Below are 57,671 nucleotides of genomic sequence, written 5' to 3'. Positions count from 1 at the left end.
GTACTCGCGTCCGCTCAGCATCTCGGGGGCGTTATAGTTCTGCTTCTTCGTAAGTTCCGTGCTATACGTCAGTTTCACCTTGCCGTCCGTGTTCGATCCGCTCTTCGTGGTGATCAAGATCACGCCGGAAGCGGCACGCGTACCGTAGATAGCGCCGGCCGAACCATCCTTCAACACGTCGATAGACTTGATATCCTCTTGCGTAAGCGAGCGGATATCGCCGCCGGGGAAACCGTCGATAACGATCAAGGGAGACTTACCGGAGTTGATGGATGTCATACCGCGCAGCTGGAAGGAAGTCGCTCCGTTGGCGCTACCCAAGTTGTTCATCACCAAACCGCCGATCTTTCCTTGCAAGGCCGTAGAGATATCCGATCCGCTCACGCCGACCATCAAGTCGTCCGCCTTGATAGAGGTGATGGCGCTCGTCACTTGCTTCTTGTCCATTGAGCCGTAACCTACCACGACTACCTCGTCCAGTTTCTGAGAGTCCTCCTCCAAGGTCACGCTGACCAGGCTGCTACCGCCTACCGGCACCTCTTTCGTAACGTAGCCGATATAAGACACCTCGAGGATAGCTCCTTCCGGCACGTCTTGCAATATGACTACTCCGCTCATGTCCGTAACGTTACCAATGGTCGTTCCCTTGACCAGCACGTTCGCACCGATCAGCTCGCCCATAGAATCTGAAACCTTAACCGTGATTGTCTTACCTTTCTGGGTTACCGATTCCATCTTCGGGCCGAGATCCACAACCGGCTCAACCGAAGCCAAGGCCGGGCTAAAGGCCATAGACAGGAATCCCGTGGTAAGCAACATAACACTTGGTTTAAGCAAACCTAAACATAAAAGTTTGCTCGTCTTACTACTTTTCTCCATTTTCTTTAATGGTTACAATTAATTGAGATTAACAAAAAAATCAAACACGTGATATTTCTCCTTTATATAATATTCTCAGTGTTTTCCCTGGAAATGACGGGTTTAAACCATCGTTTAAACTAGTCGTTTTTCGCGCTGAGGCACGCTGTTTCTTAACATTTTAATTTATAGTCTGATACGCCATTTAATCGCTTGATGTTAAAATATATGGACTAAAAAGATGTTTAGGTGAATATTGCATAATTAAAAGAAATGATTACCTTCGCGAACGACTAGTTTAAACGATCGTTTAGACTAGCCGTTTTTCTCCGACCCTACCAAAAAACCTCGCACAGAAGCCCTCTCCCATACCCCGGGCGCCCCCTCGCGACAATCGGGAGGCCCGGATTGCTCACCGCCCCGGCAGGCGGGAAAACGGTTCATCGAAATCCTATTAATAATCCGTAAAATTACTCAACCGCTTTAACACGAAAAGCGCTGCCTTTGCCCAATGGTACCTTCGCTCTGCCTTCGCCCTGCCCTCGTTCTGCCTTCGTTCTGCCTTCGTTCTGCCCTCGTTCCTAGGAGTGGATTTGGAGTGGATTTGGAGTGGAGCCGGAATGTTAACACTCCGGCCCATCCCCTGCCTTATTTGTTAAAAATGATTTAACACGAGAAAAAAACGCGTTGCCGGAAGGATGTGGCGCCGCGATCCAACCGGAGTACGAAAAAAAACGTATATTCGCGCATGGCAATCACTCGAAGGAATAACCATAGAAACATATACAAGATGAATACACGACACCACCACCTCGCATGGATCTTTTGGGCAGTAGCGTTCTTCGTTCAGTTCGCGCAAGCCCAGCCACAAGTACGAAACATCGCCGACATCCATATCCGCGATCCCTATATCCTGCCCGACGCGAAAACCGGCACTTATTACATGTACCGCTCCGCGAGCGTCAAGAACGACAAAGGGGAGTCCACGGGAGGCGTAGAAGCTTTCAAGAGCAAGGATCTGGTAAACTGGGAGGGCCCGTTACGGGTATTTACCGTTCCGGAGGGAAACTGGATCACCGGAGACGTATGGGCGCCCGAGGTTCACCACCATAACGGCAAATATTATCTTTTCGCCACCTTGAACAGCGATATAAAATGGAAAAAAAGCCAGCCCGGATGGGTGGATTATACATTCCGGGGCACGCAGATCTTCCATTCCGACTCTCCCGAGGGCCCGTTCCAACCCTTCGGCTCGACGCCGCATACGCCGATGAGCCGCATGGCGCTCGACGGTACGCTTTGGGTAGAGGACGGCGTGCCGTACATGATCTATTGCCATGAATGGGTACAGATCGCGGATGGCAGCATGGAATTGGTCAGGCTCGCCGACAACCTCTCAGCGCCCCGGGGCAATTCCCTCACGCTATTCCACGCTTCCGCCGCGCCTTGGTCTACCGGCTCGACGCACCCCGCGCCTCTGCCGACTTCCTTCGTGACGGACGGCTGCTTCCTTTACCGGACCAAGACGGGCAAGTTGCTCATGATCTGGTCCAGCTTCATGGATTCGGAATACGCGATCGGCATCGCAGAATCGGTAACCGGCAAGGTAACCGGCCCATGGAAACAGCAAGAGACCCCTCTGTTTAACAAGAACGGAGGACATGGCATGATCTTCAAATCTTTCGACGGGAGGCTATACATCACTTTCCACGGCCCGAACTCTCCCTCCGGGTCCGAGAGGGCCCATATATACGAGCTGGAGGACATGGGAAACACGCTCGCGCTGAAAAAAGAACTATCATCACGAGAACAAGACAAGACGGCACCCTTTTGGGGGAAGCAGGAAGCCTATCTGATCAATCAAACCGAAAAATCCTTCCAACTGGTCAACACGCTCCTGAGAGAGAATCCACCTTCCTCAAGTAAACCGGCATCGGCCCGCAAGGCGGCCCTGCAACTGCTGGACGGCATATTCCACGATACCCGGCTAGATGGGAGCGAGACCGTCGCCCGCTTCATGGAATCCCGCGTGAAAGGGGTGCTGGAAGACATGCGCAACCCGCCGGAGACAGGCATGAAAATATATAAACTTTACAATGACGGCTTTATCGTGAAGACGAAAAGCGTCACGGTAGCCTTCGACTTATACCGCGGGAGAAGCATGGGAAATTCCGCTACCCTGATCTCCGACGAGATGATGCAGGCCCTTGTCGCACGGTGCGACATCATGTTCCTTTCCCACAACCATCCGGACCATATAGACCCGGAGGTCGTGAAAATGTTTACGGACAGGGGTAAGCAGGTAGTCGCCCCAGCGAATAGCCTGAAGGAAAACAAACAGGTGACTCACATCCGTTCGGAACAGATAATAGACAGGGAATTCGAGGTCGATGGAGGCAAACTGCGTGTGAAAATATTACCAGGTCATCAAAGCGAGCTGATAAACAACATACATGTCGTGACCACCCCCGAGGGCCTCACCTTTGCGCAGACGGGCGACCAATATAGCGAGGAAGACCTGGAATGGCTGCTCAACGTAAAGACAAAAATCCCGGCCCTGGACGTATTGCTGATAAACTGCTGGGCGAACCGCATGTCGGACGCCATAGAAGGATTCGGCCCCAAGCTCGTGATCACGGGGCATGAGAACGAGCTAGGCCATACGATCGATCATCGCGAATCGTATTGGGCCTCATTCATGAAGCTGGAGAATATCGCCCGGCCGAATTGCCTGATGACATGGGGGGAAACGTATTGGTATAAACCCTGATGATCCTACAGATAATAGACACCGGCTACTTCTACGCCGACGGGGGCGCCATGTTCGGGGCCATTCCCAAAAGCGCCTGGAGCCGTCGCTATCCGAGCGACGAGACAAACGCTTGCGTGATGGCCATGCGTAGCCTTGTCATAAGGACGGATGACGGACGCGTCGTCCTGGTAGATAACGGAGCGGGAAACAAACACCTGAAACAACTAGGTTATTACCGCTTCTTCAACTTGGTAGACCTCGGCGAGGAACTGCGCAAGCTGGGAATCCTACCGGAGACGGTCACGGATGTCGTCCTCACCCATCTCCATTTCGATCATTGTGGTTATACCACGCGAAGGGATGAATCCACCGGGCATCTATCGCTCTCATTCCCTAACGCGACCCATTGGGTAAGCCGCAGGCAATGGGAGAATTTCCTTCATCCGAACGCCTTGGAGAAAGATTCCTATTTTATCGAGAATATGCAAGCCGTCGCAGACGCTAATTCCTTACGGCTGCTAGATGCCGGCACATCAATTTGCCCCGCTATAGAGCTACGCTTGTATGATGGGCACACTCCGGGACAAATTGTTCCCTATATCCATACGGAGGAGCGGACCTTTGTCTTCGCCGGGGATGTCATCCCCCTCGCGGCCAGCGTATCCCCGGAATGGATCTCGGCTTACGATACGTATCCGGTCACGTCATACGACGAGAAACTGCGCATGCTTGCCGAAGCCGCCGAGAAAGGGCAAGCACTCATCTACTGCCATGACGCTTACATCCGCTGCACGACCGTAAAACGCGTGAATACCTATTACAAAAAAGACAAAGAAATACCCCTTAAGAACACAAAAGTGTAAAAGCATTAGATAAAACGGCTAATTCTTTTTATCTTTGGGCAGTGATACTGAATCAATTATTGTTTTACATTCTAAACTCTAAACACATGAACAGCCTAAGCAAACTAGCGCTCGTCCTGACATTTTGCGCGGGAATGACCGCTTGCTCCGGTGGTAAGGCCGTAAAAGGAGATTACGAAGTAGTGCCTTTGCCACAAGAAGTAACATTGACGAACGGAAACCCTTTCGTCCTGAGTCCATCCACGAAGATAGCTTATCCGGAGGGCAATGATAAGATGAAGAAGAACGCCCAGTTCCTCGCTTCTTATATCAAGGAAATCACGGGCTATGAATTAGCGACCGCTACCGGCCAGCCCGGTAAGGGGATCAGCCTCGTTATCGACCAAAGCATCCAGAATCCGGAAGGATACCAATTGAGCGTCAGCGATAACGGGGTACGGATCGCGGGAAGCACGGACGCCGGCGTATTCTATGGCATCCAGACATTACGTAAATCGATCCCGGCCACGGCCCAAGGGATGAACGTAGAATTACCCGCAGCTACCATCAACGATTACCCCCGTTTTGCCTATAGAGGCATGATGCTGGATGTCAGCCGCCATTTCTTCCCGGTGGATTCGGTAAAAACGTATCTCGATATCCTTGCCTTGCACAACCAAAATACGTTCCACTGGCATCTGTCCGATGACCAAGGTTGGCGTATCGAGATCAAGAAATATCCGGAATTGACACAGACCGGATCTAAACGTAAGGAAACCGTGATTGGCCACAACTCCGGAAAGTATGACGGAAAAGAATACGGAGGCTTCTATACGCAAGACCAGATCCGCGATGTCATCAATTATGCCGCCGAACGCCATATCACGATTATCCCGGAAATCGATATGCCGGGACATCAATTGGCGGCATTGGCCACTTACCCGGAACTGGGATGTACGGGGGGGCCGTATGACGTATGGGGCCAATGGGGTGTGTCCGACGACGTGATCTGCGCCGGAAACGAGAAATCCATGCAGTTCCTGGAAGACGTATTGAGCGAGGTTATCGATCTTTTCCCCTCCGAATATATCCATGTAGGTGGCGATGAATGCCCGAAGGTACGTTGGAAGACATGCCCGAAATGCCAGGCCCGCATCAAGGCGGAAGGTATCAAGGGGGATAAGAAACATTCCGCCGAGGAATACTTGCAAAGCTACGTGATCTCCCGCATGGAGAAATTCGTGGAGAGTAAAGGACGCCATATCATCGGCTGGGACGAGATCCTGGAAGGAGGCTTGGCCCCGAACGCCACGGTAATGAGCTGGCGCGGCATGGGCGGCGGCATCGAAGCTGCCAAGCAAAAGCATAACGTGGTCATGACTCCCAATACATATGTATATCTGGATTATTATCAATCCGCGGATACGGATCTTGAACCCGACGCTATCGGAGGTTACTTGCCGTTAGAGAAAGTATATTCTTTTGAGCCGACAGCCGGTATCTCTCCTGAAGAGCAGAAGTACGTGATCGGGGCGCAGGCCAACCTCTGGACGGAATATATCCCGACCTTCTCACAGGTGGAATATATGATCATGCCACGTATAGACGCCGTAGCCGATATCCAGTGGAGCGATCCGTCCAAGAAAGATTATCAGACGTTCCTGCCCCGTGTGGCCCGCATGACACAACTTTACGACCGCCTAGGATATAATTACGGAAAGCATATCTTCGATATTAACGCCTCCCTGACCACCAATACGGAGAACGGAACACTCGACATAGCCTTGACGAAGCTGGGTGAAGGAGATATCTATTATACGGTAGACGGTAGCGATCCTACGATCGCCAGCATCAGGTACGAAGGCCCGGTACAGATCGACCAAGATTGCGAATTCAAAGCGATCGTTGTCCGTCCGAACGGAATGAGCCGCATCTTCTCAGAGGAGATCTTTTTCAACAAAGCAACGATGAAACCCATTACCTTGAAAGAGCAACCCAGCAGAGGATACGTTTTCAACGGGGCTCAGGTGCTGGTAGACGGCTTACGCGGAGGTAGTAATTACAAGACCGGCCACTGGCTAGGCTTCCAAGGCAAGGATCTTGACGCTACGATCGACCTCAAGGAGCCGACAGAGATCGAAAAGGTAGCTTTCAATACGAATGTGGTAAAAGGCGACTGGATCATGGGTGCCGACGCCGTAACCGTAAAAGTTTCCGACGATGGCAAGAATTTCAAGGAAGTAGCTTCCAAGAAAATCCCGGAGCTAGCCCAAAACGACAAGGACGGTTTATATCCCCAAGAGATATCCTTCGCCCCGGTAAAGGCCCGCTACGTGGAGGTTATCATCAACAGCGGCAAACTACCCCAATGGCACGGTGGCGCCGGAAGCCCGGCGTTCCTGTTCGTGGATGAGATCGAAATCTTATAAGATAATGATACAGCGAGATGGCAGGAAGATACCCGCCCTCTCGCTTTCTTACTATCTTATACTAAATAACAAATATCATGATAAACAAAAACATCTTAATTCTTTCAGCCCTATGCTCCTGTTGCTCGCTATGGGCGGATGAAGTTGTCGTGCGACATTACAATTACGCCGGCCCTTACGAGGTGAAGAAGCCCTTCTTGGCAGATAGCCTGGATGTAAACAGTAAGAGATTCTCTGACAAAGAACTATTGAACACGACCGTCCCTTTCCGCAACCTTTCCCAAAGCGGACAAACCCTTGAAGCGGCGTCTTCCGGAGAGCTAGCCTTGCCAACCTCGGCCTCTTCCTATGCGCTGCATTTGGTTTCCTTCTACCTGAATAGTGATCGCTATACAAAAGGCACCTTGGCCATCAACGGCCCAGAGGTCTCGGAAGTCTACGTGGATGGACAACCCATAAAACTAACCAAGGGGGAAGCCTCGTTGACCTTGGAGCCGCGACGCTATGAAATCGTGATCAAATATTTATCTGGAAGCCACAAAGAGAATGCCTTAAAAGCCTCATTCAATCCGGAAAAAGATGCGGTGGTAACCGCGACCGTCAATCCGGAGAAACGTTATACATTAAGTGATGTATTTGATGGTAAACGCATCCAATCCGCTAGCCTGTCCCCGAATGGAAAATTCATTATCGCCTCCTATCAAGAGACCTATCCCGATGGAAAGCAGTCCTCATTTACCCAAATACTAGACAAGGCTACCGGTTCCGTATTGGTTGAGAACGGACAGAGCTTACGCTGGATGCCTAAAAGCAATCTGGCTTATTACACCCGGAAAGGGATGAAAGGCATGGAATTGGTGACTTTAGACCCTGCCAGTAAAAAGGAAAACATCCTTGCCTGCCAATTGCCTGAAGGCTCTTTCAGCTTTGGGCCCACCGAAGACTATCTATTGTTCACCATACGGGAGAAAGGACCACAAGAACGAAAAGAGATCCAAGAGATACTGGTGCCGGATGATCGCCAACCAGGATGGAGAAACCGCATGTTTATCCATAAATATGACCTGCGGACCGGATTGTTCCAACGGCTCACCTATGGGCATACATCTACTTACATCAACGATGTATCGCAAGACGGCCACTATCTGCTATTCAGTCGCAGGGAACCGAATTTAACTGAACGCCCTTTCTCCCGTACATACATATATAGGATGGACCTGCGAACCATGCATGTGGACACTCTTATAAAAGGTGAGAAATTCGTAAGCCGCGCCGTTTTCTCCCCGGATGCAACCCAATTACTCATTGATGCGTCCGGAGAGGCATTCGTTGGTATCGGATTAAAAATCAAAGAAGGACAGACATCGAATACGAGCGACGGGCAATTATTCCTATACAACATAGCGGATAAAAGCATAAAACCGCTTACGAAAGATTTTAACCCATCTATCGATTCTTACGAGTGGAACGCCCTCGATAAACAAATCTATATCACGGCGAAAGACAAGGATCGTGTTCGCCTGTATAGCATAAACCCTTCTAGCGGAAAGATTAAGCAACTTCAAGCCAAGGAAGATGTCATCTCCGGTTACTCCATCGCCAATCAAGCTTCCGAAATGGTGTATTTCGGATTAAGCGCATCCAATTCCCAAAGGCTTTATACCTATAACTTGAAAAACGACGCCTCTTCCTGTTTGATCGATTTATCCAAAGAGATATTGAGAGACGTCACTTTAGGAGAAGTGCAAGATTGGAATTTCGTCTCTGCCCAAGGGGATACGATTTACGGCCGCTTCTATCTCCCTCCTCATTTTGACGCAACTAAGAAATATCCGATGATCGTGAATTATTACGGAGGAACAACCCCTACGGCCCGGGTGATGGAAAGCCGTTATCCTTCGCATGTATACGCCGGCTTAGGGTACATCGTCTACATCATACAGCCTAGTGGAGCGACTGGGTTCGGTCAAGAGTTCTCCGCACGCCATGTCAACGCATGGGGTAAACTTACCGCTGACGAGATCATCGAAGGCACGAAAAAGTTCTGTGAGGCTCATCCTTTTGTCAACACAAAGAAAATCGGTTGCATGGGGGCTTCATACGGAGGTTTCATGACTCAATACCTACAAACAAAAACAGATATATTCGCAGCGGCCATGTCTCATGCGGGAATCAGCGACATCACCAGCTATTGGGGAGAAGGTTACTGGGGATATTCATACAGCTCGTTGGCTAGCGCTAACAGTTATCCATGGAATGCCCGGGATATGTACACTTTACAAAGTCCGCTGTTTAACGCAGACAAGATCAATACCCCGATCTTGTTCTTACATGGAACCGCAGACACGAACGTTCCGATTGGAGAAAGCATCCAGATGTTTACCGCATTAAAATTATTAGGCAAGCCTACAGCGTTTGTCCAGGTAGAAGGAGAGAACCACCATATACTGGATTACGACAAACGTATCTTGTGGAATAACACAATTTACGCATGGTTCGCTAAGTGGTTGAAAGATCAACCGGAGTGGTGGGACGCATTATATCCTCCGAAAAGCCTATAAAGGTCAAAATAGATCACTCTATTCACACATAATTTATAGGGTGTGTCTGAACTCAATTTTAGATAAGATGAACTTCTGATTTGGAATTTGATTCTCCTATATAATAAAAGATAAAGAGCCGTATCAAACTTGTTTTAAGTAATGATACGGCTCTTTTTGGGCCTTATAATTACAACTTGCAACTTCTAAGTGTGCTCATTTTACTTTTGCCACACCCCCTTTCTTTTAAAACGTATTGACATAATAATTCACGGGAAATCATTATCTTTGCACTCTCTAAAAGAGGCTTTTTCGTTATTTCGTGATAAATACTAATAAATCAACGATATGATTCTATTCTTTCAATCTTCAACAAAGACGGTGCTGGCTGTAGAGGCCGCACACGCTTTCTCACCTGAAGACACTCAAAAACTGGTTTGGTTGTTTAGCGAGGCGACTCCTGTTCAATCAGAAACATTGGAAGGCTGGTACGTAGGACCACGCCGGGAAATGATTACCCCGTGGAGTACGAACGCCGTTGAAATTACCCAAAACATGGGTTTGACCGGTATTTCCCGTATTGAGGAATATTTTCCTGTTTCTTCTGGCGACGCAAATCACGATCCGATGTTGCAACGTATCTACAATGGTCTGAATCAGGAGATCTTCACGATCAGTAAAAAACCAGATCCTATTGTCTATATTGAGGATTTGGAAGTGTATAACCAACAAGAGGGCTTAGCATTAAGCCAAGAGGAGATCGTTTACCTGAACGAAGTAAGCCAAAAGTTAGGACGTAAATTGACAGATAGCGAGGTGTTCGGTTTCTCTCAAGTAAACTCGGAACACTGCCGCCATAAAATATTTGGAGGCGTATTCGTCATCGATGGTGAGGAAAAAGAAAGTTCCTTGTTCAACTTGATTAAGAAAACTTCCGCCGAGAACCCTAATAAATTGGTTTCCGCTTATAAAGATAACGTAGCGTTCAATGAAGGACCGATGGTAGAGCAATTCGCTCCCCTTTCCGGTGACAAACCCGATTTCTTCGCCGTAAAAGATATCAAGACGGTTATCTCCTTGAAAGCCGAGACGCATAACTTCCCGACAACCGTTGAGCCGTTCAACGGTGCCGCTACTGGAACAGGAGGCGAGATCCGTGACCGTCTGGGCGGAGGTAAGGCATCCTTGCCGATAGCGGGAACAGCTGTCTATATGACTTCTTACCCTCGTACGGAAGGCGCTCGCGAATGGGAGAAAATCCTAGACCCCCGTCCTTGGTTATACCAGACTCCGGAGCAGATCTTGATCAAGGCATCCAACGGTGCTTCCGATTTCGGTAATAAATTTGGCCAGCCACTTATCTGTGGTTCTTTATTGACTTTCGAGCACACGGAGAACGATAAGAAATACGCTTATGACAAAGTGATCATGCTTGCCGGCGGTGTAGGCTTCGCAAATATGCGCGACGGCTTAAAAGGAGATCCGCAACCGGGCGAGAAAGTGGTTGTGATCGGTGGCGATAACTATCGTATCGGTATGGGCGGTGGAGCCGTCTCTTCCGTAAACACAGGACAATACACGAGCGGTATCGAGCTGAACGCCGTACAGCGTGCCAACCCGGAGATGCAGAAACGTGCGGCCAACGTGATCCGTGCAATTGCCGAGTCTGATGAGAACCCGATCGTCTCTATCCACGACCATGGCGCAGGTGGACACCTCAACTGCTTATCTGAGTTGGTGGAGGCTACCGGCGGACACATCGACATGAGCAAATTACCAATCGGCGACCCGACTCTTTCGGCGAAAGAGATCGTAGGGAACGAGAGCCAAGAGCGCATGGGCTTATTGATGAAAGAAGAAGATGTAGCCCGTGTAAAACGTATTGCGGATCGTGAACGTGCCCCGATGTATGTGGTAGGCGAGACTACTAACGACATGAAGTTCGTCTTCGAGCAAGCGGATGGTGTGAAACCTATCGATATCAAGCTGGAATATATGTTCGGTAAACCGCCTAGAACGGTTATGACAGACCATACGGTCACTGAATCTTATCAACCGGTTGTTTATAAAGAATCCGAACTTCACCATTATTTGGAGAACGTGCTTCAATTGGAGGCTGTAGCCTGCAAGGATTGGTTAACAAATAAAGTAGACCGTTCCGTAACTGGTAAGATCGCCCGTCAGCAATGTCAGGGTGAATTACAATTACCGTTGAGCGACTTAGGTGCCGTAGCGTTGGATTACCGCGGGAAAGCAGGTATCGCTACTTCTATCGGTCATGCTCCTCAGGTGGCCATGGTTGATCCAGCCGCCGGTTCCGTTATGGCAATCGCCGAGTCATTGACCAATATCGTATTCGCTCCGCTGACAGATAAGTTGGAGAGCGTATCCTTAAGTGCCAACTGGATGTGGCCGTGCCGCAACGAAGGTGAGGACGCCCGTCTATACACGGCCGTACAAGCCGCATCCGATTTCGCTTGCAGCTTAGGTATTAATATCCCGACCGGTAAGGACTCTTTATCCATGACACAGAAATACGGTGATGATAAGGTGATCGCCCCGGGTACGGTAATTATCTCCGCAGGCGCAGAGGTTAGCGATATCAAGAAAATCGTCTCTCCGGTAATAGCTCAAGACAAGAATACATACATTTATTATATAGACTTCTCTTTCGATACCCTGAAGTTGGGTGGTTCCGCTTTCGCTCAAGCTTTGAACAAGCTGGGTAACGAGGTTCCGACCGTGAAAGATCCGGAATACTTCCGTGACGCTTTCAACGCAGTACAAGACGCGATCGAAAAGAAACTCATCCTTGCCGGACACGATATCTCTGCGGGAGGTATGATCACTGCCCTGTTGGAGATGTGCTTCGCCAACGTAGAAGGTGGTTTGGATGTCAACTTGGATAAGATCCCCGAAAGCGATATCGTGAAGGTGCTATTTGCCGAGAATCCGGGTATTTTGGTTCAGGTAAAGGACAAGAAGACATTCGAGAAGTTGATGGAAGAGGCAGGCGTAGGTTTCGCCATCATCGCCAAACCGACCGACGAGCGCCATGTATTGGTAGCGAAAGACGGTATCCAATATCACTTCGGTATCGACTATATGCGTGACGTATGGTACGAGTCTTCTTATAAGCTAGATGTAAAGCAGAGCGGAAGCGTTTGTGCCGGAAACCGTTTCGAGAATTATAAGATGCAGCCCGTACAGTACAAGTTCCATAAGGACTTTACCGGAAAACTTTCTTCTTATGGACTCTCAGCGGAACGCCGTACTCCGAACGGCATCAAGGCCGCGGTAATCCGTGAGAAAGGTACGCAATGCGAACGTGAGACAGCTTATGCCTTGTATCTGGCTGGTTTCGACGTGAAGGATGTCCATATGACGGACTTGGCTAGCGGCCGTGAGACTTTGGAGGATGTAAACTTCATCGTATTCTGCGGTGGTTTTTCCAACTCCGACGTATTAGGTTCCGCCAAGGGCTGGGCCGGTGGTTTCTTGTATAACGAGAAAGCCAAGAAAGCGATCGACAACTATTACGCACGCAAAGATACGTTGAGCATGGGTATCTGTAACGGTTGCCAGTTGATGGCCGAGTTAGGCTTGGTTTATCCGGAGCACGAGAAAAAGCATAAGATGGTTCACAATGATTCCCATAAGTTCGAATCTAACTTCGTTAGCTTGGAGATCCCGAAAAACAACTCCGTAATGTTCGGTTCCTTGAGCGGCACGAAGTTGGGTGTATGGGTAGCTCATGGTGAAGGTAAGTTCGAGTTCCCATATGAGGAGAAGGAGTACAACATCATTGCTAAATACAACTACGATGGTTATCCCGCCAACCCGAACGGTTCGCCTTGGTCCGTTGCTGGTGTTTGCTCAAAAGACGGCCGCCATTTAGCCATGATGCCTCACCCCGAACGTGCGATCTTCCCTTGGCAGTGCGGTTATTACCCCGCCGACCGTAAGGAGAACGACGAGGTTACTCCATGGATCGAGGCGTTCGTGAACGCTCGCAAGTGGATCGAGAATAATAAGTAAGCATAGACAAGGGGCTGTTTCTAGTGTTCTTTGAACCTTAAAACAGCCCCTTTTTCCTTAATACTAAGGTTATCCCTGTATAGGAAGCCTTCTCAAATCTTCTTGATTTCTTCTATAGCAAGTCCTGTGGATTGGGGGTACAGCATTCGCTGAAATTGGATCATATCCGTAAGCAAGCAAAGCATTGGCTAAAGTCCGATCAACCCGCACGATAAGCCGGGGTGCGGATTTCCTAGATTTGACAAAATGACATTTTGTAAACTTAACTTCCGGAGAGTCGTTTTTTCCGGACATAAGCACGGTTTATTCCCAAATTCGGAAGAAAAAAACAGCAAACCACTGTCTGATAAACAACTATCAAAAAAATGCCTTTTATTCTAGCGAAATTAATTCACCGTAATTCATATCTCATCCGATATTTTGGGGATTCAATAGGGTTACAATAGGGTTATAACAGTACTAGAATGCCCATTAGCGACTACTTACGATCCAGTCCGGAGCTACTTACGATGCCCAACGGCAGTATCGGCATCGCCCAACGGCACCTGTCGCATTGACTTTCGGCACCTATCGCACCTGAAAAACCGCATTTCGCATGAAATGATACCATTTATAACCACTCTCCAGCCGCTAGTTGGAGAGCTTCACAAAAAGGCCTTGTCACGACAAGAAGCTTCTTTCAAGCAAAAAGTCATCAGAATAACTATTTACATGGCAGACAAATCACCTAAGATCAACCATACACTAGAACCGTTCTATTTTAGGAAAGTGTTAGAGAACAAAAAAGGAGTTATGCCCATCAGCATAACTCCTCTATTCTCAGCTGTCGGGATGACTGGATTCGAACCAGCGACCACACGCCCCCCAGACGCGTACTCTAACCGGGCTGAGCTACATCCCGTTTTTTATTTTACGGGTGCAAAGGTAGCCTTTTTCTGTTAAACGCCAAAACTTTCACGATAAAAATCAAGAGACTCCACGATTTTTTCCTTGGTGACTGATTGGTTGATACGGACATCTCCCACATTTCCCAGTAAAGTGAAGTTGATGATACCGCCCTCATTCTTTTTATCATGTGTCATTAGCTCGTATAAGGTATCGTAGTCCGTGCAGTCAAAGAAGAACGCCGGATAATACTCTTTTATATAATAAATGACTTGGCTCAATTTCTCCATTGGGAAGCCACACAGCTTATGTGAGAGGTAAAGCTCGCTCACGATACCCGCCGCTACCGCATGACCATGTAAAATCGGACGCTCTTTCCGAAAAGACAAGCTCTCGAAAGCGTGGCCGATCGTATGACCGAAATTCAAAGCCTTACGAATACCTTGCTCTTTCGGGTCCTCTGCAACAATCCGCTCTTTCACAGCGACAGATTGACCCACCAAACTATTCAAATACGAATAATTCATGGTGTCGACATCATAAAGCATGACAGATGTATAATTCTCGATCGAACTAATCAATCCATGTTTAATCATCTCCGCATAACCGGAAAGAATATTATCACGATCCAACGTACGCAAAAACTCACAATCAATGAATACACACAAAGGGGGATAAAAAGAACCTATCTCATTCTTCAATCCATTGAAGTTAATACCCGTCTTTCCTCCTACGGCAGCATCAACGGACGCCATCAAGGTCGTAGGGATATTAATCGTACGAATGCCCCGCTTGAAAGTAGCGCCGGCAAAACCACCCATATCTGTAATCATACCGCCGCCCAAATTCACTAACAACGAGTTACGGGAAGCCCCCTCATTAGACAAAATAGTCCATATCTGGATTAAAGACGCTAACCCCTTATTCATATCACCCGCTTCCATCACAAAAATCGGAGCCTTTTGAAAGGCCGATACTCCCTCCACCAAGGGAAAACATTTCTCTTTTGTATTTGTATCCGTAAGGATGAACAGCTTATCATATTTTAGAGAGGAGAGAAAATCTTGCAGTTCCGATTTCAGGTCCTTGCAAATAACCACTTTTTGCTCTGACATATCTTTTTTATTTAAAACCTTAGACCACAAAGGTAAAACATGTATTTCGATTATCAAAACGACATAAAAAAATTCCTTCGGATTGAATAAGAATTCCATCCGAAAGAATCTATCATTGAGTCCGAAAGAAAAGTCAATTTCTTCCGAACCGGTTTTACTGTACTCCTACAGCCTCTTTCACAGCGCCAACGGCAATAGAAAGGCCCTCCATGTTCTTACCGCCGGCCGTAGCGAAATGGGGTTGTCCACCACCACCGCCTTGGATATGCTTAGCGGCCTCTTTTACGATCTTACCGGCATGCAAGCCCTCTTTCACCAAATCATCGCTTAACATAAGCATGAGCGTGCATTTGTTATCGTCAATGATACCGGCAACAAAGACAAAGCTATCGGTTGTCTCCGCCTTGATCTGGAAAGCCACGTTCTTCATAGCGTCCGCATTTGCCTTACCTACAAATTGCATAACCTTGATACCGTTGCTCTCCGAAACTTTCGCCACGATCTCCTCTTTCAATCGCATAGACTTCTCTCGGATATAATCCTCGATCTGTTTCTTCATCTCCGCGTTCTCCTCGATAGACTTTTTCATCGCTTGCGCCAAATTCGGCATATGGTTCATCAACGCACGCAACTCACGGATCAGATCTTGCTGGGCATATACGAATTGCTCGGCGCCCTCGGCTGTAACCGCCTCTATACGACGGACACCTGCGGCGATAGAGCTCTCTCCTATCACGTGCAAAGAACCGATCATACCGGTTGCCGGGATATGCGTACCACCACATAGCTCCACGGAGCTTCCGTATTTCACGACACGTACCTCATCGCCATATTTCTCACCGAACAAAGCCATAGCCCCTAGCGCCTTTGCTTCGGCGATCGGCATATTGCGATGCTCTTCCAACGGGAAGTTCGCACGGATCTTCTCTCCAACCAATATTTCCACCTTACGGATTTCCTCGTCCGTCACTTTTTGGAAATGAGAGAAGTCGAAACGTAAAGAATCAGGCGAAACATACGAACCTTTCTGCTCTACGTGCGTACCTAATACCTCACGCAACGCCTCATGCAAAAGGTGCGTGGCAGAGTGGTTACACTCACACTGGATACGCTTTTTCTCGTTGATCTTCGCAGTAAAAGTAGCTGTCACATCTTTCGGGAGTTTCGCTACCAAATGAACCGGCAAGTTATTCTCACGTTTCGTATCGATCACGTCGATCTTCTCGTCGTCGGCGATCAACCAACCCGTATCACCGACCTGTCCACCCATTTCCGCATAGAACGGGGTTTGATCCAGAACGATCTGGTATAATACTTTATTCTTTTGTTTGATCTGGCGATAACGCAAGATCTCTGCCTCGCATTCGAACAAATCATAACCCACGAACTTACATTCACCCTCTTTCAGCGTGATCCAGTCGCCTGTCTCGATAGCGGCGGCGTTACGGGCACGCTCTTTCTGCTTCTGCATAGCCTTATTGAAGGCCTCGATATCGGCTTCCATGCCGTTCTCACGAAGAATCAATTCCGTCAAGTCCAACGGGAATCCGTAGGTATCATATAATGTAAAGGCATCTACGCCATTCAAGACTGTCTTGCCCGCAGCCTTCGTCTCCTCCATTTTCTTATCCAGCAAACGGATACCGGTTTCCAAGGTACGAAGGAAAGATTCTTCCTCCTCCTTGATAACCTTCTCAATCAAGGTTTTCTGAGCGATCAATTCCAGATAAGCGTCGCCCATCGTCTCGATCAATACGGGCAAAAGCTTATACATAAACGCTTCCTTGCGATCCAAGAACGTATAACCGTAACGAACGGCACGCCGCAAGATACGACGGATTACATAACCGGCCTTAGCGTTGGAAGGCAACTGTCCGTCCGTGATAGCGAAAGCGATCGTACGGATGTGGTCGGCGATCACACGCATGGCGATGTCTTGCTGTTTATCCGTACCGTAAGTCGTACCCGCCATTCCTGCGATTACCTTGATAATCGGTTGGAATACGTCCGTATCATAATTTGAGGTCTTACCCTGCAATGCCATACACAGACGCTCGAATCCCATACCGGTATCGATCACCTTAGCCGGCAGCGGTTCCAAAGAACCATCGGCCTTACGGTTGAATTGCATAAATACAAGGTTCCAGATCTCGATTACCTGCGGATGATCCTTATTTACCATATCGGCACCGCTGACCGCCGCACGCTCCTCGTCCGAACGAAGGTCGATATGGATCTCGGAACAGGGACCGCAAGGACCCGTATCCCCCATTTCCCAGAAGTTATCATGCTTGTTACCGTTCAGAATATGATCTTTTGGTAAATATTGCTCCCAATAACCAGCAGCTTCGTTATCACGATCTAAGCCTTCAGCGGAGCTTCCCTCAAATACGGTGGCATATAAACGCTCCGGATTCAACTTCAATACCTCTACCAAGTATTCCCAAGCCCAGTTGATCGCCTCTTTCTTAAAATAATCTCCGAACGACCAGTTTCCGAGCATCTCAAACATCGTATGGTGATAGGTGTCATGTCCTACCTCCTCTAAATCGTTATGCTTGCCACTAACACGAAGACATTTCTGAGAGTCCGCGACACGAGGATACTTACGGGGCACGTTGCCCAAGATAATATCTTTAAACTGATTCATTCCCGCGTTCGTAAACATCAACGTGGGGTCACCCTTCACCACCATTGGAGCGGAAGGCACGATCTGGTGTTCCTTAGAAGCGAAGAATTGCTTGAAGGATTCACGGATTTCTTTTGCTGTCAACATAATCTATTTATATAGTTCTCGTTAATATTCTGAAAAACAATTTGCAAAAGTACTGCAAATTATTATTTTTGCGTGCATTCAGATAACAAAAAATGTAGATGAAACTCTTTAAAAGTCGCAAAACATACTATTTATACAATCCGAACACTCTCAATTATGAGCGTGTATACCCGTCTAGCAAAGACCGGCTGTTCACCGTTCTCCGCCATTTAAGCACTGGAATAGCATTCGGCGTAGCCATTTTTTTCGTCATGATGCATTTGGTGGACTCTCCGATGGAATCTCAGTTACGTAAGGAGAACCGCCTATTGCAAACTCAATACGAAGTGCTTTCCCTTCGCTTAAATAACGCATTGGACGTATTGGATGATATCCAACAGCGTGACGAAAATCTGTACCGAGCTATCTTCCAAGCTGAGTCCATTCCCAAATCCGTTCGAAAAGCTGGATTTGGAGGGACTAATCGTTACGAACATTTGATGAGCCTGTCCAATCCGGAGCTGGTTGTCTCCACGACCCAAAAGATGGATATGCTACGTAAGCAATTATATATCCAATCCAATTCCTTGGAAGAACTGATCTCCCTAGGAAAGAACCAAGAAGAGAGAAGTAAATGTATCCCGGCGATCCAGCCGATTTCCAATAAGGATCTGCGTCGTACCGCTTCCGGCTATGGCGTACGTATCGACCCGATTTACCGCACACCCCGTTTCCATTCCGGAATGGATTTCTCGGCTAAAGTGGGAACGGAGATCTATGCGACAGGTAATGGCGTTGTCACTTTCGCCGCTTGGAAACAGGGATACGGAAATTGTTTGATTATCGATCATGGCTACGGCTATCAGACTTTATATGGTCATATGAGTAAGTTCAAGAAACGTGTCGGACAGAAGGTTACTCGTGGAGAGGTGATTGGCGAGGTTGGAAATACCGGAAAGTCTACCGGCCCTCACTTGCATTATGAGGTAATCGTACGAGGGAAGTATGATAACCCATCTAAATACTATTACATGGATCTCTCACCTGAGGAATACGACCGTATGATCCAGATTGCCGAGAATCATGGTCAGGTTATGGATTAAACTTCATTAGCAGTATGAGTCTAAAAAAGAATAAAGATCTCAAACTCTATTTTTCCATCAGCGAGGTGGCGCAGATGTTCGACGTGAACGAGTCCACCCTTCGCTTTTGGGAGAAGGAGTTCGATATCATCAATCCAAGGAAGACGAGCAAAGGTACCCGTTTTTATAAGCAGGAGGATATCGACGCCGTACGCCTCATCTACCATTTGGTAAAAGAGAGAGGGATGACCTTGGCCGGCGCACGGCAAAAACTGAAGGATAATAAAGAGACAACGATTCGCCAAGAAGAGATCGTAAACCGCCTGAAACAGATCAAAGAAGAGCTGTTAGCTATGAAAGACGCATTCGATGCTTTTGCCCCGAAAGTATGATTATTCTGTTGATAAAACCAGAACAAAACCGTACCTTCGTCCCCTATTAAATAAAACATAAACAAATAATATACAAGACATGGAAATTACAGGAAAAATTATTCAAGTCCTACCGGAAGTAGGTGGTATCAGCAAAGCCGGAAACGAATGGAAAAAACAAGAGTACGTATTAGAGACACACGATCAATATCCAAAGAAAGTATGTTTCCAGATTTTCGGTGCCGATCGTATCGCACAAGCGGCTATACAGCCGGGAGAGGAACTTACGGTTTCTTTCGACATTGATAGCCGCGAATATCAAGGCCGCTGGTTCACCAGTATAAACGCATGGAAGGTAGACCGTCCGATGGCGGCAGCTCCTCAAGCCGCTCCGATGGGAGTAACTCCGGATAATTTCGCTCCGGCTTCCGCTCCTACGGCTCCGGCCTCATCCGTACCTGATTTCGGCCCAGCCAACCCTATCGATGACTTGCCATTCTAAGATTAATGATGGATATCGTATTACTAATTGGCGGTTTACTACTAATCCTAGTCGGGGCTAACGCCTTGACGGATGGTGCCGCCTCTGTAGCCAAACGCTTCAATATTTCCAGCTTAGTAATCGGGCTAACTATTGTGGCGTTTGGGACTTCCGCGCCGGAATTAACGGTCAGTGCCGTATCCGCCCTGAAAGGAAGCTCGGATATCGCTATTGGTAATGTAGTAGGAAGCAATATATTTAACGCCTTGATGATTATCGGCTGTACGGCCGCTATCGTACCGATCAGCGTCACAAAAGGTACATTGAGCAAAGAGATCCCTCTTTGCATGCTTGCCTCAATCGTATTATTTATTTGCGCAAATGACGTTTTGATCAACGGTGCGTCGCAAAACAGTATCAGTAGTAGTGACGGTATGTTACTATTATGTTTCTTCGCCATTTTCCTTGGCTATACATTCGCAATCGCACATAATGGAGGGGAAAATGGAGAGACGATTAAAATAATGCCCATTTGGAAAGCGAGTTTATTCATCATTGGTGGATTAGCCGGTTTGATTTACGGAGGACAATTTTTCGTAGACGGAGCTTCCGGTATTGCCCGAGGACTGGGTGCCAGCGAATCTATTATCGGTTTGACTTTAGTGGCCGGAGGAACCTCTCTTCCTGAGTTAGCGACTTCCGTTGTAGCCGCATTAAAGAAAAACCCGGAGATGGCGATTGGAAACGTTATCGGTTCCAACCTCTTCAACATATTCCTCGTATTAGGTTGTAGCGCAACAATCACGCCGATGAACATACAAGGCATTACCAATCTGGATTTAGGCGTCTTGATCGGTTCATGTGTATTGCTTTATATCTTCGGGCTTTTCTTCCAAAAACGGACCATCACCAGACCGGAGGGAATCCTATTGATTGCTTGTTATATAGCTTATATAACTTATTTGATTATCGGCTGATAAAGCTTTTATAAAACAAAAGTGTAGCGGAAATACTTCGCTACACTTAATCCGCTACACGTCCGACAGATTTAATATTCTGTATCTTCGACAAAGTCACGCACATTTTCTGGATATCTTCTACGTCATGAACTTTCATCTTTATCTTGCCTTCGAACACGCCGTCTTTCGCCTCGATCAGCAGGCGCATGATATTTACGTTGAATTCCTCAGAGATCGTTTTTGTGATCGTATTTAATACGCCTATCGAGTCGATACCTTTCACCTCTAGCGTAGCCTCAAAAGAAGCGTTCATATGGCTGCTCCAAACCGTATTCAAGATACGTTCGCCAAAGCTACTTTTCAAGCGCATGGCGATCGGGCAGGAACGTTTGTGAACCACTACGTTACCATCGTCATTGATAAAACCTAAAGAGTCATCTCCCGGAATCGGCTTACAACATTCGGCAATTACATAATTACGCTCAAAAGCCTCCTCTTTCAATAAATAAGGCTTTTTCTTATCATATTTAGGCTTCTCTTTCTTGGCTTCCTCCTCTTCGGGTTGTTTCACCTTCTTGGAAGCGACACCCAACGCCTGTTTCACATACTTAAACAAGACATTATCCGTCTTCTCCTTCAACAGCTTCTTTAAATTCTCGGGCAAAACCACATCCCCCTTCTCTACCGCATAAAAAAATTCCTCCCGTTTCGAGAATCCAAAGTACATGCCTAATTTATCCAGATTGGATGTACTCGCCTCAAGTTCCGAACGCTTGAAAGCATCAAGAACTTTTATCTCTCCATACTTAGCGACCTCTTTACGGACACGCTTTAATACGGCATCGATCTTTGCACGAGCCTTAGCGGTAGTTACGAAGTTCAACCACTCCGGTTGCGGCTCCTGAGAACGAGAAGTCAAAACCTCCACCTGATCTCCACTGGAAAGCGGATGGCTCAATGGCACCAAGCGATGGTTTACCTTAGCACCAATACATTTATTACCGATATCGGAGTGAAGCGCATAAGCGAAATCCAAGGCGGTAGCCCCTTGGGGCAATGTCTTTATATCCCCTTTTGGAGTGAAAACAAATATCTCGGAAGTAAATAAGTTCAGTTTGATCGTATCCAAGAAATCCAGTGCATTCGGGTCCGGACTCTCCAAGATCTCGGTAATGGTTTGTATCCATTTATCCAATTCCGTATCCTCTTCCACGTTGGATTCCTTGTATTTCCAATGGGCGGCGAAGCCTTTCTCCGCAATATCATCCATACGGCGGCTACGGATCTGGATCTCTACCCATTGTCCGTCCGGTCCCATAACGGTCAAATGAAGTGCTTGATAACCATTCGCTTTCGGACGGCTCACCCAATCACGGATACGGTCGGGACGAATCCGGTAAATATCCGTAATAGCCGAATAGATATCCCAACATTGGTTTTTCTCGTCCACACCGGGAAGCGGATCAAAAATAATACGGACTGCATAAATATCATAAATATCCTCGAAAGAGACGTTCTTGCTCTCCATCTTATTCCAAATAGAATAGACCGATTTCACACGGGCAAGCATCTCATACTGAAGTCCCATCAATTTCAGTTTCTCGTTTACGGGAGCTGCGAAATGCTCGAACAACATGTTACGGTTCTCTTCCGTCGCCTTCAACTTGGCGCTGATGAAGTCGTATTCTTGCGGATGCTCATATTTAAAACTCAAATCCTCCAGTTCCGTCTTGATCGAGAAGAGTCCCAAACGATGCGCCAGAGGAGCATACAGATAAAGAGTCTCACCTGCGATCTTAAATTGCTTGGCGGGAAGCATGGACCCCAAGGTTCTCATATTATGAAGACGGTCTGCGATCTTGATTAAAATCACCCGTATATCATCGCTCATAGTCAGCAGCAATTTACGGAAGTTCTCAGCTTGAGCCGAGGCCTGTTCCCCGAAAATACCGCCGGATATCTTCGTCAAGCCATCCACGATTTGGGAGATCTTATCTCCGAACATATCCCGGATATCCTCCACCGTATACTCGGTATCTTCCACGACATCATGCAATAACGCAGAGCAAATAGAGGTAGATCCCAAACCCATCTCCCGGCACACGATACGAGCCACGGCGATAGGATGCATTATATAAGGTTCACCGGAACGCCGTTTCACTCCGGCGTGCGCTTGATTGGCGAAATTAAAAGCTTTCGTGATCCGTTCGACCTTACGGCGGTGGTTTGATTTCAAATAATCGTTCAACAATGCATTGAACCCATCCTGTATCATTTGTTCGTCCGCAGAGAGAGCGGACACAGCCTCGCCTGTTTCTTTTATATCTTTTGTGTCCTTTGTATCGTCCATGGTTTTACATCTCCCATTTTATACTGTGTAGCCACAAATATATACAAATATTTGGAAGAAAACCCTAACAAAAGACAAAAATAGGATATCTACGGCTTAAATATGGATTCCATAGTCGTGTTTAACCTCGTCCATGACAAAAGTACTTCTCAACGAGCCCAAACTATCGATCGTACCTAACACATTTAAAATAAACTCTTGATAATATTTCATATTGGGAGCGTGTATCTTCAGTAAGTAATCATAATCGCCTGAAATATTATAACACTCCGTTACTTCGGGAATTTCTTGGATAATCCGGGTAAACTCAAAAGCTATATCCTTATTCAACCGAACCAGTTTCACGCTACAAAAGACAACAAAGCCTTGATTCAGCTTCTCTGCATCTAATACTGCTATATACTTCTTTATATATCCACTATTCTCAAGACGTTTTAAACGCTCGAACACCGGAGTTGACGAAAGACTGACCCTTGCCGCCAACTCTTTGGTAGTCAACCGGGCATTATCTTGTAGCGTTCGGAGGATTTGCAGATCCACCTTGTCTAACTTATCTGAAACATTCATAAGAAAAAAATTCTATCGGATTGATTCCTCAGCGTCCTTCGCCGAAGATGTATTCTATTTATAGCCTTAAAAATAGTATTATTTTCTATATTCTCAACGAATCTTGTTCAAAAAGCACACACATCATACATTTGCCAACAGAATAAGAACTAAATAAACAAGACGACTATGGCAACAAAGAAGTTACATTTCGAGACATTACAACTTCATGTAGGACAAGAACAACCGGATCCCGCTACCGATGCACGTGCGGTACCCATCTATCAAACAACTTCCTATGTGTTCCATAACGCACAACATGCGGCAGACCGTTTCGGACTACGTGACGCTGGGAATATTTATGGACGCTTGACAAACTCCACGCAAGGCGTTTTCGAGACACGTGTAGCTGCCTTAGAAGGAGGTGTGGCAGGTTTGGCCGTGGCTTCAGGAGCAGCGGCTGTCACCTATGCGTTACAAAACATAGTGAGGGCAGGAGATCATATTGTCGCAGCAGATAATTTATATGGCGGTTCCTTCAATCTAATCACCCATACACTAGCCTCCCAAGGCATTACCAATACGATTATCAATGTAAATGACCTAAACGCATTAGAAGCAGCCATCCGGGAAAACACGAAAGCCATTTATGTAGAGACATTCGGGAATCCTAACTCTAACGTAACAAATCTGGATGCGGTAGCGGAAATCGCCCACCGATACCATATTCCATTAATCGTAGACAATACGTTCGGAACCCCCTACTTGATTCGTCCGATCGAACATGGAGCTGACATCGTCATCCATTCCGCCACGAAGTTCATAGGTGGACATGGCAGTAGCCTAGGAGGTGTGATTGTAGACGGAGGCACTTTCGACTGGAAAGCGAATGCAGATAAGTTCCCTACATTAGCCAAGCCAGACCCGAGCTATCATGGAGCCATATTTGCAGACATAGCAGGTTCCGCAGCCTTTGTCACCCGTATCCGTGCGGTCATTCTTCGCGATACCGGAGCAACGATCTCTCCTTTCAACGCTTTTATCTTGTTGCAAGGATTAGAAACCTTATCCCTACGCGTGGAGCGCCATGTAGCAAACGCATTGAAAGTCGTGGATTATTTATCAAAACATCCGAAAGTAGAAAAGGTGAATCATCCATCACTTCCTACCCACCCGGACCACGAACTTTACAATAAATATTTCCTAAATGGTGCCGGCAGTATCTTCACCTTCGAGATCAAAGGCGGGCAGGAAGCCGCTTGGAAATTCATCGACTCACTAGAGATCTTTTCCCTACTAGCAAATGTCGCCGATGTAAAGAGCCTTGTCATTCATCCATACACGACCACTCATTCCCAGATGAGTCCGGAAGAACTTGCCCAACAGCACATAACACCATCCACCGTACGCTTGAGCATCGGAACCGAATATATAGATGATATTATAGATGATCTGGATCAAGCTTTCGCTAAAATCTGATAGCGCACTTCCAAAAGGAAAAGGACAGAAGCAAAGAAGACGATCCCTGTTCGACACAAGGATCGCCTTTCTAATCAACATCACATCGAGCCAAGGTTACACTCATTTATTCTCAGCCAAATAGATATCCGCAAATGTCACAGCTCCGGTTAATCGGTTATTGTTGTTAGTTACATTTAACAATATGACATACTTGCGATACTGATCGGCAGTCAATGCCTCTTTCATCAGCTTCAAATTGCCATACACGGCCTTTTGCAATCGTTCATCCTGACGCCTCAGGTCTTTTCTCAAACTCTTCCTTTGTTCTCGTACAAAATAATCATTAATGTTAAGTACCTCCTCCATTTGGGAAGGAGCCAATCCTAGATAAGAACTCAATCTGCTAAACTCTACCGCAAACGGTTCTTTATTCCCATATTCATTCACACATTGCGCTTTCGCAAAATTCATTGTAGCACTCATTCCCAAAACCGCTACTGCCATAATTAACTTTCTCATAATACCTACAATTTACCTATTACAAAACCATTCACAAAACAAACATTCATTTTAGAGAAGATAGCCTAAACATTCTTTTGTTTCGGACTAATCCTTTTTTACAAACCTATTAACCTATCTAATGTGTATGATAAAACTCGGATTAACATCAAAATTTCAACTTACATCTTATTGATGTATCTCCTTGTTTGTATTGCAAAGATGAAGAATTATCGAATAGGAAGTTTCTGATTGTTGACGAAAAGGAAAAAATGGGGATTGAACACGAATATGGCTAAGAAACACTTACTATCCAAGACTTAAACTCGGATGCTTTATTTTTACTAATATATATACGCTCAGGCACTTCTATATCCAAAGTAACAAGCAAACGGCTATCAAACCAAATTGTTATATCCTTCACGCTATCACGAGAAATGATGAATTGTTTATTCGCACGAATAAAATCAGCAGGACTTAAAGAAGAAATTATCTGTTCCAATGTTTTAGCATATGGATACGAATTACCAGTCTTTAAATAAACATATGTATTCTTATCAGCCGTATAGAAACAAGACACATCTTTCAAGCTAATAGGCAACAATTTATCCTTAATAGGAATCAGTAGTTTATCCTTGTATTTAGGAGTAGTAGACAACTGTGTTAATTGGGATAAATAATGGATGATATCTTGATGATTCCATCGGCTAAACTTATCTAATGCCCGTTTCAATTCTTCCGGCTTAATCGGCTTCAAGATATAGTCTATGCTGTTTACTTTGAAAGCGTCGATCGCATATTGATCGTACGCCGTAGTAAAGATAATCGGTGCCTCCACCTCTATCTGGTCAAAAATAGCGAAAGCGGAACCGTCCGATAAATGAATATCCATAAAAATCAAATCCGGCCTCGGATTGGCTTGCAGCCAACGTACCGTTTGCCGGACACTCTCCGTATTTCCCATGATCTCAATCGTGGGATCTATTGTAACCAACATATCCGCTAAGTTCTCATAAGCGGCAGTCTCGTCCTCTACGATCAGTATTCTCATATAACATCATTTTAGGGGTAGGTATACCTGAAACTCATCCTCATTAGATTCTACCCGTATTTGTTTATTCATTAATAGCAAGAAACGATTCTCCAGATTCTTAAGCCCGGTTCCATTCGTATCCGGTAAGGTCAATTTCGGATAGATTGGATTAGAAACAACCAGTTCCATTCGCTCATTCAGCCGGATCAAGATATTCATCCGGTGCTCGCTGTCTATAATATTATGTACCGTCACGTTCTCTACCAACGGAAGCAAAGATAATACAGGAATTCTCAAGTTCCGCTTATCCTCAGGAACTTCGATCGTAAAAGTCAACTTATTGGCGAAACGGACTACCATTACATGCTGAAAAGCCTCTATAAACGCAAGTTCCTCCGACAGTGGTACCAAATTCTTTTTATCACTCTGAAGGATATAACGGAATATATCGGACAATTTCGTAACATACAACAAAGTATTCTCATCGTTTTTCTTCCGTATCAAGGAGGAGATTCCATTCAATGAATTGAAAAAGAAATGCGGATTGATCTGGTTCACCAATGCATCGCAGCGGCTCTGCAAATTCTCGACACGCAGATTCTCGATCAATTGATCCTTTTCCCGTTGATTGTGATATAGCATTTGTATATAGCCGATCAAGGTACATAACAACGCCAACACGATAAACTGGAAGATAATGATACTCAAAAAACGATCATAACTAACAGTCAGGAAGGAGATCAATTTATAGACAACAAAGCCTCCGGAAACGTACAGGGCATTCCAGAGCAACCGCTCGAAGAAGGAGGTACAATCCTCGTGCCTCAAGTTACTTTTCAGCAAAAACCAAATAAGTCCCCAAAAGAAAAGAAAACGGAACCCAAAGAAGAGCAAAAATCCTTGATGATCGTTCGGAGCCAGATAGCTCATATCACAAAAGATCCATGCCAAATTCGGATAGGCGATAAACACTGCGCAAACCAAACTGACCAACCAAGGTTTAGCCTTGACCACTGATATCTTTTCATCCAATGCCCCCATACGATTGTATCTTTTTTACGTATACAAAGGAATAAAAAATCATTCACATCCTTCTCCAGTGCACGAAGAAAGCGAAAAAAAAGAGTTAAAGACGAATTATCCCCGAATGATCATCCTACCGGTATCTTCAGTACTTGGCCCGGACGGATATCCGGACTAGACAGTCCATTCACCTTTTGTAAGGAAGAAGCGGTAACCCCGGGATATCTCTTGGAAATCGAATAAAGCGAATCTCCTGACTTAACCTTATAAGAGACAAAATCTTTATTGGTGGAAACAATCTGTTTTGTAGCGGCAGAAGCCGACTTTTTCGTTGTTGTCACAGTTGATTTCACCGGAGTCTTGGTAGCCGAGGCAAAAGCGACACCCCCATTATCCACATATAGTCTTAACCGTTTTCCTTTCGCTACCCGGTTGGAGCCTAGTCCGTTCCATTTACGGATATCTTTTGCTGTCACGCCATAACGATTAGCGATCGTATAAAGATTCTCACCACTCAATACCACGTGGGTGATTTTTTCACGGGTCGCACCACTTGGTAAAGTGCCATTAGAATTATTTGCGGAAATGCAATTCGCCAACAGCTCCTCGATCCGATGCGTATAAACCGTATCTTCTTTACCGATAAAAGCATAGGTTTCCGCCGCAGGTAACTTCAAAACCGAAGGGCGGGTATTGCCCGGAACAATGTCTCTTTTATATTGTGGATTTAACGCACGCAATGTCTCAATATCTACTTGCAATAAATCCGACACCTGCTGCAAATGTAGGACATTATTCACCATTACCGTATCCGTGGCAAGCGGCAAGCTAGTTTGCATCGGACAGATGTTATGCTCGCAATAATAATTCATGACGTAATTGGCAGCGATAAATAAAGGGACATACGAACGAGTCTCTTTCGGTAAATAAGGAAAGATATCCCAGAAGTCCGTCTTGCCACCCGAACGACGAATCGCTTTATTCACGTTACCCGGCCCGCAATTATAAGAAGCCAACACCAAATTCCAGTCCCCATAGATGGCATACATATCCTTGAAATACTTACAGGCGGCCTCGGTCGCTTTCAAGGGATCCCGACGCTCATCCACCAAGCTATTAATCTCCAAGCCATAGCTCTTACCCGTAGGAAGCATGAATTGCCATAAACCGCAAGCACCTACACGAGAAAGGGCAACTGGATTCAAGGCACTTTCCACAACGGCGAGATATTTCAATTCAATAGGCAAGTCATGCTCATCCAGCACCTGCTCAATGATCGGAAAATAAAAATCTGCCATCCCTAGCATATAACGCACGAGATTTCGCTTACGTTCCGCATATAAGTCAATGCAATCACGCACGATGTTATTATAGGGCAAAGCGATCACACTAGGCAATCTGGAGAGGCGATCCATATAGACCGAATCCGAGAAATAAACATTCTCATCATCGTCATGGCAAAAGTCCTCTCTTTTTGAGAAATATTGCACATGCCAAGTACGGAGCAAACTATCCACGTTCGCATCCAAGCTTTCCGGAATCAATCCTACCTCAGACTCTAGCGAGCTTAAGGTATCTTTTTCCTCAATTCGGGTCTCTTCCTGCGCATAGACTAATGAGACCAAACCATTTAAACAAATGAGTGCTAGCAGGTATCTTTTCATGTGATATCAGAATTTTAGACTGCAATTCAATCCGTAAGTACGAGGCGTGACACTCGTCTTCGGACTAACAACCGGCTCCAAATGCAAGGATAAATCCGGTGATATATCAAAATCGAATAATTGGGCATCCACGTAAGCATCCACGATACTCAACGCATACACCCCGACCGTAATAATTATACTTAAGTCTCTATATCGACGAAAATAATCCTTCTGTCTTTTCAATTGATCCTTGAAATTGGAATTATTAATCGCATCCTTAGGATCCATGGATGTCAAGTCTTGCCAACTTTTACTCCAAGCATCCGGATTTTCGAGATTCTTAGCGGCATCATACACGATATCTTTATAAGCCGTCGAATAATCCTTATAATTCTTATTATTCCAAGTCACGGCATACATACATCCCATCAAGCCACCATAAACAATCGGTAATTTCCAATATTTCCGGTTATAGATCTGTCCTAGACCCGGTACCAAGGCGAACAAGACCGCTTTTGTCGGATTCGGCTTAAATGCCAGTTTCATCTTCACTTCCGGTACACCCACCGAATCGGCCGCCATCAAGACGGCATGTACGGTAGAATCCGGGGCAGCTACCTCCACAGAATCGGAGACTATAGTAGGAATGACTTTCTCCGTCTTATCCTCCTGTGCGTTACCCATCCCGGCATAGCATATGAATCCGATCAAAAGGAGTATGATTCGATTTCTCATTTCAACTTATCCAGTAACCCGATCAATTGCTCCAACTCTTCTTCCGTGGCGAAGGGAATCGTAATTTTACCTTTTCCCTTTTCATTACAAGTCAACTGGACTTTCGTATTGAAGTAACGAGACAAATGATCTTTCAGCAATTTAAACTCTTCCGGAAGTATCGGCTTACGATCCGATTTTTTCCTTTCCGGCAATTCAGGTTGTATTCCCTCGGCTATATTACGCACCATCTCCTCCACGTTACGAACGGAGAGCCCTTGAGCCAATATCTGCTCATATAAAGCTAATTGAACCTCCGGGTCATCCACTGGGATCAATGCCCGGGCATGTCCCATATCGATCTTCTTATCCTTCAAACCTACTTGGATCTCGGCCGGAAGTTTCAATAAACGAAGGTAATTAGCGATCGTAGCACGCTTCTTTCCAACCCTTTCGCTCAGCCCCTCTTGAGTCAAGCCGTAATTATCGATTAATTTTTGATAAGCTAACGCAATTTCGATAGAGTTCAAGTCCTCTCGCTGGATATTCTCTATCAAGGCCATCTCCACCACGTTCTCATCGGCGGCTGTCTTGATATAAGCGGGGATACGCTCCAAACCCGCTTTAAGCGACGCACGATAACGGCGTTCGCCAGAGATGATCATATATTGCTCGGGGCCGATTTCCTTCAACGTAATCGGCTGTATCACGCCTAACGAGCGGATAGAGGTAGCCAACTCCTCCAAGGTCTCTTCCTCAAAGATGGATCGAGGTTGCTCCGGATTAGGCTGGATCTTGCTTAACTCGATCTCACTAATAGACGATGAACCGTTTGTCTTCAGCTCATCCATCGTAATTAACGCGTCTAATCCACGGCCTAACGCCGATCTTTTTAATGCTGCCATAATCCTTTATTTTTTTCAACAATCTCCTGCGCCAATTGCATATGGTTGATAGATCCCTTCGAATCCGCATCATACAACAGGACAGGTTTACCGTAACTGGAAGCCTCGCTCAACTTCACGTTTCGTTGGATCACGGTAGTAAATACCAAATCACGGAACGGACGTTTCACTTCCTCATAAATCTGGTTTGCCAAACGCAGGCGGGAATCATACATAGTCAAGAGGAATCCCTCTATCTCCAGCGCCGGATTCAGCTTCGATTTGATAATCTTGATCGTATTCAACAGCTTACTGATACCTTCCAAAGCGAAATACTCGCATTGTACCGGGATGATCACCGAATCGGCGGCTGTCAAGGCATTCACGGTTATCAATCCCAAAGAAGGAGAACAGTCGATCAGGATGAAATCGTACTTCTCTTTCAGCGGTGTCAAAATCTGCTTCAAGATCCGTTCACGATTCTCCAAGTTTAGCATCTCGATCTCCGCTCCCACCAAATCGATATGAGAGGGGATGATATCCAGTCCTTCCACTTCTGTCTGTGTGATAGCGCCAGTCGCATCCTCACCGTTCACCAGACATTCATAAATAGAAAGTTCTACATTACGTATGTCCACACCCAGACCGGATGAGGCATTCGCCTGCGGATCAGCGTCTACGACCAGCACCTTTTTCTCAAGGGCGGCCAATGACGCAGCCAGATTAATCGTGGTGGTTGTCTTCCCGACTCCACCCTTCTGATTTGCTAAAGCGATAATCTTTCCCATACTATACCTAATTAATTCGAGAGCAAAACTAAACATTAAAAACTGAACCGAACAGGGTTCAATCAAAACAATGCTTGTTTTGTTGATAAATCGCCCTAACTGTTGATAACTCGCAAATATAAGCAGAATAAATCAAATAGAGAGTTATAAGGCTGGTATATAGGTGTTTTTTTGGAAATGATAACGAAGTTTTAAACAAGCCAAGCTTCCACTTTTAAGGAAGCTCTACAATTAGCATTTTGACAATTTGTAATATCAACTCCCGGAGAATCGATTTTTCCGGACATACGGACAGTTCGTGCGCAAATATGAGGAAAAATTTCGGCAATCATCTGCATGACAATCCTTTATCGAAAAACGGCCTTTCATTCTAGGGAGATTTATTCATCGTAATTCATATCCACTAGGTTATTGGGACAAAACCCACTTCCTTAAGCATAAATGCAAATAGTACAACGCACAAAAGCCCCGCCGAAATACATCGACGGGGCTCTATCTTATGAACTGTGTCTTTCCTTACGGAAATTCGATCAGTTTTCTACTTATTTAACGATAGTCTTAACAGCCTCTTCACCCTCAACAGCTACAGCTACGATACCAGCAGGTACAGCGATAGTTGCGTTGTCTGAAGTAAGAACTGTCTCAGCAACAACCTTACCTAAGATGTTAGTGATAACTACAGACTTACCAGCAGCACCCTGAACAGTTACAGTACCGTTACCAGCTACTACAGATACACCTTCTACAGAAACCTCATCGTTAGAAGTTACCATATCGTCAGCGTCAGTTTTCGGGAATGCGTTGAATACCAATGCACCGTCACCACCTGTCTTAGCAGCATCAAATCTAGAGCTAGCATCTGTCAATACCAAGCAACCATTGTGCATCTTCAACCAAGCAGCACCTGCTGTAGGAGCGATTGCTTTAGCCAAGTCACCATGAACAGTCTGATATTGATTATCATTTGCACCATATACGTTAGACTCGATCAAGAATGAGTTGTTCTCACCTTCTTCACCATCCACATAAGCCAAAGCAGCCTTATCCGGATTTACATAACGGAATGACCATGTTACATTCTTGTGCTTGTCACCTGTCAACTTGTTGATGAAGCCAGCATAGTTCTTCTCGTAGTCCGCACGGATTGCCTCGATACCGATATTCTTCAACTCAGCGGCAGTCATACCTCTGTATTTGCCTGTCAAGACATACAAAGAGTCACCATATTGAACGGCAGGAACGAAACCTACGCGAGTGTAGCTACTGTTAGAAACAGCTTTCGTATTGAACAAGTACGGATTAAGTTTCTCTTCGCAAGCAGCAGCAGAGTCTGAGAAGTTAACCAAGTACTTACCATAGATGAAGGCCGGAGTCTTCACGTGGATAGCGTGTACGCATTGAGAAGGATCATCTGTAACCTTACCGTCAGCCGTAATGTGCTTACCATCCTCTGTACAAGGAATGATTCTCTCACCTTCGATCAACTCACGATAAGCAGATACCAAATATTGAGGTTTAACGTTGCCAGCACCACGATTCAACCATGCAGTGTCAATACGGAACGCTAACTTACCATTAGCTTTATCCTCATTCCAGATACCAGCGTAATCAACAGAACCTAACAAGTTGTTGTTATGCTCGTCCATCAAATACTCCTTACGGATTGTTTCTCTAAACATCAAGCTGTCAGCAGCGTTATTAGCGTTCTCACCAAGAAGAGCGTTATTGAACTGACGATACAACGGAGTGTTGTCCGGAGCGATAGCGAACGCAGAAGTACGAGTCTCACCCAATACCTGAGCTTTCAATGTAGCAGTAGCATCATAGTCAGATACACCAGCTTTTTCTTGCTTATCAGTAATAATCAAGCCATCTGCTGTAGCTTCAACAATAGCATAGTAATGTGTACCTTCGATATGGTTATTTTCCTTGAAGTAAACAGAGTCTGCGCTTGTGTTAGCATAATGCTTGCTTAAGATATACTTGTTCTCAACAGCTCTTTCATGGTTACGGAATGTCTTATCACCATCCATGATGATATACATAGATCTTACCAACTGAGCCAAACCTGGGATACGTCCGTTCTTAGCATTTACTCTAGAAGCATCGAAACCATAAGCATGCTCTTTGTAAGAAGATTTGATTGTGAACGCTTTCTTACCTTTCAATACATTCATCGTAGAGTCCTTAACATCGATAAACTTATCAGATGCGTATGGATGCCAGTAGTTAAATGTATACTTGTTAGTAATCAGCTCATCATTAGTCAAATGCTTGTAACCTAAATACTTGTTAGTATAGATTTCTTTAGCAACAGGGATAAATTGCAAAGAGTCTGCTGTAGTATAGAAACCAGTAACATTAGCTGTTACATACATATAAGAAGCACCCGGTAATTTGTTCAATTGTACTGAAGGAATATTAATATTAGCAAACTCACGGTTAGTAGCCTCAACCGGGGATACATTGTTCTTATCTGTTACATTCTTCTTCAACACAACCCATTGATAAGCAGGCATATGAGTAGCATCTTGCAAATCTAAAGAAACCCACTCTGAATTTTTGCCATTGTTATAGATAGGAGATGCCAAATACTTACCAGTCTTAGCGTTCTTAATCAAATAAACGCCATCAGCGATAGTTGTCTTCGTAGACTCTACAGCTGTACATCCTGCATAACCTAAAGTGATGTGAGTATTTTGATCCTTGCTGTCAACCGTCAAGATACGAGTTTCGTTCTTGATCAAGTCTTGCAAAGAAACACGCCAGTTAGCACCAGTATTTGCAGCAGCATCTTTCCAATATTTAACGCCATCTTCTTTCCATGTAATTTGTTTTACATAGATATACAAGCTGTCATAAGCAGGAGAATAAAGGAAAGCGAACTTGTGTTGATCTTCGATAGCACTTTCTTTTACAGCGTCTAAAGCTGTACTACTCTCACCTTTTTTCGTCCAGTTATAAGCTAAGAACTTGTAACCAGTCTCATTCGTATAAGCTGTATCCACTTTCAAGAAAGACTCTTTCTTAACATCAGACACATACAAATAAACGCCATCTTCTGATTCAGTCGCTACGAACTTATTAGCGTTGAACGGATTCTTCAAAGTAGTACCTAAGATATCCTTGTTGAAACCTAGTTTAACACCATTGTCAGCTTTTTGGTTGCCAAAGATAGTATTCAACTCGCTTGCGCTCAAGTAAACTTGTCCGGGTGCTTGCAATGTGAATGTAGCGAAAGTTGTGTTTGTAACATCCTTAGCTGCCCACTTTTGAACCTTTACCTTACCATCTGGAGTAGTAAAACCAACAACAGAGTCGCTCGTAAAGTAAGAGAACAAAGGTCTTTCACCTTCCAACTTCTTGATAGTTCTAGAGAACGCCCAACCTGCGATCTCGCCACCTGTTGTAGCCTCTTGATCAACCTGAGCCGCTTGTTTTGCAAGCTCAGCCATTGTGATATCCAACATACGGCCCGTACCCTTGTTCATGAAGTCGAACTTAGGAGCTTGACCTTGATTTTCGGAAGAAACAGAAACACACCAAAGTGTATTTGCTAAACCGTTAGAAGAATCAGTAGCCGGAACCAAAGACAATTCACCTTCTTCGTCCATAGACAAAACCTTATCAGAGGCATCATCCTTCAATTGGAAAAGGCCAGCGTTTGCACCTTCAACCAGCTTTCCGATCGAATAGGCACCCTTTGCCGTAGGCAAAGCATTTTGTGCCGGCGTTGTCTGCGCATTAACTGTTACCGCACTCAAGAATGCAGCACCAGCCAAAAGAGTAGAAAACTTTTTGTTCATAATTAAATAATTTAATATTAATACTAAAGTGTAATAAGCTCTTTCATTAGGTTGCCTTTATAAAACCATAACAATGGCAACCGACTTTATTCATCATTTGCAAAGGTACGCATTTCTTTGATTCGCACAAATCTTCCCTATTATTTTTTTGTTAGCATACACGCTTTCTTATCAATCAAATAGGCTATTCATTACAAAATGGCGGATTATAACTACGAACCGCCCATTCCACCGGCTTCCCCCTTACTTCACGCAAGTTATTCGCCGGCCAAGGCCAAGCCTAATCCCCCGGCCATTCATCAACATGAATATATATAATATGTACGTGTACATTAATAATATGCAAAGATCACTAGCGGCAAGATACTTCCTTAAAAGCATAACGACGGATGCTTCCATCCCGCAATGCCAACAAAAGATGACCGGTAGGCTCTATATCATGAATGCGGGCCTCGAATTCTCCCGCCTCATCCCTATAGGCATGATAGCCCTCCTTTCTATACAATGCGGATTGATAGCGGGTACGAATATCCTCGTATTCCTCTTGGAGGAGAGATAAATAATAGCGATAGAATATTGAGAGGAAACGGTCCAAAACCTCTTCCCGACTTACCTCCTTGCCGGTTATCTGAAACAGGGAGACCGGATTCGGGGCATCGCCGCGGAACACCGCTTGATTCAGGTTTATGCCGATCCCGATGATGGAGCGATACAAGTTGTGCCCCGATAGATCGTTCTCAATCAACATCCCGCAAATCTTCTGATCCTTCCAATAAACATCGTTTGGCCATTTCACCGCGATCTGCTCTGTATATAGATCCAACGTCTCTTTCACGCTCAAGGCCGCTATCTGGGAAATCAAGAATTGACGGTTCGCCGGGATACACGTAGGATACAAGACCATGCTAAACAGCAGGTTCTTTCCCGCCTCAGACTCCCATACATTCCCTACCTGCCCGCGTCCGGCAGTCTGGAAATCAGCGATAACCGCACTTCCTTCCGGGAGCGACTCCTTTACGCTTAGCTCGCGAAGCAAGCTATTCGTAGAAGCGGTTTCCGCCACTCGCAAAATACGGGGAGACTCATTTTCCATACTCATCTTGATACGCCTCCCTTATTTTCTTTGGCAACTTGGCGATCACTTCTTGATAGGAATGGAGAATCCACCGCTTGATCTCATCGTCGCCCATATCCCGATCCAGGTAAATACCGTTCCAATATTTCTTGTTAAAATGGTAGGCAGGCACCACCGCCGCATAGCGATCTCGCAGTTCCTCCACATAATCCGTACTGCATTTCACCGCCACATAAGGCTCTTCCGCATCCAGCGGGAGCAACAGGAACATCTTATTCTCCACCTTGAACACAAGGTTCACCTCATCAAACGGGAAACACTCCATGGTATTCCGTAAGGAAAGGCAGTATTCGCGCACTTCTTCTATATTCATATCTTCGTACTTTTTTCGGACAAACACGTTAACGGCAGGGCGCGTAAAAGGCATCCTCAATATGCTCCACACGATAATTTCCCCGTCCCCCGATCAGGATCATGATATCAAAACGAACCGGCAAGTCCACGTTATAGAAACGTACATAGGCATCGGCCGCCGATACGATCCGCCGGATCTTTCCCCGGTCTATCGCCTCTTCCGGATCTACCAAGAAATCCTCCGCCCGGGTCTTCACCTCCACCACGACCAGCTCGTCCTCCTTCACCGCCACGATATCCAACTCATAATGATGCCAATGCCAATTGGAATGAAGGATCTCGAATCCCCGATCCGAGAGGTACTTCCGGGCGATCGCCTCGCCTTCCTTCCCTATGTCATTTCGTTCTGCCATACGTTCGTTTTAGGCAAAGGTACGAACTATTATTCTTTCTTTCAAGAACATTCCGCTCCACCGGTACTGCAACCCGCCTTGCAGTACTGCTGCAACGCCCGTGCAGTACTACCGCGAAGCCTGTGCAGTGAAACCGCGAAGCCCGTGCAGTGCTTTTTCTTATACATCCTAAAGAAAAAATAAGTACATTCGCGCTTATGAGACAAGGACGTAAATACTCAACGGCACAGCCCAATCATCCCCGAGTGCATAAAGTCACCTTCATGCTAAACGAGGAGGAGCATAAAGCGGTGAAACGTTACCTGTCCAAATACAAGATCGAGAATAAGTCCCGCTGGTACCGAGAGACGATCCTTTCTCACATCCTCAAGACCTTGGAGGAGGATTACCCGACCCTTTTTAACGAAAATGAGATGAGAAGATGAATCCTTTCAATGACGAATATTTCATGAAGCAAGCGTTGGTGGAAGCTCGTGCGGCAGCGTCGGAGGGTGAGGTTCCCGTAGGAGCCGTCATCGTCTGCAACAACCAGATCATAGCGAGGGCGCATAATCAAACCGAATGCTTAAATGACGTAACCGCACATGCCGAGATGCTGGCGATTACGGCCGCCGCCGGAATCTTAGGAGCAAAATACCTGACAAATTGCAGTCTATACGTAACCGTGGAACCCTGCGTAATGTGCGCCGGCGCAATCGGATGGGCACAATTAAGCACGATCGTATACGGGGCATCCGATGATAAAAGAGGTTTCTCCAAATTCGCCCCTCAAGCCTTCCATCCGAAAGCGATTATCAAAAAAGGTATCCTAGAAAAAGAGTGTTCGGAAGAAATGCGGCGTTTCTTCAAACAAAGACGCTAAGCTTTATTTTACTTCCTCGTAGTCCACATATTCCCCTTCGTCCTTGGCGAATATCTTCTTACGATGAACATAGGGTGTACGGTCATCATCATCGTCCCGGGTGGTAGTAGCCGTAGAACGATACCCGGAAGTATTGCTATTTGTTTGACGACGTTGTTCTCCCTTACGAGTGTTGTTTCCGCTACCAAAAAAGATGTTCTTAAAGGTACGCAAGATGGAGAAGCCCATCAGAAACACCAACAGGATAAAGAAAAAGAATATTACAAACAAAAATTTAAACATAATCCGATACTTAAATGGTTCTTTACTATCACAAACACAAAGATAAGAATTCTTGTTTATCCCTTTTTGTTAAAAATAGACAAGACTATATATAACAGGATGGTTCCGGAGATTCCCAAGAATCCCCATAACGCCACGAAAATAATGGCACAAGCGATCAATATATAGCGAAGCTCATTATCCTTCCACGCTAAGGATTTCACCTTCAGCGAGAACATCGGTATCTCAGACACCAACAGCAAGGAGGTTATGAACGCCAAAATAACAGTTACCAACACGAATAAGCCTTCATTCGCATGGACAATCGGCAAAACCGAATACCCCGCCGAAGCCCAAAACAAAGCATGCGCCGGAACCGGCAAACCGATAAACGAGGTAGTTTGCCGTTCATCAATATTAAACTTAGCCAAACGCAAGCCTGAAAACGTAGGGATCACAAACGCCAGATAAGGGATATACGTATTCAAAGAGCCAAAAGGCAAAGCCGTAGAAGCCTCTCCCAACAGCCAATAGACCACCATGCCCGGAGCAAAACCGAAACTTACCATATCCGACAGAGAATCCAATTCCTTTCCCATCGGCGAATAAGCCTTCAATAAACGGGCGGCAAAGCCATCGCAGAAATCAAAGACCGCGGCTATAATAATCCAGACCAGCGCAGATAAAAGATCTCCGTGCAACGCCATCACACTGGCGATACAACCGGACAGAAGACTCAGGCACGTAATCGTATTGGGAATATGTTTTCTTATACTCATTTTGACAAACGGGCTATAGGCGTTTGATTGCCTGTTACTTTTTGATCCATCTCTATTAACACCTCTGTTCCTACCGGCAGGTAGACATCCACGCGAGAACCGAATTTAATAAACCCCATCTGCTCGTCCACATGACATTTCTCCCCCGGTTTGGCATATGTAACGATGCGGCGTGCCATTGCCCCGGCAATCTGGCGAGCCAATACATCCTCTCCGTTTCTCGTGGTGATCACGACCGCCGAACGTTCGTTCTCCGTACTGCTCTTCGGCAGATAAGCTGCCATAAAACGCCCGTTCTGGTGGGAAACATGCTTAACGGTACCGTTTACGGGAAACCAATTGGCATGTACGTTGAAGATAGACATAAAGATAGATATCTGCAGGCACTTCTTATGAAGGATCTCGTTCTCCATCACTTCCTCGATGGCGACGATCGTACCGTCGGCGGGAGCGATCACCAAGCCTTCCGAATCATAAGGAAACCTTCGGAAAGGACTGCGGAAGAAGTTTAATACCAATAGGAACAATACGGTAGAAACAAAAGCGACAGAATAAAACAGCATACCCTTACCTACCGTATGGTACAAAGTCATATTCACAATAAATAATATTGTAAACAACGTAAGCAGTAAACCGGTTCCTTCTTTATGTACTTTCATTCTTCTTTGACTGTATCGTTTTATACTAAGAATCTGCAAAAATATTCATTTTTTACCGAATATCAAAAATATATCACTTATTCACTGCCTCTATTTTACCTAACTCTACGTACCAAAGGTATCCATCGACCCGCTCGAAACCCATTTTACGGATCAATTGCAGATAATTTCTTACCTGATTAGGATGGCGCTTATCTTGCCGTTCGCCAAATTTATAATCCACGACAATGACCTTGCCCTCTTTTATCATAACCCGGTCCGGACGTTTAGACAAACCTTTTCCGAACAGGATATCCACTTCATTCAAGACACGGGCGGAACCATCATACCAAGCCTTTACATCCTCCGCCTGCAATAATCCGTCCAGACGGCTGATCAACTCCGCAGCTTCCTCCCGATTAATCACTCCGGCTAACCGATAACTTTCGACCGAAGCGGGGATATCTTTCGGCGTACGTATCCGGCTCAATACCTCATGCATCAAGGTACCGTGCTTCCGCCTGGCATTATCGAAAAAGAATCCTTTCCCATGCAGGCGCAATTGCAAACGATCATCCGGGGAAACGGAGTACAGGCGGTTCATGGGGATTTCCTCTAAGGTATCTCCTGACATTCTACCCAAAGCCGGATGCCACCATTCACCCATTTCAAACGTATCCTCCTCGATCTCCGTCTCCACCCCCGCCCATAATAGATCGGCGATGGAAGCAACCTTCTCGACCTTGCCTTCCTTGTTGATTTTCCTCGGACGGGGGGAAAATACGATCAATTCTTCTTTCGAACGGGTAAAAGCGACGTATAAGGTGTTCAAGTTATCGATGAAAGCATGCAAACGTTCTTTGAAATAATCCTTGGCGAAAATCGTGCTACTCAAGATCTGTCCGTAACGGACAGGAACTAAGTGCAGGCTGTCAAACGGCTTCTTCTCCGGGTGGCACCAAAGGATAACGGGCTTTGTCGGCTTATGATCGATCTCCCAATCCCCGAAAGGAATGATAACGACCTTAAAACCTAAGCCCTTGGATTTATGTACGGTCAAGATGCGGATCGCGTTTTGACCATCCGGGGTAGCGATCGTCTTCCGATAACCCGTCTCGTCCCACCATTTCAAGAAACGGTTCAAATCCGCGCTTTCTTTTTGGGCATACTCGGAAACCATATCCAGAAAGGCTTGCACGAATACCTGCTCCGTTTCTGGAAAGTAAGCGGAGAAGTTACGGAAAAGCCCTTCGGTTACCTCGTACAAGGATTGCCGGGAGATAGACTGAAGGTTTTGGAAAACAGACTCGTCCGCCTCGCTCTCCCCGAATTTCCCGGTTAACACTTGATAGGCATACATCGCCAATTTCCTGTTCGTCCGGTCCTCCGGATTTCGCAAATAGCGCAATACGGCGATCAGGAAACGGACTGCCGGGGAACTGCCCACGAACAGGGCATCATCGGAAATGATATCGTAATTGTACCGGTCGGACGGATGCTCTTCCTTATAGGCTAGCAACGTATCAGCCACTAAAGCACCCTCTTGATTAGTACGCACGAGTATGGCGATGTCTTTTAGCGCATAACCGTTATCCTGCAAACGCTCCAAGGTAGCCGGCAAGCGTTCCATCGCCTCTTGCTTCCAGTCTTTATCCTCATCGCCGGACAAGAAATCGATCCGTACATGTCCGTCTTTCTTCCGGAAAGGGGGAGGGACACGCTGAATGCTCTTATCGTAAGCGGTCACGATCTTCGTGAAAAAGGCCGTGCGCTCTTCCTCGCTTAACGAGGAAGTTTTCAACGCTTCATTATATATATCTTGCAGGATCGCCGGAGCGGCGGTGAAGAACGCGTTATTAAACTCCACGATATGGCGGCAGCTTCGCCAATTATCCATCAGGGTGTCCTCACGAACCTGTTCCGCCTCGAAATCCCTGCGGACTTGCTCGTCCAATAGCTTCCAATCCGAGTTACGGAAACGATAAATACTTTGCTTCACGTCGCCTACGATCAGGTTCGCCCTGCCATTTGCCAGACTCTCCTCCACCAAGGGCCGGAAGTTATTCCACTGCATGCCGCTAGTATCTTGGAACTCATCGATCATATAATGATCCACGTGCGTACCCGTCTTCTCGTAGATAAAGGGAGCGTCGCTGCCACTGATGACCTTATTCAGCAACTCGGTCGTATCGGCGATCAGCATGACATTCTTCTCTTCCCGGTAAGAGGCGATTTGCCGGGAGATATCGGTTAAGATCCCTAACGTATAATAATAACGCACGATCTCCCGGGCCGTGTTATAGGCCGTCAGGTTGGCGAACAGGGATACGATATTCTTTACGCAGGTATTCAACCCTTCCTCATATACACACCCGATGATCTGCCGGAGGCCCGGTGGAGTCGTCTTGGTCGTATAGGCATCCGGATTATCCGGCAAAGCTTGGAACGTGGCAGTCGGCTCTTTCATCTCACCTCTCGCCAACTTCTCGAAATAGAAAAACGGGGAACGGCTTCCCCCCTTAAAATCCGAGGGCTGCAAGGCGAACTGTTTCAGCAACGCCACTCCCTCCTCTCCTAAACGTTTCGCCTCCGCCTCTACGGAGCGGATAATGGCGTATAGCTCATTCTTATAGGCATCGAGGGCCTGCTTATCCGAGATATCTTTACCGACCTCCTCGCTAAATGCCTTATAACTCTCCTTAAAGACCTCCCGGCTGAGCGACATGATATCCTTCCGCAAGCTCCAGCCGCCACCATCCTCGATCTTGTCCTCGGCGAAACGCAGCAGCCAACCTAGCAAATCCTTGCTCTCCGGCTTCTCCAGATCGGCCAGCAGGTTATCGATCGCCTCGGTCAAGACCAGTTCTTGGTCCATCTCGATGCCATAGCCGCCTTGCAAACCGATCTCGCGGGTAAAGGCACGCATCGTTTGCTGGAAAAAGCGGTCGATCGTACTGATATTAAAGGCGGAGTAATCGTGCAGGATAGCGACCAGAATCTTCCGGGCCTGCTCCCTCACCTGCCGCTCCGTCAAGGAATAGGCGGAAGAGAGTAGCTGGATATAATCGGACACACGGCCGGAAGCGAGGTGATAAAGTTCTTGGACGATACGGGTTTTCATCTCATCCGTCGCCTTATTCGTAAACGTCACGGCCAAGATCCGGCGGTAAGCACCCGGCTGGGAGAAGAGTAACATCAGGTACTCCCCTGTCAATTTATGCGTCTTGCCCGCCCCGGCGGAAGCCCTATAGATGGTTAGCATAGCGATCGGGGATTAGATCGTACGGCTTTTCGAATAGCCCTCTTTCCTGAGGATCTCCAATACTTTGGCGCGCAGGTCCCCTTGGATGATTATCTCCCCGTCCTTAGCGGAGCCGCCTACGCCGCATTTCACCTTCAGGAGTTTTCCCAAGGCGGCCAGATCCTCGGAAGTGCCCCGGAATCCGGTGATCAAGGTAACCATCTTCCCTCCTCGGTTCCGTTTGTCCAATGAAATACGCAAAGCTTGTTTCTCTTTCGGCAAGGTTTGTTCCTCTTCCGTATCGCCGGTATCGTATTTAAAATCGGGATTGGTGGAGTACATCACGCCCAATCGGTCTTTCCAGTCGTTATCCTTCATATATACTATTGTTTTTAATGGTTCAAAGCTACGGATTTATCCCGAAATAGGCAAACAAGCATTTCTTTTCTCCCAATGATGTTTTTCGGGGAAATAAAACACGTCTTTTTGTGACCCAATATTATAATTTATTTCTTACGTTTACATATTCTAATTTTGGTTTCACTTAAATCTAGCAATAAGATGAAGAGTAGTTTGATTTACTATTCAGCGATATCCATATTTTTCTTTCTTGTACGGGATCTAAAGAAAAGAGAAATATGGAATCAGATATCATCACCATGAATCTGGAAAGGAGAGATCATATCTCCACCAAGGAACTATTCTCCGATATCCAAGTCATCCCACTGGAGACAACGCCGGAATCGCTGATCCGCAGTATAACCCAAATCAAGTTTTTTGAGGACCGATATTATATCCTTGATTATCGAAGATCCCAAATCTTTGTTTTCGACCGGGAGGGACGTTTCCAATTCGCGCTTAACGAAAAAGGAGATGGCCCGGGGCAGTATTTAAACCTGTCTGATTTTACGATCGATACAGCCCGCAGGAATCTTGTAGTACTCTGCGCCGTCAGCAACGCTCTCTTTTTCTATGACCTAGGGGGTAAATTCATCGAGAAATTGGAGTTTCCTTCTGGCAGGAACCAACAAGAAAAAATCCAATACGTAAAGGATGCCTATGCCTCCAAGAGCGTAAATTATGTGATAGAATCGCATGGGCAAAACAGCAGATACCGATACGCTATGGTGGTTCGTAAAAACAAATATATCCAATTGTTTTATGACCGAAAAAAGCAAGGCCTGCTCCAATTCGAGCGAACCAAAGAGGGTTTGCAACTGTATCCGATCTACTTCGGAGAGGACTTTATCCTTTGCACTCCCGAGGGAGGGCTTCCTTTAGATGACATATTTCCCAAGAAACTACGGAATGAGGAGCAACGAAGGATCATTCAATCGCATTCGGATGAAGAAAATCCGGTCTTAATTAAATATGCTTTCAAAAATGAAGATTAACGAGAATCTAATTTACACATTCCTTTTTGGGATACTAGCTGGCATAATTTGCGTACAATACATGAATTACTTAAAAAAGTCTCCAAAGGAAATGTATCAAGACAATTTTGAATACGAGAAAGAAAGTCTGTACATCCATAAAAGAAAAGAACTAAAAAATGAACATTCTGAATGCCTCGATCAAACAGTTCATTGGGGAACAGACTCTTTAGACTCTTTTTCCTTAAGCAATCTATGTAATGATAAAAAGTTATTCTTTTGTTTTTCAGAAAAGACATGTCCTCCTTGTTACGATCTCACACATTGTATTAAGACCGTAGCGTAAGCCGAGATCCCTTCCTGCCGTCCGGTGAAGCCCAGCTTCTCCGTGGTCGTAGCCTTGATAGAGATATCCTCCTCGTCCACGTTCATGACCTCGGCCAGCGTTTTCTTCATCAGAGGGATATGGGGATTCAATTTAGGACGCTCGGCGGCTACGGTGGCATCGATATTGCCCAACTCATAGCCCGCCTCTCTCAAAAGCCTCATGGTATCCCGGAGCAAGATCTTACTATCGATATTCTTATATTCACCAGCCGTATCCGGGAAATGATAACCGATATCCCGCATATTGGCCGCTCCCAATAAAGCGTCACAGATCGCATGGATCAGCACGTCCGCATCGCTATGTCCCAATAGGCCCAACGTATGCTCGATCTTAATCCCGCCCAGCCATAATTCCCGGTCCGGCACCAAGGCGTGGACGTCATAACCAAAACCTACACGTATCTTCATACCCATTTATCTGAAAAGGTTCTTGATTCCATCCATATCGAACGAGAGAGAGAAACGCAACGTCTGGTCCAACGGGTTACTCTGTACCGTACTGATCAAATAAGCGGCATCCAACTGGAAAACGCTCATACGGAAACCGGCGCCGACCGAGAAGTACTGACGGTTTCCCTGATATTTATTCTCATAGTAATAACCGCCACGAACAAAGAACTGCTGATTGTAATTATACTCCAGACCGATAGAGGCCATAATCTCCTCTAGCTCGCCCTTGAAGCCATTCGGCGAGCCGCCGAATGATTTGAAGATACCGGTGATGGGCGACATGTTGTTGTAATCCTCTTTCCTCTTATTGAAATCGGCCTCATCCTCCCCGCTATCCTGCCGAGGCTCGACAGGAACCAAATACTTACTTAAATCCACATAAACACCGATCTGGTTATAATCATCGATCGGGTAGAGCAAGCCGGTACCGACCTTCAGCGTCGTAGGCAAGAACTGGTTTGTATTTCCACCGTCGTAAGAAACCTTCGTACCGATATTGGAGACATTAAAACCAAAACTCCACAAGCACTCGCTATTCCCTAAGATCACGTATTTCTCCAGATAACCGGCGATATCGGCGGCAAAAGCGTTATCCGGAACCATATCCGCGTCCGACGAGGCACCCATATCCGAACGAATATAGCGCAAGGCGACCGCCATAGAGAACACATCCGATAGCTTACGACTATAGCTTACATCGAAGGCCATCTCATACGGATTCAATATGAGTGTGTTACCCGTTCCTTGATCCCGGCTTTCCTGTACTTCTCCTAAAGAGAAATAACGCAAAGACGCTCCGATCGCCTGCATATCGCTATCGCCCAGTTTATAATAACCGGCCAGATACGCCAAAGCCACGTCGTTCACCAACTTGCGCAACCACGGCGTATAAGACAAGGCAACTCCGGCCTTGCTGTAGCTAAACGCATACTTGGCCGGGTTCCAGTATTGGGAATTCACATCCGGCGTAGTAGCCACACCGTTATCACCCATGGAACCACCACGGGCGTCGGGGGCGATAGACAATGAAGGGATAGCCGTATTGATCGGGGCGAATTTATGCTTAATATCGTCTGTGCCACCTTGGGCATACAAAGCCGTAAATGCGGTCAATAAGCTGAAAACCGCCAGTAACAGACTGAATCTTGAAACTCTTACCATATATTTTATTCTAAAACTCATTTAATTGATCCTACCTAACGGGGCATAAACCCCATGCTTATTATAAACTAATTACCCGATACTTTATTGTGCGAGAATGATTAATTTATTCGCTTTTGTTGCCTCTTTCGAGTTATTCGTACGAATCGCCGCCCGATACAGATAAACACCCGGACGCAACCGCCTGCCACCGTTATCCGTCAAGTTCCAAGTTACGATATAAGCCTTAAACAATTCGGAGGAACCGCTCTTCTCGGTACTCCATAGGAACTTACCGGTCATATCATAAACCATAACCGTTACCTTTAAGTTCGACTCCGGGCGATTGTGATGCAGATAGAATTCCACCTGATCCCGCGCCGGATTCGGGGTAGCATACATCTCGATCAGATTAGGCTTTAACCCTTCCACCACCTCAAAAGTAAAGGTATAGGTCGTTGAGTTATTTAAGATATCCCACACCTTAAACTCAGCCGTATGTATTCCCGGTTTCAGCTCGGGAATGGAGAACTGGACAAGTCCTTCCCCATCTTTGTCCGGCAACAAAGCATACTGATTATTTAAATTATAGCTCATGGAAGGCATACTGTCGATCGTCAACATGATATCATGCCCTACGCTACTACCCGTTATGTTCACACCGCTCTTGTCCCACAACCTAGCGACAAAATAAGGAGTTGTATTCACTTGATCACCCACTACAAAACTAGAATCATTCAAGTAAATCTGCCGGATCTCGGGACCGATCGTATCGATCTCCGCATTATCAGCGGTACCGCCTACGATATAATTCAAGAAAGATCCTTGCGCCTCATGCCCATTTACCTCATCCGAGGCGTAGAGGTTCAGTTTTCCCTGCTGATTCGAATAAGAGATATCTTTCGGAACCATAAATGTAAAACTGAACTTTCCTTGTCGTACCGAATCTTGTCCTATATAGATCGCATTCGGGTAATCGGTGTAAGAAAACTTAATCGTATCTCCCTTTACGATATTATTACCTAATGTAGTCAATGAAGCCTTACTATCCAGCACCGTAGCATTTAGGATACCGGTAAAATTATTCGCCAAACCTCCTTGCATATCCAGTATCTCTCCCTCTACCGTTATTTTCTCCAAGGCTTTAAACGTAAAAGGCTCATCCGATATGGCCTCGCCATTTACAGTAGTCATTTTCGCTTTATACTCAGGATAAGATATCTTCAAGGCGGGATCACCGATCAAGATAAAATTAAGTTTATTAACCCCAGACAGATTCCGCTTGGTCTCCATCATAGCCTCTCCCAATGTCCGGGCCTTCCCATCCGCCTTTCCGAATAGATTATGATAAAGCGCTTTGTTCAGAGCCGAATTGCTGTTAGATTCTACTACACGGGTTGTCGTAAACAAAGCGATACCTCCACTTGTCGCATTCAAGAAAACAGACTCCCCTGCCGAAGTATTCACATCATCGAAACGAGTAAAGTCACAAGTAGCCGTCACCCAAATAGGCAACTTCGTATAAGTAGATTGTAAAATATCCGTCTGCGTCCAGACATATTCATCAGACCAAGCGATCGTATTGCCATGGCCTGTATAATTAATTAATAACTGGCCTTTTTTCAACAGTTCAGCGATCCGCTTATGCACATCCGGATACGTACCGCTGTTATCCCGCTTAAACGCATCGAAATAAACCTTATTCGTAAGGAAAGCACCGTGCTCTTCCTCTATAAACTGGGCCAATTCGTCCGCCTGTTTAGCATGATTTATCGTAAAAGAATCCGCATTATTACCATCATCAGCGACAAACGTAATCTGGTTTTTCCAGCTTCCCATATCCGTATTTCTCATATAGCCGATCACCTTGTCTACCATCTGGGTAGCTTCCGTCACCGTCCGCACCGGGAAACGCCCTACGCCTATGCACATACTATTCTTGCCGATAAGAGCCGTTTCAGATACGTCACCCAATAATCCATAATAATCATCCGTCACATACGAATAGCCATATTTGGAAGAATACTCACTCAATGCTTCTTTCGACTGATAGGTTAACAGCATATTGTCCCGGGAAATACCTTTTACATCCGAACAAATCCCCCGATTATCATAAACCCCATCCCCAAACAACAACAAATATTTAGGAGCGTTCCCCGAAGACACACTACGGTCATAAAACATTTTCATAAAACGTCTATAAGCTGTCGCATCGGGTCCACCACTCGAAAACTCGTTATAAATCGTTTGAGGGTCTACGACTTCCACGGTCAATCCATCTTTCGTCCGATGCTCTTCCGCCAACCGTTCCGCTTGCGTTTTGAAAGCCTTAGCCGCTATGATGATCATATCTTTTTGTTCCAAAGCATGCAGGTTCTGATTTTCCACCTCGCCGACAACCTCAGGAAAGGCAAAACTCTGATCCGTCCGCACCAAAACAAACTCCCGTAAAGTCCCGGCAGGAATAGAAAAAGTAAGCTCTGAGCCTTTCAATTCCGTTTCCATCAGTCTCACCCGCTGAGCGTCCGTCACATCAAAGACCAAGGTATTCGCACTCGCACCTTGTATCACAAACCGGGAGACATTTCCTATAGAAGCTATACTACGAAAAAAAGTATAAGCCCCATACGGTTGCAAAGCCCGTTTGAAATTCAACCGCACATAATTCAGCCGTACATTATTATGAAATGCGGAGTTATAAGATACGACCACACTGTTTTTCTCGCCTTTTTCACCCTGCCATACCGCCGTACTCACCCCTTCTACGGCCTTTACATATTCTTCCTTATTCGCAGGGATCGAAACATCCAAAACATTAGACTGATTGATACTTAAAGAAGCGATCCCCGTGCCTGAAGTAACTTTAGATACAAAACTCATGGTTATCTTAGCGTCTTCATTCGTGATTCCCGGAATTGAAGAGAATGTTGATAGGGTCCGGGGGGTAGCTCCGCTAAAATCTTCCCCATACAGTTCCCTACCCGATTTCGCCAACGATACTAACTCTTGCTCATGCACCAAAAAATCATCGTAAGTCGTGATCCGATGAGTAGCGCCACTCGCTTGAGCCACGGAAATCATATCATTCGTCGGAGTGGCATCGGTCACAAAGTAATAGCCATACAAAGAATAAGGATTATTCGTATGCACGAATGTCTGGCTCGACAAGTCATATTCCCATTTAACCGGCCCTTTCCCATAAAATAACAGGTAATCATTGCCACGCCAAACCGGAGTAGAAGGGACATCATCGATATACTCCTTACTGAAATCCTCATCCAAGGGCCATCCTCCATAGCCATGGACGGAGACTTTGGATGGGTCCGAGAAACCCATATTCTTCAAATCCGCATAGGATAATTTATAGACCCCAGTCTTATTCACCCGGATCTTCACCCATTTCCCCTCCGATAACAGGGATTTAGAGGCATAACGGCTACCATCCGCCCATGTATATGAGCAAAGCAATAAACCGATAATGAATATATATAGTAATCTTCTCATCTCACATAAAAATCCAGAAGCTTCCGATTGCCAAGGTATCCTTCCAGATGATCGTCAATTTTCACGGGACCTACACCGGCAGGTGTTCCGGTATAAATCAAATCGCCTATTTTCAACGTAAAAAAGCGACTTACGTACGCGATAATCTTATCTACCGAAAACAGCATATTCGAGGTATTGCCCTCCTGTACCTTCGAGCCATTGATATCCAGATGGAACGGAAGCCGGTTTACATCCCCCGCTTGCTCCAGCGGGATAAACGTCCCGATCACAGCCGAATTATCAAACGCCTTACTAATCTCCCACGGTAGCCCTTGCGCACGCAATTTATTCTGCAAATCCCGTGCAGTGAAATCAATACCGACAGTAACCTCATGATAATAACGATGAGCGAAACGCTCGGCTATATTCTTCCCCAGACGATCTATCCGTACCACGATCTCCGTCTCATAATGAACTTCCGATGAGAAATCCGGAATAAAAAACGGTTTCCCATCTTTCAACAAAGAGGAGTCCGACTTCATAAAAATAGTAGGCTCTGCTAATTCTAACGAATGATGCAGCTCTTTATTGTGAGCGGCATAGTTCATTCCAACGGCGATAATCTTCATATTTTAGTGATTCATTGAGTTCAATCGATTAAACATAACAGCTAAATGCGCATACATAGAAGTGTTCTGAACTACGATATGTTCCGGCACCCGTATACGGAACGGGGTAAAATTCCAAAGCGCCTTGATTCCTCCCTCGATAATCCGATCTGTTACCTCCTGCGCTTTCTCCACCGGCACGGTGATCACCCCGATCGTAGCGCCATATTCTTTTTGCTTGGCGGGAAAATCATCCATATGAAAAACAGGAATGCCATTAATCATGCTCCCGTCCAAATCCTTGCGGACATCAAAGCCCGCCACGATCTCCAACCCATATTGACCCAGCCCCGTATCGTGCAGTAAAGAAGCACCCAGACTTCCGACCCCAAACAGAAATGCCTTATGCTGGGATGTAAAACCGAGGAAATCCTCCAGTACGTCAACCAATGCGTTAATATCGTATCCCACTCTCGTCTTCCCGGAGATATTCACAAAAGAGAGATCTTTAGCGACTTGACTGGGATCTACATTGATCTCCTTAGCGATCTGGGTAGATGAGATAAACGTTTCCCCTTTCCCTTTCATCAACTTTACAAACGCGAGGTACCACGGCAACCTCCTTAACGTAGGTTCCGGCACTTTCCATGCCTGTTTTATATCATCGCTGGCCATTGTCTAATTTTCCTATTCATGTATAACATTCGTGCAAGCTTACAAAAGTACAAAATTAAAGATATTCACCAAAAAAAGTCCCGATCTGGCCAAACTGACTTCCATTAGTTGTTTCAGTAGCTACAGTTAAAAACTTTGACGAAGACTTCAGCAAGATCTGATCCCCTACCTTCTGTGCTCCCGCCGAGAATGCAGTCGCCAGCATAGCACTAGCCAAAAGCGTAGTAATCTTTTTGTTCATAAATCAAAAATTTAACATTAATCAATCCATAGGTACAAAAGCCGAAACAAACCAGGACAAACGATCCTTGGAGCTTATGGAAAATCCCTCACAACCTAATATATACTTCATCTAGCGACAGCGAACGATCGTTCGGCGGAAGTGAATATATATTCGCCGGCGGCGAATGATCGTTCGGTGACACTGAACGAAGAAGGTATACTTATCTTTTAGAGAATAAGACAGTTACAATACAAGAATACAGACGAATCCTTAAGACTATCGACAACGACTCCCTAAGTAGACCGGCATCTACTCCCTAAGCAAAGGGGAAGTCTGCTTACTAAGTAGTTTTCCAAGCACTTTCCACGTTCCGTGGAACATTCCTCGTCGATAGTCTCATCCACGGATTTTATCACATGAGCCATTTTTACCTAATGATATAATGTACATGCGTACGTTAATATAACGACTAGGCTACAATGGCGAACAACACACAGGGCTCTCCCTTGAGGATATAGAGAAACAAAACAAACCCTCCGGCCCTATTCTCGCTAACCAAATGGTTAGAAGAACAAAGGCTGGAGGGTTTGTTTAATATCTATAAGGAAAAAGATCCTTAGATTCTCTCCAATGTAGTTGTAATAAACTCCCAGATCTTCTGTACGGAATGAATATTCACTCGCTCGTCCGGCGAGTGCGGATATTCCAAATCCGGTCCGATAGAAACCATATCCATCTCCGGATAAGCGCCTTGAATGATACCGCATTCTAATCCGGCATGCATCACCTTCACCTCAGGTTCCTTACCAAATAAATCCAGATAAGTAGATTTCATCAAATTCAAGATCGGGGAATTTATATTAGGCTGCCAACCATTATAATGACCGGACTCCTCCACCTTGGCTCCTGCCAAAGCGAATACACTCTCCAAACTTGAGCAAACAGAATCCCTGCGAGACTCGGATGAGCTCCGCACCAAGATCTTCACCTCGATCAATCCATCAGAAGTCTTCACGATCGCTAAATTAGAGGAAGACTCAACCGTACCCGGGAAATCATGTAACATGCTGATCACACCATTCTGGCATCCCTCGATCGCATTGATCAAATCATCCTGTATCTCCTCCGGAATCAACGTGGACGGCAATTCAACCATCTCCGCAACGAAATCGATCCGATCCTCCACACCCATATACTCCGTACGGAACATATCTTGGTAATCAGCCACTAGCTCCCAAAGAGACTCCACGTTATCACCCGGAATCGTTATCACGGCAAAAGCTTCACGAGAGATAGCGTTAGGCAAGGAACCACCTGCCACAGAAGACAAACGAGCGCCATAATCGCATACCGCTTCTTTCAAGAAACGGAACATCAACTTATTCGCGTTCGCACGCCCTAAATGAATATCCACACCGGAATGGCCACCTTTCAGGCCCGCCAAACTAACCTTGACGGCCACGTCGCCTTCCGGGATATAAGTATCCTCCTTAAACTGGAAAGAGATATTCACGTTCGCGCCCCCCGCGCAACCTACGAACAACTCCCCTTCCTTCTCGGAATCGCAATTCAATAAAATATCACCCTTTAAGAAATGTGGCTTTAGACCAAAAGCGCCGTCCATGCCCTGTTCCTCATCAATCGTAAACAAGGCCTCGATAGGTCCGTGGCGCAAATTATCGTCCGCTAACACGGCCATCGCTAGAGCGGCACCCATGCCATTGTCCGCCCCTAAAGTCGTCTCACGGGCCGTCACCCAATCACCGTCTATATAAGCGTCAATCGGATCTTTCTCGAAATCATGCTTTACGGAAGAGTTCTTTTGAGGAACCATATCCAGATGAGACTGCAATGTCACGGTCTTACAACCTTCCATTCCGGAAGTAGCCGGCTTACGGATCAATACGTTACCCACCTCATCTTGCAGGGTTTCCAGTCCCAATCCTTTACCAAAAGATATCATAAAACGGGTTACTGCCTCCATATGTCCGGTCGGACGGGGGATTTGCGTAAGGTCATAAAAATAACCCCATACATGCTTCGGAGATAGATCTTTGATTTCTGCTGACATAGATGTTAATAATTTAGTTCAGTTCATATTTAATACATAATCTTGTATTCATCACGAAACAGCGACCGGAGCCTCCTTGTTCTCCCGATTGGTGAGCGGTAAAGCTACCACTCCGAATAATCCGCACAATCCCGTCCATACCGTCTGTACCGTATGAACGACCAAGGCGAACGCCGCCGCATCATTCTCGTTCACGCCGAAACAAACCAAGGTAGCGATCACCATGAAATGCCACGGTCCGATACCACCTTGAACAGGCACCGCCACACCGATACTACTCATCGTAAAAGTGATCAGCCCGACTACGATACCCAAGTCCTTGGTAAAGTCGAAAGCATAGAACGTTATATAAAAGTAACAGAAATAACCTCCCCAAATCAATAACGTCTCTATCACGAAACGCATCTTATGCTCCATGTACCAGATACTCTTCATACCGGTCCATACATTCTTCAACAGCCCTTTGGCTTTCTGTACCAGCGTAAAGTTACTCATATAAGTGAATACAAACCAAATTACAGCGACAAAAATTATCACCGCCACATAAATCCATATCGAATTGAACATAGACTGGAACCCTTCGAGCAAAGCCGGGTTCTTGGCGAAGAAACTCGTAAAGAAGCTTATATTAAATATGAATATCAACAAGGTTATCAAACCGACCATGATCGTATCGCTCACACGGTCGATCAACAGCGTACCTAAAAGTTTGGTAAACGAGATCTTATCGTATTTCGTGATCATACCGCAACGCCAAACCTCACCGACACGGGGCAATACCAGATTCACCGCATAATTACCCAATACGGCGTAAATCACGTTACTCATCTTGAAACGCTCGCCCAAAGAATTGATCAGCAACCCCCACCGTAAGCCACGGACGACATTGGCGAACAAGCCGAACAGTAAAGAAACCAGAATAATATCATAACGAACCCCCTCCTTGACGACTCGCCAAATCTCAGTGATATCCATTTTCCGATACAAAAACCAAAGGAGTAAACAGCCGAAGGCTAAAGGTAGAATTATCTTCAGAAACGTACGTAGAATGCTCTTAAAATCCATTAGGTATAGAGAACTTTAAATTATTTATTGTACTTTTGTGCATCCGCAAAGATAAGCATAATATTTAAAAACAAACACATTACACCGAAAAGTGGATGAGATTAGTTAAGCCCAAAAAAGCATTAGGACAACATTTCCTAAAGGATCTGCAAATAGCACAGCGCATTGCGGACACACTCGATACTTTCAAATCCTTCCCGGTCTTGGAAATCGGGCCGGGAATGGGAGTCCTTACCCAGTTCTTGCTGGAGGCGGGACATGATTTGACCGTTGTCGAGTTGGATATGGAATCCGTAGATTACCTGAACCAGAATTTCCCCGATCTAAAAGGACATATCATCGCCGAGGATTTCCTGAAATTGGATCTCTCGAAGCTATTTCCGGGTCAGTTTTGCGTGATCGGTAATTACCCCTATAATATCTCCAGCCAGATATTCTTCAAGGTCCTCGATTATAAGGATCAGATTCCTTGTTGCTCGGGGATGTTACAAAAAGAGGTAGCGGAACGCCTAGCGGCAGGTCCCGGTAGCAAGACGTACGGAATCCTGAGCGTATTGCTCCAAGCTTGGTACGACGTGGAATACCTCTTTACTGTCAGTGAGAAAGTATTCGATCCGCCTCCAAAGGTGAAAAGCGCCGTATTGAAAATGACTCGTAACGACCGCAAGGAGCTGGGATGCGACGAGAAGTTATTCAAGACCGTAGTAAAGACCTCATTCAACCAACGAAGGAAAACACTTCGTAATTCCATGAAACCCCTATTGGGTAAGGATTGCTCGGATTACGCCTTGCCGATATTCGACAAGCGGCCGGAACAGTTGTCTGTGGAGCAATTCGTGGAACTGACCTTGATCAGCCAAAAGCATTTGGAGAAGCAGGCTGGTGATGTCCTATAATAATATAAGAGTCCAATGATCGAACTGACGAAAGATTACATCGAGAACCTGAAAAGCATCATCGAGGCCAAAGATGACGCAAAGGCACAGGAGGTACTTCATGAACTGTATCCCGCTGATATAGCCGAGCTTTATCAAGAACTGAACTTGCAAGAGGCCATTTATCTCTATCTATTGATGGATGGCGACAAAGCGGCGGATGTTTTGATGGAGTTGGATGAGGAAGACCGTCATAAGTTATTGAAGGAACTTCCCAATGAGCTTATCGCCAAGCGTTTCGTCGACAACATGGAAACAGATGATGCCGTTGACTTGATGCGTGAGTTGGACGAGGATACCCAAGAGGAGATCCTTTCGCATATTGAGGACGTAGAGCAGGCCGGTGATATCGTGGACTTGTTGAAATACGACGAGGACACCGCCGGCGGTTTGATGGGTACCGAAATGATCGTGGTGAACGAGAATTGGAGTATGCCCAAATGTATCGACGAGATGCGTAAGCAAGCGGAGGAAATGAGCGAGATCTATTATGTATATGTAGTGGATGACGACGAGCGGCTGAAAGGCGTGCTCCCCTTGCAGAAACTGATCACCCACCCATCTGTCTCCAAGATCAAGCATGTCATGAAAAAAGACCCGATCTCCGTTCGCGACAGCGACAGTATAGAGGAGGTTACGGAGACAATCGAGAAATATGACTTGGTAGCCTTGCCCGTAGTCGATAGTATCGGACGTCTGGTAGGACGTATCACGATCGACGACGTTATGGATGAGGTACGCGAGCAACACGAGCGTGATTACCAGTTGGCATCCGGTATCTCACAAGACGTGGAAACCTCGGATAATGTATTTACCCAAACCGCTGCCCGCCTACCTTGGCTGCTGATCGGCATGATCGGAGGATTGGGCAACTCCGTTATCCTCGGTGGTTTCGAGAGCAGTTTCGCCACTAACCCGAAGATGGCGCTATTTATCCCGCTGATCGGTGGTACCGGTGGAAACGTAGGCATACAATCTTCCGCTATCGTGGTACAGGGCTTGGCAAACAATACCTTGAAGGAAGGGAATATCGTACCGCAAATCCTAAAAGAGTCTGTAGTCTCGTTAATCAATGCCAGCATTATCAGTCTGGTCGTGTTCATTTACAACTTCTTCATGCTGGGAGACCGGGGGATTACGGCCTCCGTATCTTTAAGCCTATTCGCCGTCGTAATGTTCGCCAGTATATTCGGCACGTTAGTTCCCATGACCTTAGATAAGATGAAGATAGATCCGGCCTTGGCGACCGGACCGTTTATCACCATTACCAACGATATTATCGGTATGATGATTTATATGTTCATTACTTCCGCGTTAGCTTGATGCCACGGGTGGGCGAACCCCGCCCCTATTATGTTAAAATAATATGTTATAGAACATATCTACGAAATAGCTGTTATCTTTGTAGCAGTTATCAAAAAAGGTAGAAAAACTATGCTAACAGAAGCATTTTACATTCTCTTCTTCTATTTCACGGGAGAGTTTATCAGCTACTTTATCGACGGTTTCATACCGGGTAGCGTAATTGGGATGGTGCTATTGTTTTTAGCCCTCGCGTTCAAGAAAGTAAAACCTGAAAAGGTGAAACGTCTTTCCACGGTTCTTACCCAAAACATGGGATTATTCTTCGTTCCTGCCGGTGTAGGGCTTATGAATTCCTTCGGGATCATCTCCGAGTATTGGGCAGTCCTGCTGATCGCTTCCGTAGTAAGTACAATTTTAGTCATCGCCAGCGTAGCGTTGGTGCAACAAAAACTGGAAAAGGGAAAATAGACCATG

General features: G+C 45.9%; 46 protein-coding genes and 1 tRNA gene (2 of these 47 cut by a window edge). 17 read left to right on the top strand and 30 right to left on the bottom strand.

From position 1 onward, the window contains the following. On the bottom strand, positions 1-879 hold the 5' end (the start) of the coding sequence (locus E5342_RS03670; RefSeq protein ID WP_135958850.1) for a SusC/RagA family TonB-linked outer membrane protein. 2,157 nt of this gene lie to the left of the window's left edge; the window shows 879 of its 3,036 coding nt (coding positions 1-879); its start codon is at positions 877-879; its stop codon lies beyond the left edge, outside the window. A gap of 769 nt (positions 880-1,648) precedes the next feature. On the opposite strand from E5342_RS03670, the gene E5342_RS03665 reads away from it, so the two are divergent. The 5 genes from E5342_RS03665 to purL all read left to right on the top strand — a co-directional run bounded on the left by E5342_RS03665 (position 1,649) and on the right by purL (position 13,459). Further along, positions 1,649-3,628: a family 43 glycosylhydrolase gene (locus E5342_RS03665; RefSeq protein WP_168354444.1), complete on the top strand. Its 1,980-nt coding sequence runs from the start codon at positions 1,649-1,651 to the stop codon at positions 3,626-3,628. Then, entirely contained in the window at positions 3,628-4,473 is an 846-nt protein-coding gene (locus E5342_RS03660; RefSeq protein WP_135958848.1) for an MBL fold metallo-hydrolase, read from the top strand. The genes E5342_RS03665 and E5342_RS03660 overlap by 1 nt, the downstream gene beginning before the upstream one ends. Positions 4,474-4,559: 86 nt before the next feature. Beyond that, positions 4,560-6,881: a glycoside hydrolase family 20 protein gene (locus E5342_RS03655; protein ID WP_135958847.1), complete on the top strand. Its 2,322-nt coding sequence runs from the start codon at positions 4,560-4,562 to the stop codon at positions 6,879-6,881. 77 nt (positions 6,882-6,958) lie between these two features. Further along, complete coding sequence (locus E5342_RS03650) at positions 6,959-9,442, top strand: S9 family peptidase (RefSeq protein WP_135958846.1); 2,484 nt, start codon at positions 6,959-6,961, stop codon at positions 9,440-9,442. Between the two features lie 327 nt (positions 9,443-9,769). Continuing rightward, positions 9,770-13,459: a phosphoribosylformylglycinamidine synthase gene (gene purL / locus E5342_RS03645; RefSeq protein ID WP_135958845.1), complete on the top strand. Its 3,690-nt coding sequence runs from the start codon at positions 9,770-9,772 to the stop codon at positions 13,457-13,459. 826 nt (positions 13,460-14,285) lie between these two features. Here purL and E5342_RS03640 read toward each other — a convergent pair. The 3 genes from E5342_RS03640 to alaS all read right to left on the bottom strand — a co-directional run bounded on the left by E5342_RS03640 (position 14,286) and on the right by alaS (position 18,235). Further along, positions 14,286-14,360: transfer RNA gene (locus E5342_RS03640), tRNA-Pro, on the bottom strand. 37 nt (positions 14,361-14,397) lie between these two features. Continuing rightward, a complete protein-coding gene (gene aroB / locus E5342_RS03635) occupies positions 14,398-15,459 on the bottom strand; it encodes a 3-dehydroquinate synthase (RefSeq protein ID WP_135958844.1) in 1,062 nt (353 codons plus the stop codon). Positions 15,460-15,613: 154 nt separating this feature from the next. Then, positions 15,614-18,235, bottom strand: coding sequence for an alanine--tRNA ligase (gene alaS, locus E5342_RS03630; protein ID WP_135958843.1), 2,622 nt, complete (start codon positions 18,233-18,235; stop codon positions 15,614-15,616). Positions 18,236-18,333: 98 nt separating this feature from the next. Between alaS and E5342_RS03625 the strand changes: the two genes are divergently transcribed. From E5342_RS03625 to E5342_RS03610, 4 genes are all read left to right on the top strand, one after another. Beyond that, positions 18,334-19,317: a M23 family metallopeptidase gene (locus E5342_RS03625; RefSeq protein WP_121736999.1), complete on the top strand. Its 984-nt coding sequence runs from the start codon at positions 18,334-18,336 to the stop codon at positions 19,315-19,317. A gap of 14 nt (positions 19,318-19,331) precedes the next feature. After that, positions 19,332-19,688 carry a MerR family transcriptional regulator gene (locus E5342_RS03620; protein WP_005861277.1) on the top strand — a complete coding sequence of 119 codons (357 nt, stop codon included), beginning with the start codon at positions 19,332-19,334 and terminating at the stop codon, positions 19,686-19,688. Between the two features lie 79 nt (positions 19,689-19,767). Beyond that, positions 19,768-20,169, top strand: a complete 402-nt coding sequence (locus E5342_RS03615) for a DUF3127 domain-containing protein (protein ID WP_135958842.1) — start codon at positions 19,768-19,770, stop codon at positions 20,167-20,169. A gap of 8 nt (positions 20,170-20,177) precedes the next feature. Continuing rightward, on the top strand, positions 20,178-21,125 hold the full coding sequence (locus tag E5342_RS03610; RefSeq protein ID WP_121737001.1) for a calcium/sodium antiporter: 948 nt from the start codon (positions 20,178-20,180) through the stop codon (positions 21,123-21,125). 46 nt (positions 21,126-21,171) lie between these two features. Here the strand turns inward: E5342_RS03610 and E5342_RS03605 are convergent, their stop codons facing one another. After that, a complete protein-coding gene (locus E5342_RS03605; RefSeq protein ID WP_121737002.1) occupies positions 21,172-23,457 on the bottom strand; it encodes a RelA/SpoT family protein in 2,286 nt (761 codons plus the stop codon). A 96-nt stretch (positions 23,458-23,553) separates the two neighbouring features. After that, the gene (locus tag E5342_RS03600) at positions 23,554-24,024 is read right to left on the bottom strand and encodes an Lrp/AsnC family transcriptional regulator (RefSeq protein WP_005861270.1); all 471 of its coding nucleotides are present in this window, start codon (positions 24,022-24,024) and stop codon (positions 23,554-23,556) included. Positions 24,025-24,192: 168 nt separating this feature from the next. Here E5342_RS03600 and E5342_RS03595 point away from each other — a divergent pair, with 168 nt between their 5' ends. Beyond that, on the top strand, positions 24,193-25,482 hold the full coding sequence (locus E5342_RS03595) for an O-acetylhomoserine aminocarboxypropyltransferase/cysteine synthase family protein (RefSeq protein ID WP_135958841.1): 1,290 nt from the start codon (positions 24,193-24,195) through the stop codon (positions 25,480-25,482). A 102-nt stretch (positions 25,483-25,584) separates the two neighbouring features. Here the strand turns inward: E5342_RS03595 and E5342_RS03590 are convergent, their stop codons facing one another. The 11 genes from E5342_RS03590 to E5342_RS03540 all read right to left on the bottom strand — a co-directional run bounded on the left by E5342_RS03590 (position 25,585) and on the right by E5342_RS03540 (position 37,698). Next, on the bottom strand, positions 25,585-25,983 hold the full coding sequence (locus tag E5342_RS03590) for a hypothetical protein (RefSeq protein WP_135958840.1): 399 nt from the start codon (positions 25,981-25,983) through the stop codon (positions 25,585-25,587). Between the two features lie 274 nt (positions 25,984-26,257). Next, complete coding sequence (locus E5342_RS03585) at positions 26,258-27,013, bottom strand: LytR/AlgR family response regulator transcription factor (RefSeq protein WP_121737005.1); 756 nt, start codon at positions 27,011-27,013, stop codon at positions 26,258-26,260. 6 nt (positions 27,014-27,019) lie between these two features. Beyond that, entirely contained in the window at positions 27,020-28,036 is a 1,017-nt protein-coding gene (locus tag E5342_RS03580) for a sensor histidine kinase (protein WP_121737006.1), read from the bottom strand. 110 nt (positions 28,037-28,146) lie between these two features. After that, complete coding sequence (locus tag E5342_RS03575; RefSeq protein ID WP_135958839.1) at positions 28,147-29,682, bottom strand: lytic transglycosylase domain-containing protein; 1,536 nt, start codon at positions 29,680-29,682, stop codon at positions 28,147-28,149. A gap of 6 nt (positions 29,683-29,688) precedes the next feature. Beyond that, a complete protein-coding gene (locus E5342_RS03570; protein WP_121737008.1) occupies positions 29,689-30,399 on the bottom strand; it encodes a DUF5683 domain-containing protein in 711 nt (236 codons plus the stop codon). Continuing rightward, a complete protein-coding gene (locus E5342_RS03565) occupies positions 30,396-31,283 on the bottom strand; it encodes a ParB/RepB/Spo0J family partition protein (protein ID WP_135958838.1) in 888 nt (295 codons plus the stop codon). The genes E5342_RS03570 and E5342_RS03565 overlap by 4 nt, the downstream gene beginning before the upstream one ends. Further along, complete coding sequence (locus E5342_RS03560) at positions 31,271-32,050, bottom strand: ParA family protein (RefSeq protein ID WP_121737010.1); 780 nt, start codon at positions 32,048-32,050, stop codon at positions 31,271-31,273. The genes E5342_RS03565 and E5342_RS03560 overlap by 13 nt, the downstream gene beginning before the upstream one ends. Before the next feature lie 542 nt (positions 32,051-32,592). Next, positions 32,593-35,856: a DUF6383 domain-containing protein gene (locus E5342_RS03555; protein ID WP_135958837.1), complete on the bottom strand. Its 3,264-nt coding sequence runs from the start codon at positions 35,854-35,856 to the stop codon at positions 32,593-32,595. A 352-nt stretch (positions 35,857-36,208) separates the two neighbouring features. Then, a complete protein-coding gene (locus tag E5342_RS03550) occupies positions 36,209-36,955 on the bottom strand; it encodes a biotin--[acetyl-CoA-carboxylase] ligase (RefSeq protein WP_135958836.1) in 747 nt (248 codons plus the stop codon). Next, on the bottom strand, positions 36,939-37,304 hold the full coding sequence (locus tag E5342_RS03545; RefSeq protein ID WP_121737208.1) for an MmcQ/YjbR family DNA-binding protein: 366 nt from the start codon (positions 37,302-37,304) through the stop codon (positions 36,939-36,941). Before E5342_RS03545 ends, E5342_RS03550 begins: the two co-directional genes overlap by 17 nt. A gap of 28 nt (positions 37,305-37,332) precedes the next feature. Next, on the bottom strand, positions 37,333-37,698 hold the full coding sequence (locus tag E5342_RS03540) for a YraN family protein (RefSeq protein WP_121737207.1): 366 nt from the start codon (positions 37,696-37,698) through the stop codon (positions 37,333-37,335). A gap of 197 nt (positions 37,699-37,895) precedes the next feature. Here E5342_RS03540 and E5342_RS03535 point away from each other — a divergent pair, with 197 nt between their 5' ends. Together E5342_RS03535 and E5342_RS03530 are read left to right on the top strand one after the other, a co-directional pair. Beyond that, positions 37,896-38,123 (top strand): hypothetical protein, encoded by a 228-nt coding sequence (locus E5342_RS03535; protein ID WP_135958835.1) that lies wholly within the window; start codon positions 37,896-37,898, stop codon positions 38,121-38,123. Continuing rightward, positions 38,120-38,560: a nucleoside deaminase gene (locus tag E5342_RS03530; RefSeq protein ID WP_121737205.1), complete on the top strand. Its 441-nt coding sequence runs from the start codon at positions 38,120-38,122 to the stop codon at positions 38,558-38,560. Before E5342_RS03535 ends, E5342_RS03530 begins: the two co-directional genes overlap by 4 nt. A gap of 3 nt (positions 38,561-38,563) precedes the next feature. Here E5342_RS03530 and E5342_RS03525 read toward each other — a convergent pair whose 3' ends face one another. The 5 genes from E5342_RS03525 to E5342_RS03505 form a co-directional block, all read right to left on the bottom strand. Continuing rightward, positions 38,564-38,842 carry a DUF4834 family protein gene (locus E5342_RS03525; RefSeq protein WP_121737204.1) on the bottom strand — a complete coding sequence of 93 codons (279 nt, stop codon included), beginning with the start codon at positions 38,840-38,842 and terminating at the stop codon, positions 38,564-38,566. Between the two features lie 56 nt (positions 38,843-38,898). After that, positions 38,899-39,600: a CDP-alcohol phosphatidyltransferase family protein gene (locus E5342_RS03520; protein WP_121737203.1), complete on the bottom strand. Its 702-nt coding sequence runs from the start codon at positions 39,598-39,600 to the stop codon at positions 38,899-38,901. After that, positions 39,597-40,259: a phosphatidylserine decarboxylase family protein gene (locus tag E5342_RS03515; RefSeq protein WP_121737202.1), complete on the bottom strand. Its 663-nt coding sequence runs from the start codon at positions 40,257-40,259 to the stop codon at positions 39,597-39,599. The genes E5342_RS03520 and E5342_RS03515 overlap by 4 nt, the downstream gene beginning before the upstream one ends. 73 nt (positions 40,260-40,332) lie before the next feature. Next, complete coding sequence (locus E5342_RS03510; RefSeq protein WP_135958834.1) at positions 40,333-43,500, bottom strand: UvrD-helicase domain-containing protein; 3,168 nt, start codon at positions 43,498-43,500, stop codon at positions 40,333-40,335. Between the two features lie 12 nt (positions 43,501-43,512). Then, positions 43,513-43,857 (bottom strand): translation initiation factor, encoded by a 345-nt coding sequence (locus tag E5342_RS03505; protein WP_121737200.1) that lies wholly within the window; start codon positions 43,855-43,857, stop codon positions 43,513-43,515. A gap of 260 nt (positions 43,858-44,117) precedes the next feature. Between E5342_RS03505 and E5342_RS03500 the strand changes: the two genes are divergently transcribed. Beyond that, on the top strand, positions 44,118-44,873 hold the full coding sequence (locus E5342_RS03500) for a 6-bladed beta-propeller (RefSeq protein ID WP_135958833.1): 756 nt from the start codon (positions 44,118-44,120) through the stop codon (positions 44,871-44,873). A gap of 288 nt (positions 44,874-45,161) precedes the next feature. Here the strand turns inward: E5342_RS03500 and ispF are convergent, their stop codons facing one another. The 8 genes from ispF to E5342_RS03455 all read right to left on the bottom strand — a co-directional run bounded on the left by ispF (position 45,162) and on the right by E5342_RS03455 (position 54,957). Further along, entirely contained in the window at positions 45,162-45,647 is a 486-nt protein-coding gene (gene ispF, locus E5342_RS03490) for a 2-C-methyl-D-erythritol 2,4-cyclodiphosphate synthase (RefSeq protein WP_121737210.1), read from the bottom strand. A 6-nt stretch (positions 45,648-45,653) separates the two neighbouring features. Continuing rightward, positions 45,654-46,850: a type IX secretion system outer membrane channel protein PorV gene (gene porV / locus E5342_RS03485; protein WP_135958832.1), complete on the bottom strand. Its 1,197-nt coding sequence runs from the start codon at positions 46,848-46,850 to the stop codon at positions 45,654-45,656. Positions 46,851-46,934: 84 nt separating this feature from the next. Further along, on the bottom strand, positions 46,935-50,333 hold the full coding sequence (gene porU / locus E5342_RS03480; protein WP_135958831.1) for a type IX secretion system sortase PorU: 3,399 nt from the start codon (positions 50,331-50,333) through the stop codon (positions 46,935-46,937). After that, complete coding sequence (locus tag E5342_RS03475; RefSeq protein WP_121737196.1) at positions 50,330-50,944, bottom strand: fumarylacetoacetate hydrolase family protein; 615 nt, start codon at positions 50,942-50,944, stop codon at positions 50,330-50,332. The genes porU and E5342_RS03475 overlap by 4 nt, the downstream gene beginning before the upstream one ends. A gap of 3 nt (positions 50,945-50,947) precedes the next feature. Beyond that, a complete protein-coding gene (locus E5342_RS03470) occupies positions 50,948-51,598 on the bottom strand; it encodes a redox-sensing transcriptional repressor Rex (RefSeq protein WP_135958830.1) in 651 nt (216 codons plus the stop codon). Between the two features lie 55 nt (positions 51,599-51,653). After that, positions 51,654-51,839 (bottom strand): hypothetical protein, encoded by a 186-nt coding sequence (locus E5342_RS03465; protein ID WP_135958829.1) that lies wholly within the window; start codon positions 51,837-51,839, stop codon positions 51,654-51,656. A 598-nt stretch (positions 51,840-52,437) separates the two neighbouring features. Further along, a complete protein-coding gene (locus E5342_RS03460; protein WP_135958828.1) occupies positions 52,438-53,892 on the bottom strand; it encodes an aminoacyl-histidine dipeptidase in 1,455 nt (484 codons plus the stop codon). Between the two features lie 51 nt (positions 53,893-53,943). Beyond that, the gene (locus E5342_RS03455) at positions 53,944-54,957 is read right to left on the bottom strand and encodes a lysylphosphatidylglycerol synthase transmembrane domain-containing protein (RefSeq protein WP_121737045.1); all 1,014 of its coding nucleotides are present in this window, start codon (positions 54,955-54,957) and stop codon (positions 53,944-53,946) included. A 95-nt stretch (positions 54,958-55,052) separates the two neighbouring features. Here E5342_RS03455 and rsmA point away from each other — a divergent pair, with 95 nt between their 5' ends. The 4 genes from rsmA to E5342_RS03435 form a co-directional block, all read left to right on the top strand. Then, positions 55,053-55,853 carry a 16S rRNA (adenine(1518)-N(6)/adenine(1519)-N(6))-dimethyltransferase RsmA gene (rsmA, locus tag E5342_RS03450; RefSeq protein ID WP_121737044.1) on the top strand — a complete coding sequence of 267 codons (801 nt, stop codon included), beginning with the start codon at positions 55,053-55,055 and terminating at the stop codon, positions 55,851-55,853. Positions 55,854-55,868: 15 nt separating this feature from the next. Further along, on the top strand, positions 55,869-57,215 hold the full coding sequence (gene mgtE, locus E5342_RS03445; protein WP_005861206.1) for a magnesium transporter: 1,347 nt from the start codon (positions 55,869-55,871) through the stop codon (positions 57,213-57,215). Between the two features lie 111 nt (positions 57,216-57,326). Then, positions 57,327-57,665 (top strand): CidA/LrgA family protein, encoded by a 339-nt coding sequence (locus E5342_RS03440; protein ID WP_005861203.1) that lies wholly within the window; start codon positions 57,327-57,329, stop codon positions 57,663-57,665. Between the two features lie 3 nt (positions 57,666-57,668). After that, positions 57,669-57,671, top strand: the start of a protein-coding gene (locus tag E5342_RS03435) for an LrgB family protein (protein ID WP_135958827.1). It continues 702 nt past the right edge of the window; only the first 3 of its 705 coding nucleotides appear in the window; it begins with the start codon at positions 57,669-57,671; its stop codon lies beyond the right edge, outside the window.

Source organism: Parabacteroides distasonis, assembly GCF_004793765.1.
Lineage (GTDB): Bacteria > Bacteroidota > Bacteroidia > Bacteroidales > Tannerellaceae > Parabacteroides > Parabacteroides distasonis_A.
This window is presented reverse-complemented; position numbering and strand designations above follow the sequence as displayed.

Bases quoted from the DNA above. Each gene is read 5' to 3' on its own strand.
- ispF (WP_121737210.1), bottom strand. From the start codon at position 45,647: ATGAAGATACGTGTAGGTTTTGGTTATGACGTCCACGCCTTGGTGCCG.
- E5342_RS03540 (WP_121737207.1), bottom strand. From the start codon at position 37,698: ATGGCAGAACGAAATGACATAGGGAAGGAAGGCGAGGCGATCGCCCGG.
- E5342_RS03530 (WP_121737205.1), top strand. From the start codon at position 38,120: ATGAATCCTTTCAATGACGAATATTTCATGAAGCAAGCGTTGGTGGAA.
- E5342_RS03660 (WP_135958848.1), top strand. From the start codon at position 3,628: ATGATCCTACAGATAATAGACACCGGCTACTTCTACGCCGACGGGGGC.
- E5342_RS03475 (WP_121737196.1), bottom strand. From the start codon at position 50,944: ATGAAGATTATCGCCGTTGGAATGAACTATGCCGCTCACAATAAAGAG.
- E5342_RS03500 (WP_135958833.1), top strand. From the start codon at position 44,118: ATGGAATCAGATATCATCACCATGAATCTGGAAAGGAGAGATCATATC.
- E5342_RS03655 (WP_135958847.1), top strand. From the start codon at position 4,560: ATGAACAGCCTAAGCAAACTAGCGCTCGTCCTGACATTTTGCGCGGGA.
- E5342_RS03565 (WP_135958838.1), bottom strand. From the start codon at position 31,283: ATGGCAGCATTAAAAAGATCGGCGTTAGGCCGTGGATTAGACGCGTTA.
- E5342_RS03510 (WP_135958834.1), bottom strand. From the start codon at position 43,500: ATGCTAACCATCTATAGGGCTTCCGCCGGGGCGGGCAAGACGCATAAA.
- E5342_RS03465 (WP_135958829.1), bottom strand. From the start codon at position 51,839: ATGAACAAAAAGATTACTACGCTTTTGGCTAGTGCTATGCTGGCGACT.
- E5342_RS03625 (WP_121736999.1), top strand. From the start codon at position 18,334: ATGAAACTCTTTAAAAGTCGCAAAACATACTATTTATACAATCCGAAC.
- E5342_RS03620 (WP_005861277.1), top strand. From the start codon at position 19,332: ATGAGTCTAAAAAAGAATAAAGATCTCAAACTCTATTTTTCCATCAGC.
- E5342_RS03595 (WP_135958841.1), top strand. From the start codon at position 24,193: ATGGCAACAAAGAAGTTACATTTCGAGACATTACAACTTCATGTAGGA.
- E5342_RS03560 (WP_121737010.1), bottom strand. From the start codon at position 32,050: ATGGGAAAGATTATCGCTTTAGCAAATCAGAAGGGTGGAGTCGGGAAG.
- E5342_RS03455 (WP_121737045.1), bottom strand. From the start codon at position 54,957: ATGGATTTTAAGAGCATTCTACGTACGTTTCTGAAGATAATTCTACCT.
- E5342_RS03665 (WP_168354444.1), top strand. From the start codon at position 1,649: ATGAATACACGACACCACCACCTCGCATGGATCTTTTGGGCAGTAGCG.
- E5342_RS03570 (WP_121737008.1), bottom strand. From the start codon at position 30,399: ATGAGAAATCGAATCATACTCCTTTTGATCGGATTCATATGCTATGCC.
- E5342_RS03520 (WP_121737203.1), bottom strand. From the start codon at position 39,600: ATGAGTATAAGAAAACATATTCCCAATACGATTACGTGCCTGAGTCTT.
- porU (WP_135958831.1), bottom strand. From the start codon at position 50,333: ATGAGAAGATTACTATATATATTCATTATCGGTTTATTGCTTTGCTCA.
- porV (WP_135958832.1), bottom strand. From the start codon at position 46,850: ATGGTAAGAGTTTCAAGATTCAGTCTGTTACTGGCGGTTTTCAGCTTA.
- E5342_RS03535 (WP_135958835.1), top strand. From the start codon at position 37,896: ATGAGACAAGGACGTAAATACTCAACGGCACAGCCCAATCATCCCCGA.
- alaS (WP_135958843.1), bottom strand. From the start codon at position 18,235: ATGTTGACAGCAAAAGAAATCCGTGAATCCTTCAAGCAATTCTTCGCT.
- E5342_RS03470 (WP_135958830.1), bottom strand. From the start codon at position 51,598: ATGGCCAGCGATGATATAAAACAGGCATGGAAAGTGCCGGAACCTACG.
- E5342_RS03590 (WP_135958840.1), bottom strand. From the start codon at position 25,983: ATGAGAAAGTTAATTATGGCAGTAGCGGTTTTGGGAATGAGTGCTACA.
- E5342_RS03600 (WP_005861270.1), bottom strand. From the start codon at position 24,024: ATGAATGTTTCAGATAAGTTAGACAAGGTGGATCTGCAAATCCTCCGA.
- aroB (WP_135958844.1), bottom strand. From the start codon at position 15,459: ATGTCAGAGCAAAAAGTGGTTATTTGCAAGGACCTGAAATCGGAACTG.
- mgtE (WP_005861206.1), top strand. From the start codon at position 55,869: ATGATCGAACTGACGAAAGATTACATCGAGAACCTGAAAAGCATCATC.
- E5342_RS03460 (WP_135958828.1), bottom strand. From the start codon at position 53,892: ATGTCAGCAGAAATCAAAGATCTATCTCCGAAGCATGTATGGGGTTAT.
- E5342_RS03650 (WP_135958846.1), top strand. From the start codon at position 6,959: ATGATAAACAAAAACATCTTAATTCTTTCAGCCCTATGCTCCTGTTGC.
- E5342_RS03580 (WP_121737006.1), bottom strand. From the start codon at position 28,036: ATGGGGGCATTGGATGAAAAGATATCAGTGGTCAAGGCTAAACCTTGG.
- E5342_RS03505 (WP_121737200.1), bottom strand. From the start codon at position 43,857: ATGAAGGATAACGACTGGAAAGACCGATTGGGCGTGATGTACTCCACC.
- purL (WP_135958845.1), top strand. From the start codon at position 9,770: ATGATTCTATTCTTTCAATCTTCAACAAAGACGGTGCTGGCTGTAGAG.
- E5342_RS03585 (WP_121737005.1), bottom strand. From the start codon at position 27,013: ATGAGAATACTGATCGTAGAGGACGAGACTGCCGCTTATGAGAACTTA.
- E5342_RS03440 (WP_005861203.1), top strand. From the start codon at position 57,327: ATGCTAACAGAAGCATTTTACATTCTCTTCTTCTATTTCACGGGAGAG.
- E5342_RS03515 (WP_121737202.1), bottom strand. From the start codon at position 40,259: ATGAAAGTACATAAAGAAGGAACCGGTTTACTGCTTACGTTGTTTACA.
- E5342_RS03605 (WP_121737002.1), bottom strand. From the start codon at position 23,457: ATGGACGATACAAAGGACACAAAAGATATAAAAGAAACAGGCGAGGCT.
- E5342_RS03555 (WP_135958837.1), bottom strand. From the start codon at position 35,856: ATGAACAAAAAGTTTTCTACTCTTTTGGCTGGTGCTGCATTCTTGAGT.
- E5342_RS03545 (WP_121737208.1), bottom strand. From the start codon at position 37,304: ATGAATATAGAAGAAGTGCGCGAATACTGCCTTTCCTTACGGAATACC.
- E5342_RS03550 (WP_135958836.1), bottom strand. From the start codon at position 36,955: ATGAGTATGGAAAATGAGTCTCCCCGTATTTTGCGAGTGGCGGAAACC.
- E5342_RS03615 (WP_135958842.1), top strand. From the start codon at position 19,768: ATGGAAATTACAGGAAAAATTATTCAAGTCCTACCGGAAGTAGGTGGT.
- E5342_RS03525 (WP_121737204.1), bottom strand. From the start codon at position 38,842: ATGTTTAAATTTTTGTTTGTAATATTCTTTTTCTTTATCCTGTTGGTG.
- E5342_RS03610 (WP_121737001.1), top strand. From the start codon at position 20,178: ATGGATATCGTATTACTAATTGGCGGTTTACTACTAATCCTAGTCGGG.
- E5342_RS03575 (WP_135958839.1), bottom strand. From the start codon at position 29,682: ATGAAAAGATACCTGCTAGCACTCATTTGTTTAAATGGTTTGGTCTCA.
- rsmA (WP_121737044.1), top strand. From the start codon at position 55,053: ATGAGATTAGTTAAGCCCAAAAAAGCATTAGGACAACATTTCCTAAAG.